The sequence below is a fragment of the Stutzerimonas stutzeri genome (genome assembly GCF_024448955.1).
Taxonomy (GTDB): domain Bacteria; phylum Pseudomonadota; class Gammaproteobacteria; order Pseudomonadales; family Pseudomonadaceae; genus Stutzerimonas; species Stutzerimonas stutzeri_AQ.
The window spans coordinates 57,183-103,946 of record NZ_JAMOIH010000018.1 but is presented as its reverse complement, the minus strand read 5'-3'; the positions used below and the strand labels follow the sequence as shown (position 1 = coordinate 103,946).

Below are 46,764 nucleotides of genomic sequence, written 5' to 3'. Positions count from 1 at the left end.
ACAAGAGGTTTCGCCTAAGGCCTGCGCCGGAGAAGGTGCGCATTATAGGCACCCAGAAATGCATGTCAACGGGTATTTCCATGTCATTAGCCTTAAGCGCCCTCGCTGCGAAGTGCTTGTATATATAGAGTCGGCTTCGGGTTTCTCTTCATTCTTCAAACCGAGTTCGACAGGCTTTACACTGGCGCTCCTCTCAACTCATCAGATGGACGATATGTCTTATACGCCCGCCGACCAGCTCGACTTGATGCTGTTTCCTACTTGGCTCGTTCCAGTCGAGCCAGCGGGCATTGTCCTGACAGACCACGCGCTAGGTATCCGCGACGGACGCATCGTCCTAATAGCTCCCCGCGAGGAGGCTGCCAAATACGCCGCCAAGGAGACACGCGACCTTTCTGGAATGTTGCTAGCGCCCGGGCTGGTAAATGCGCACGGCCACGCTGCCATGACATTGTTTCGAGGAATGGCAGACGACCTGCCGCTGATGACTTGGCTACGCGAGCATATCTGGCCCGCGGAAAACAGATGGGTCAACGAAGCGTTTGTGACGGCAGGCAGCGAGTTGGCAATCGCGGAGCAGTTACAGAGCGGCATTACCTGCTTTTCCGACATGTATTTCTTTCCCGAAGTGGTCAGCCAACTCGTGCATAAGCACGGACTTCGGGCGCAGATAACGATTCCAGTGATGGACTTCCCTATCCCGGGAGCACGCGACGCTGATGAGGCGCTTCGCAAAGGGGTAGCACTATTCGATGACCTCAAGCACCACCCACGCCTGAGCATCGCTTTCGGGCCGCATGCACCTTATTCAGTATCGGACGATAAGCTGGAAAACATACGTACATTAGTGGCTGAGATGGATATCGGCATTCATATGCACGTCCACGAAACCGCACAAGAAGTAGAAGAAGCACTGAAGCAGCATGGCGAGCGTCCCCTTGCCCGCCTAGCTCGCCTTCAGCTCCTGGGGCCACGCTTCCAGGCCGTTCACATGACTCAGATAAATGATGAAGATATTGCCCTGCTGGTTGAGCACAACTGCAGTGTGATTCATTGCCCTGAATCGAACCTGAAATTGGCCAGCGGCTTTTGCCCGGTCGAACGCCTATGGGAAGCCGGGGTTAATGTCGGGATAGGTACCGATGGCGCAGCCAGCAACAATGACCTCGATTTGTTGGGCGAAACTCGCACTGCCGCCCTGCTTGCAAAGGCGGTCGCGAATTCGGCTACCGCCCTCGATGCCCACCGTGCACTGCGCATGGCCACGCTCAATGGTGCTCGTGCGCTTGGACTGGATGATCACACCGGATCGCTGGAGATTGGAAAGTTTGCAGATATGGTCGCATTCGATTTGTCCCGCCTTGCGCAGCAGCCCGTCTACGATCCAGTGTCTCAGCTAATCTATTCCAGCAGTCGCGACTGCGTACGCCATGTATGGGTGGGCGGCAAACAGCTACTCGATGATCGTCGGCTGGTTCGTATGGACGAAAAGCGTCTAATCACCACCGCCAAGGAATGGGGAGAGAAAATCCGTTCCAAACATTGAGTCGGGTACGCTCCCACCCCTCGCCGACAAACTGACGTATACGAAGCGCGCCATTAGAGCTTTTTGCTGACCGAAGCTGGCAACATCAGCAACTCGGGCAAGCCTCTCATCCAAGCTTTCAAACGGAACAGATCATGAGCAACGTCGACCACGCCGAAATCGCTAAATTCGAAGCACTCGCCCACCGCTGGTGGGACCGCGAAAGCGAGTTCAAGCCGCTGCATGAAATCAATCCGCTTAGGGTCAACTGGATCGACGAGCACATCTCGCTGGCTGGCAAGCGTGTTCTGGACGTCGGCTGCGGCGGGGGGATCCTCAGCGAGGCCATGGCCCTGCGCGGCGCCACGGTGATGGGAATCGACATGGGCGAGGCTCCACTTTCCGTTGCCAGACTGCACCTACTCGAATCAGGCCTGGAAGTTGATTACCGGCAGATCACCGCCGAGGCGTTGGCCGAGGAAATGCCGGAGCAATTCGATGTCGTGACGTGCCTGGAAATGCTTGAACATGTACCCGACCCCGCTTCGGTCATCCGGGCCTGCTACAAAATGGTGAAGCCTGGCGGACAGGTATTCTTTTCCACCATCAACCGCAACCCGAAGGCCTACGCATTTGCCATCATAGGCGCCGAATACATGCTGCAATTGTTGCCGCGTGGTACCCACGACTATCGCAAGTTCATTCGTCCGTCGGAACTGGGAGCTTGGAGCCGTGATGTCGGACTCGCAGTCAAGGACATCATCGGCCTGACCTACAACCCGCTGACGAAACACTACAAGCTGTCACCGGATGTAGATGTGAACTATATGATCCAGACACTCCGGGAGGCCTGATGCGTCTGCGCGCGGTGTTATTCGACATGGACGGTACGCTGCTCGACACAGCTCCGGACTTCATCGCTGTCGCACAAGCGATGCGCCTGGCACGAGGCCTCGCTCGGGTTCCGGACCAAGACGTCCGCGATGTCGTTTCCGGCGGAGCCCGGGCGATGGTGCTCAGCGCCTTCGACGTCGATCCGCTATCGGATGAATTCGAGTCTTTGCGACTGGAGTTTCTGGATCGCTATCAGCACCATTGCGCGGTCGAAAGTCAGCTCTACGACGGCATGTCGGAGCTGCTGACCGATATCGAGCAAGCGAACCTGATCTGGGGAGTTGTCACCAATAAGCCGTTGCGTTTCGCTGAGCCGATCATGCATCAGCTAGGTCTCGCATCGCGCTCTGCCGTGCTTGTCTGTCCAGATCACGTCAGCAAGAGCAAGCCCGACCCGGAGCCGATGCTTCTGGCATGCAGTCAACTGGATCTCGATCCGTCCACCGTACTGTTCGTTGGCGATGACCTGCGCGATATCGAATCAGGACGCGCGGCAGGTAGTCGCACGGCCGCGGTGCGTTATGGCTATATCCATCCCGATGACAATCCCGACACCTGGGGCGCGGACGTGGTTGTCGACCATCCTCTGGAACTGCGCGCCTTGCTGGATCGCACGACCTGGACTAACTGACAGCTCAAACCTGGATATTTTCTTTTCAATCACTATCGATGGGCGACTGCCCACATCCTGTATAGAGGCTTCAGATGTTCGAGTACTCAGCCCGCCCCGACCTGCTCAAGGATCGGATCATCATGGTCACCGGTGCCGGACGCGGGATAGGCGAAGCTGCAGCCAAAGCCTACGCAGCGCACGGCGCAACCGTTCTGCTGCTGGGTAAAAACGAGGAAAACCTCAACCGGGTATACGACGAGATCGAAGCCGCCGGCTGGCCGCAACCAGCAGTAATCCCTTTCAATCTGGAAACCGCTTTGCCGCATCAATACGACGAGCTTGCGGCAACCGTTGAGCGAGAGTTCGGACAATTGGATGGTCTGCTGCATAACGCGAGCATCGTTGGTCCGCGTACGCCGATCGAACAGCTGTCCGGCGACAACTTCATGCGAGTCATGCAAGTTAACGTCAACGCCGCCTTCATGCTCACCAGCACACTGTTGCCGCTATTGAAGCTGGCAACCGACGCCTCGGTGATCTTCACGTCGAGCAGCGTTGGGCGTAAAGGTCGGGCTTACTGGGGCGGTTACGCCGTATCGAAGTTCGCGACCGAGGGGTTGATGCAAGTATTGGCGGATGAACTCGACGGCACTGGCTCGATCCGCAGCAACAGCATCAATCCGGGCGCGACACGCACCGACATGCGTGCCAAGGCCTATCCCGGCGAGAATCCGGCCGTCAATCCCTTACCGGCCGACATCATGCCGGTCTATCTCTTCCTCATGGGGCCAGATAGCACTGGCATCAACGGACAAGCGCTCGATGCTCAGTGATTCGGATTAGCGCATAAACGCCTGTTTCCCGTCGCAACAGCACCGGCAGGCATGCCAAATTGGCATCATCCTGCCGTTTCGCTGACAAATGCTGACCGCAGCGCAGACTGACCACATTTAACTTACTGATAAATAACGATTTTAATTCTGGCATTGAATTCGCATAGCACCTCTAACAGCGCAGATTGCGTCCGAGGTTCTTTTCATGCTGGCAGACAAGCAGAACAACACCACCGTCGATATCGGGACTGCCCGCGCAAGGCGCCTGGAAATTACTGTCAACGAAACCTTTTCTCCGCCACGACCCAACCTTTTTAGTCTGGACAATCTAGCGGCACGCTTGCAGACCAGCCTGGAGATCGATCGGCTATGGAAGTTCTTCCTGGATGAAATCCATCACTTGACCCCGTCGTGTGCCCTCAGCTACCGCCACGCCGACACCGACTTTCACCTCCAGCTTGGTGAGACGACGGGGTTCGATATGAGCTATTCACTTTCCAATCAAGGTGACTACCTCGGCGAGCTGCGCGTGTTCAACCATGCGCCCTTTTGCGAGAGGACGCTGTGCGAACTGGAACGGGCAATTGGCTGCATGCTGTTCCCGGTGCGCAATGCGCTGCTGTATCGGCGCGCCATTCAAGCCTCACTCAAGGATCCGCTGACGGGTACGGGAAATCGTGCGGCACTGGAGCAAAGCCTGACACGGGAAGCCGAACTGTCCCGGCGCCATGGCCAAGCCCTGTCGGTCATCATGCTGGACATGGATTATTTCAAGAATCTTAACGACCGCTACGGACATCAAGCCGGGGACGCCGCGCTTAGAGCGACAGCGCTGCTGCTCAAGGAACAACTGCGCAACGTCGATATGGTTTTCCGGTTTGGCGGCGAGGAGTTCGTGCTCGTGCTATCCAGCACCGGCCCCGAGGCAGCGGCCATCGTAGCCGAACGCATTCGGGCTGCCATTCAGAACCTCTTCTTTCTCATCGGAGAAAAGCAGGTTCGGCTGTCGGCCAGTCTTGGTTGCGCGACCTATCGCCCATACGAATCTCACGAAGAATTGCTGTTGCGAGCCGACCAAGCGCTTTACCAGGCCAAACGCGACGGCCGCAACCGGATCAGAGCCGCTGCTATCTAGCAAAGTCACTGGATTGGCCAAACAAAAAAGGGTGAGTCATTACGACTCACCCTTTCATTGCGTCACGCTCTATTCGTCACGGACGCTTGGGACGGTCACCGCGTCCAAAACCAGGACGCTGTCCCTCGGTATTGGACGGGCCATTGCGCTTGGATGGCGATGGCTTGCCACGATTGCGACCCACAGTGCTCGGGCGCTCCGCCACCGGGGTGCCGCGGCCAGGTTTGCTGCGCTCGTCTGCATCACGTGGCTTGCGTGCAGGCTGGTCATCGCGCGAGCGACGTCCTTTGTCGCCGCCGCTCGGCACATCAGCATCATGGGCCGAACGCAAAACTCGTGGACGTCGCTCGCCGCGCCCGAGAGGCTTGGCCACCTTGCGCTGCATGCGGTCGAGCTTGTCCTTGGTCTTGGCCTTCATTCCCGGCAACGCCACCGGCTTGAGACCGACCTCTTCGCTGAGGATGTCGACTTCGCTCTGAGTCATCTCCCGCCAGCGACCCATAGGGAGATCCGAAGTCATGAACACCGGCCCGAACCGCACGCGCTTCAGTCTGCTGACAACGAGCCCCTGCGATTCCCACAAACGACGCACCTCGCGGTTACGACCCTCCATCACCACGCAGTGGTACCAGTGATTGAAACCTTCGCCACCGGGCGCTTGCTGGATATCGGTGAAACGCGCTGGCCCATCCTCGAGCATGACGCCCGTTTTCAGGCGCTCGATCATCTCGTCATCGACCTCACCGCGCACCCGCACCGCATACTCGCGATCCATCTCATATGAGGGATGCATCAGACGGTTGGCCAGCTCACCATCCGTGGTGAATAGCAGCAAGCCGGTCGTATTGATATCGAGGCGTCCGATATTGATCCAGCGCCCCTCTTTCGGACGGGGCAAGCGATCGAACACAGTTGGACGCCCTTCCGGATCGTCGCGGGTGCAAATCTCGCCGTCCGGCTTGTTGTAAATCAGGACGCGGCGGACCACCTCGGTGGCTTCTTCGCGCTTGAGCAGACGGCCATCGACGGCGATCGCATCATGCAGATCGACACGCTGGCCGAGGGTTGCGATCGTGCCGTTAACCTTGACTCGGCCAGTGGCAATCCAGCTTTCCACATCGCGACGCGAGGCCAGGCCAAGACGGGCCAGAACCTTCTGCAGCTTTTCGCCGTGGGCAATATGAGGGGTCGTATCTTCGTGCTCGGTCATCTAGGCACCTCCCGGTGTGGCAGTTCCGATTGAAAGGCCGCGCACTATACGCGTACCGATTCACCAAAGCACTAGGAAGCTTAGCAGCCAGAGCCAGGCGCGCACGGAGCGCGCCGCGCCGTGCGGTCAGGCGGCTTAGCTCTTGTCCAGCGCAGCTAGCGCGTCAGCCGTGGCTTGCTGAATGCTGGCCCAGTCGCCGTTCTTCAGCGCTGCGCCGTCGATCATCCAGGTGCCGCCTACACACATTACATTGGGGAGCGCCAGATACTGAGCGGCATTGGCAGCGTTGACGCCTCCGGTCGGGCAGAAGCGCACATCAGTAAAAGGACCACCAAGCGCCTTGATCGCAGCGACACCACCACATACTTCAGCCGGAAACAGCTTGAAGCGGCGATATCCAAGTGCATAACCACGCATGATGTCCGATGCGTTGCTGATTCCGGCCAGCAGCGGCACGGAACAGTTGACGCCTGCTTGAAGCAGCTCATCCGTGCAGCCCGGCGAGACGATGAACTGCGCTCCCGCGGCTTCGACGTCATCCATCATGCGCTTGTCGAGTACCGTGCCAGCCCCTACGCAGAGGTCGGGTCGCTCCTCGCGCAACCGGCGGATGGCAGTGAGCCCATGTTTCGAGCGCAAGGTGATTTCCAGCGCGGTCAGTCCGCCTGCAGCGAGCGCGTCGGCCAGTGGCAGGATCTGCTCTTCGCTGCCGATGGTGATTACGGGAAGGATGCGCGCTTCGGTACAGATCTTTTCGATCAGTGCGTTTTTCTGGTCCATGGTCATGGAAAGTCCTCGGGCCTCAGGGGCACCAATAGATCTCTAGAGGGGAATGCAGGAATGCACGGATGGGCATTTGCATGGTTTCGAGGCGCATTGCCTGACGCAGCGTCTCCAGCTTGGACGAGCCCTGTATCGCCAGACACTGAACCCGAGCAGATGCCAGCAGCGGGTAGGTCATGCTGAGGCGCTGCATCGGCGGAGTGGGCGCGAGCATCGGCAGGCAACGATCACTGCCGCTGGGCTCAAGCCCTTGTTCCAACAGTGGACTGTTAGGAAACAACGAAGCGGTATGCCCATCATTACCCATGCCTAGCACCAACACATCGATAGGCTGGCTGAGGTTAGCCAATCGATGATTCGCCAACTGCGCGGCCTGCTCCAGCGTCTCGGCCGGCTGATAAAGGCCAAGCAGCTGCGCATCAGCCGCTGCGTTCTGCAGCAGATGGCGCCGCACCAGACCTTCGTTACTGTCGGAGTCGTCGACATTGACCCAGCGTTCGTCAGCGAGGCTTACCTGCACCTTCGCCCAGTCCAGTCGACGCGTCGACAATGCTTCGAAGAACGCGATCGGGCTACGTCCACCGGATATCACCAGGCTAGCGCTGCCGTGAGTATCGACAGCGTAGCTCAGCGCCCCGGCAACGCGGTCAGCCAATACCTGCGCCAACTGGTCGGGATCGGGCAGGCTATGGGCAACCACCCCCGACGGCAGCTCCAGTTCAGAGATCGCCATACCAAGACCTCCCATCACGTGTAATCAGGGCAACGGACGCTACCGGGCCCCAGGACCCAGCAGGATAAGCCTTCGGCGCATCGCCAAGGCGCGACCAGCCGTCGATCAGTTGATCGCACCATTTCCAGGCGTACTCGATCTCATCCTTGCGAACGAACAGGTTCTGATTGCCTTGCATCACCTCAAGCAATAGGCGCTCGTATGCATCCGGAATCCGCGAACTCTTGTAGGTCTCGGAGAAATTCAGCTGCAACGGCCCGCTACGAAGATGCATGCCCTTATCGAGCCCCTGCTCTTTGGTCATGACCTGCAGCGAGATGCCTTCATCCGGCTGCAAGCGGATGATCAAGCGGTTGCTGATCAGCGAACGTTGCTCAGGCGCGAAGATGTAGAACGGCGGTTCCTTGAAATGAATGACGATCTGCGAAACCTTCTCACCCATGCGCTTGCCGGTCCGCAGATAGAACGGCACACCGGACCAGCGCCAGTTGCAGATATCGGCACGCAGCGCGACGAAGGTTTCGGTGCTGCTTTCGGCGTTAGAGTTTTCCTCTTCCAGATAGCCCGGCACAGCCTTGCCGCCGACCGAGCCAGCCACATACTGACCGCGCACCACTTGTTTACCCAGACGCTCCGGCGTGATCGGCGCCAACGCCTTGAGCACTTTCACTTTTTCATCGCGAATGCTGTCGGCGGTGAGGTCGCTCGGCGGATCCATCGCAATCAGGCACAGCAGCTGCAATAGATGGTTCTGGATCATGTCGCGTAGCTGTCCGGCCTGATCGAAATAGCCCCAACGCCCTTCGATACCAACAGTTTCCGCGACAGTGATCTCGACGTGCGAGATGTGATGCTGGTTCCACTGCGTCTCGAACAGGCTGTTGGCGAAGCGCAGCGCAATCAGGTTCTGCACCGTCTCCTTGCCGAGATAGTGGTCGATCCGGTAGATACGCGTTTCGGGAAAATACTGCGCAACCGCGTCGTTAACCACCCGAGATGATTCGAGATCATGGCCGATCGGCTTTTCCAGCACCACACGGGTTTGCTCAGCCAGCCCGACCGCCGCGAGGTGCTCGCAGATCGCGCCATAAACCGCCGCCGGCGTAGCAAAATAGGCGATCAGCGGCATGTCGCGCGACACCGTTTCGGCCAGCGCCGCGTAGTCTTGTGCGCTGCGGAAGTCCATCGTGATGTACTCCAGCCGCGCTTGAAACCGCGCCAGCGCCGTTTCGTCCAGCTGCGCGGCAGGAATGTATCGGCGTAACGCCTGATCGATCCGCTCCAGATGAGCCGAAGGCTCTCCTTTATCGCGAGAAAGCGCCAATATGCGCGTATCGCTGTTGAGGAGTCCCGCTCGATCTAGCTGGTAAAGTGCCGGAAACAGCTTGCGCAGCGCCAGGTCGCCCAAGGCGCCGAACAAAGCAAAGGTAGTTGCGTCAACGGTAATAGCAGGCATGTGTTTTGTATTAACCAAATTAGGCTGCGTTACAGGTTTTGTAGCTGCAGTTTAAGCAGATAATGTTGTCATTAAAACAACATAACCCGATTTTTTTCGCGCCTCGCACCGACTTTTTCGCTCGTTGCGGACGCGACCCCTTTGAAAGAAGAGACATGGATCGCATGAAAAATCTCTTGGAACAGATAAAAAATCGGCTCGACGAGCTGAACAAAGCGGAACGGAAAGTCGCTGAGGTGATATTGAGCGACCCGCAGCAGGCTACGCGTTACAGCATTGCGGCGCTGGCCCAGACGGCCAAGGTCAGTGAGCCTACCGTTAACCGCTTCTGCCGTTCGTTCGGTGCCGCAGGTTATCCCGCGCTCAAGATCCAACTGGCTCAGAGCCTGGCGAGCGGCGCTGCCTATGTCAGTCAGGCCGTGGAGGCCGATGACGGTCCCGAGGCCTATACGCGAAAGATCTTCGGCAGCACCATCGCTTCGCTCGACAGCGCTTGTCAGGCTATCGACCCGCAAGCGATCAGCCATGCCGTGGATTTGATGATTCAGGCGCGCCAGATTCATTTCTTCGGACTCGGCGCGTCTGCATCCGTCGCGCTGGATGCGCAGCACAAGTTCTTTCGCTTCAACCTTCCGGTCACCGCCCACAGCGACGTGCTCATGCAACGCATGCTGGCGTCGGTGGCGCATACCGGGGATCTTTTCGTGATCATTTCCTATACCGGGCGTACCCGCGAACTGGTGGAGGCCGCGACGATCGCACGCGACAACGGTGCTTCGGTGCTGGGGATGACCGCGGCGGATTCCCCGCTGGCCAGGGTCTGCACGTTGAGCCTGGACATACCGCTGCCTGAAGACACCGACATCTATATGCCGATGACCTCACGCATCATTCAACTGACCGTACTCGACGCGCTGGCCGCCGGCGTGACCTTGCGCCGGGGTGTCGACTTCCAGCCGCACCTGCGAAAGATCAAGGAAAGTCTGATGGCGACCCGTTATCCAACCGAAGAGAGCTGATCACTTCTTTTTCTTCTTTGCCTTGCGCAGTGCTTTCAACCGCTCGGCGGCCAACTCGTTGACCGCATTGCGCTCCTTGTTCTTCATGCCCTTCCAGGCCTTCATCTCGTCTCGGCTGCGTCCACAGCCGATGCAGATGTCGTCCTTGAGTTTGCAGATACTGATGCAAGGGTTCTTCGCCTTATCGCCCAAAACTACCTCCGGTTCAGTGGGACTCTACCGCTCGTGCCAGTAGAAACCCTCTTCGCCCGGAGGTTCTAACGAAATCAGGCTATCGGCGTTATCAGTCCCACCAGTACTCGACCTGCACACCGAAGTTCGAACCATGCTGGTCGCCACCGAAGGCTCCGGTGTCCGACAGCGCGGAGCCGGCAGCCATCAGATTGGCCGCATCCTGCGCCGCGTCGTTCCACTGGGCATAGGTGTAATACAGGCGCACCTCCGGACGAGCCCAGAACTCAGGGCCTGCCGGTGACCAGGTCGGAGCCACGGTGAATTTGGTCAGTTTTCGGGTGCCTTCCGGTGCGTCGATCTGATCATGTCCGACTTCAGCGACCAGCTTGAATTGCTCAGTCAAGGCATAGACCGGGCGCACGCCAACCGATATCCAATCCTGATCGCCGCCGTTCTGGCGCTTGTCCTTCTGGTACACCGCCTGGAACTGCCCGCCGAAACGCGGCGTCACCTGCCAGTCGAAGAACTCGACCACTCGCCAGCTCGTGTCGCTGCTGCCCAGCGTCACGTCGCCGGTATACCCAAGACCCGTGCCCGGCCCTTCGCCGTACTGAACAGCCAAGGTATTGCTGCCACCCAGGAACCCGATCTGCTTGTGCTGCACGGTAACGGCCCAGCCACTATTGGCATCGTCACGGTCCGGCTCGTCGATGTAGCTGACACCGAACTCCAGTTCGCCGCCCGGATTGCTGTCGAAGCCGCCGACGTTGAAATCGTGGCGATTGATGTAGTTGTCCTGGAACACGCTGTCCTTGCGCGAAAAGGCGTAGCTGTATTTCAGCCCGCCGATTTCCATATCCTCGATGCCGGCACCAGTGGCGCTCTGGTTCCAGTAGTAGAAATCGGAGATGTGGATGTCATTTCGCTTATAGAAACGTCGTCCTGCCCACAGCGAACCGCCGTTGAGTGCCGGCACCTTGCTCCATTCGGCATAGGCCTGCACCAACCTCGCCCAACCATGGTCGCCGGTGAATTTCGGCGTATGGTCATATTCGTTGTAGAGCGCCGCCATGCCCTCCACGCTCAGCACCGAACCATCGTCAAGCGTGAACAAGTCCTGCCTCAAACCCAGCTCCGCGTACTGTTCGCACTCGTTGCCGAGGCGATACTTGGACGGGGCTCCAGGCAACTGGAAACAGGCTTGCGAATCGCTACCGCTCGATTCTCCAATGCCACTGCGCACGTAACCATTGAAATCCAGTGCCTGAACGGTAAACGGAATGGCGAGACTGCCCAGCGCTACCGCGAGACCCAGGCGTGTGGTTTTTTTCATATCCGCTCCAATTAGCTCTTATTGTTGTTACTGCCGTTGGATTGAGCCGGTGAAGGCTCTCCTTTCCGACCCGCATGTCAGCCTCATGCTCACTGCGGTTCGAGTCGTCATGCCCAGCGGTGTTCGCTGCAACCGCTGGAGCAATGCATGAATAACATCTAGACGCGTTCGGCGCCGGTACGCAGACACCCCGCCACCGGGCTTTTTTTTCCGAGCAAACCGCCCACTCAGCGGGCGACCAACCGCGTGACCGCTCCGTTGCGTCCCGCCGATCCATTCCCCGGCGCGACGCCCAACCGCTCCCCCGTCTGCGCATCGAACAGCAGGACCTTGTCCGGCTCGAACTGCAGCGTCAATGTTTCTCCGGGGTTTGGCGCCGCGTCCGGTGCCAGGCGGCAACATACTTTGGTCTGGTTGAGGCTTACGAAGATCATGGTGTCCGGCCCGGTCGGCTCGATTACCTGCACTTCTACACGCAGAGAAGGCAAATCACCTGCGGCACCAATGCCTATTTGCTCGGGCCGGATACCCAAAATCACATCCCGCCCTTCCAGCGATTCGCCGTCGGCGAGCTTCAGCGGTAGTTCGCAACGATCCTGACCGCTTTCCAGCAGCGCACTCCAGCCACCGCTCTGCTTGATCAAACGCAGCGGCACGAAGTTCATCGGCGGCGAACCGATAAAGCTCGCCACGAACAGGTTGGCCGGGTTGTTGTAGATGTCCTTCGGCGTGCCGAACTGCTGGACGACGCCATCTTTCATCACCGCGACCTTGTCGCCGAGCGTCATCGCCTCGATCTGATCGTGAGTCACATAGACCGTTGTCGTCTTCAATCGCTGATGCATCAACTTGATTTCCGTGCGCATCTCGACCCGCAGTTTTGCGTCGAGGTTGGATAACGGCTCATCGAATAGATAGATCTTCGGCCGCCGCGCCAGTGCGCGTCCCATGGCTACACGCTGCTGCTGGCCGCCGGACAATTGCGAGGGTTTACGCTCCAGAAGGTGCTCGATCTGTAGCAATTGGGCAACGCGGGACACTTCCTCTCCGATCTTGGCCGCCGGCACCTTGCGCATCTTCAGGCCAAAGGCGATGTTCTCCCGCACCGTCATGGTCGGATACAGCGCATAGGACTGGAACACCATGGCGATGTCCCGATCCTTCGGACTGGCGGTACTGATGTCAGCGCCATCGACGCGAATCTCGCCCCCCGTGATGTCCTCCAGCCCGGCAATGCAATTCATCAGAGTGGATTTACCGCAACCCGAAGGCCCGACGAGGATCAGAAATTCCCCGTCACCGATCTTCAGGTCGATGTCTTTCAGGGTGTCATGTGAACTCCCCAGATAGCTCTTGCGGACGTTGCTGAGTTCGAGTGCAGCCATGGTCGTTCGGTCTCCTAACCTTTGACCGCGCCGGCCGTAAGCCCGCGCAGGAAATACTTGCCGGCGAGGATGTACACCACCAGCGTTGGCAGCCCGGCGATCATCGCCGCAGCCATATCGACGTTGTATTCCTTGGCGCCCGTGCTGGTGTTGACCAGGTTGTTCAGCGCCACGGTAATCGGCTGGGTATCGCCACTGGCAAACACCACGCCGAACAGGAAGTCGTTCCAAATTTGGGTGAACTGCCAGATCAGGCAGACCATGATGGTGGGGATGGACATGGGCAGCAGAATCCTGCCGAAGATCGTGAAGAACCCCGCCCCGTCCAGCCGCGCGGCGCGAATCAGGGCATCCGGCACGCTGACGTAGAAGTTGCGGAAGAACAGCGTCGTGAAGGCCAAGCCGTAGACCAGGTGCACCAATACCAACCCCGGCGTCGTGTTGGCCAGGCCAAGTTGGCCCAGCGTGAAGGACGCCGGCAGCAGAATCACCTGAAACGGTAGAAAGCATCCGAACAGCAGAAGGCCGAAGAACAGCTGCGAACCGCGGAAGCGCCACATCGCCAGTACGTAGCCGTTGAGGGCACCAAGCAGCGTGGAGATGATGACGGCGGGCACCGTGATCTTTACCGAGTTCCAGAAATAGCCCCCAACCGCATCCCAGGCCTTGACCCAGCCGATGACCGTCATCACGTCCGGCCAGGACAGCAGATTGCCGGTACGGATGTCGTCGGGCGTCTTGAAGCTGGTCAGCAGCATCACCACCAGCGGCACCAAGTACATCGCGACCGCCACCAGCAGCGTCGCGTAGATCGCCACCCGGCTGAATGTCAGGCGCTTTCGCCCTACGAGGCTAGTCATGGCGCTTGTTCCTCAGTTCCGAATAGAGATAGGGCACGACGATCGCCATCACCGCACCGAGCATGAGAATCGCACTGGCCGCGCCCAGCCCCATCTGCCCGCGGGTAAAAGTATGGGCATACATGAACATGGCCGGTAGGTCCGAGGCGTATCCCGGCCCGCCCGCCGTCATTGCGGCCACCAAATCAAAAGCCTTGATCGCAATATGCGCGAGGATCATCAGGGCGCTGAAGAACACCGGTCTCAGACTCGGCAGAATGATTCGTAGATAAATACTTGGCAGGCTCGCTCCGTCGATCTGCGCCGCCCGCACGATGGATTGATCGACACCGCGCAGCCCCGCCAGGAACAACGCCATGACGAAGCCGGAAGCTTGCCAGACCGCGGCGATTACTAGGCAATACACGACGCGGTCTGGATCGACCAGCCAGTCGAAGCGAAACCCTTCCCAGCCCCAGTCGCGCAGCATCTTGTCGATCCCGAGCCCGGGATTGAGCAGCCATTTCCAGGCCGTACCGGTGACGATCATAGACAAAGCCATTGGGTACAGGTAGACGGTGCGAATGAAGCCTTCGCGGCGAATGCGCTGATCCAGTAGCACTGCCAGCAGCACGCCGATGACTAGGCTAATAGTGATGAACAACCCGCCGAACACCAGCAGGTTTTTACTGGCCACCCACCAGCGATCGTTGTTCCAGAGACGTTCGTATTGCGCCAGCCCAACCCATTTGTAGCTGGGCATGAAGCGCGAGTTGGTAAACGAGAGCAGGAACGTCCAGAAGATGTAACCGTAGAACCCGACCAGCACGATCAGCATGCTCGGCGCCAACACCAGTTTGGGCAGCCAGTTCTGCAAGGCGTCCAGCGGTGAGGCTTTGGTGAAGACAGCAGTTGAGCTCATGTCTGGCTCCGTGGGGGTACAGGATCCATAAAGCGGCTCCAATCGTTGTTCATGGGCACGACTTGCCCGTCACGACCAGCCGAGAGCTTGGTCGTTAGGTTCGATGCGTCAGTAAAAAAAGGCCGCCGAAGCGGCCAATACGCTATTGAACTGCTTGAATCGCCGCAGCCAGTTGCTGCGCCGCTTTCTTCGGATCGGCAGACGGATCGTTGAAGAAGTTGGTGACCACGTCGAATACCGCACCCTGCACATAGCTGGAGGCAGCCATGCCATGCGCCAGGCTCGGTACCAGACCCGGACCTTGCGCAGAGGCCTTGAAGTCTTTCATCGACTGCTGGGCGCAGACGTCGAATTCGCTCATGTCCTGGTCCAGACGCACGGGGATGGAGCCTTTGTTCTGGTTGAAGAACTGTTGGAACTCAGGCTCCAGAACCGTCCGAGCCAGGTCCTTCTGCGCCTTGCGGTCCTCGTCCTTGCTGAGCTTGAACATCGCCAGCGAGTCGATGTTGTAAGTGAAGCTGCCCTCGGTACCGGGGAACGGCAGGCATTGATAGTCGTCACCGGCTATTTTGTTCGCCGCGCTCCACTCGCTCTTGGCCCAGTCGCCCATGATCTGCATGCCGGCCTTGCCGTTCATGACCATCGCGGTGGCGCTGTTCCAGTCGCGACCCGCGGCGTTGTTGTCGACGTAGCCGCGCAGCTTTTTCAGAGCGGCAAAGGCCTCGACCATCTTGTCGCCGGTCAGTACATCACGATCAAGATCGACGAATGCTTTACGGAAATCCTCTGGACCGAGGACGGCCAACGCCAGATCTTCGAAGACCGTGCCGTCCTGCCAGGGCTGGCCGCCATGGGCCAGCGGCATGAAACCTGCTGCCTTGAGCTTGTCGGCGGCCGCAAAAAATTCGTCGAGACTCTTTGGAGGCTTCGCACCGGCTTTCTCGAAGACGTCCGGGTTGATCCACAGCCAGTTGACCCGGTGCACGTTGACCGGCACCGCCACGTAGTCACCGTCGTACTTCATTGCAGTCGAGACTTGCTTGGGGAGCAGCTCGTCCCACTTGGCCTGTTCGGCTACGTCGTTGAGATCGGTCAGCAGCCCCAGCTCGCCCCATTCCTGGATATCAGGTCCCTTGATCTGAGCGGCTGCGGGTGCGTTGCCAGAGACGGCGCGGGTCTTCAGGACTGTCATGGCGGCCTCACCACCACCACCGGCGACAGCAAAGTCCTTCCAGGTATGGCCCTGCTCTTCGACGAGTCGCTGCAGCGTATCAGCGGCGCGTTTTTCACCGCCGGAGGTCCACCAGTGCAGGACTTCGACCTCACCGGCGTGAGCGAAGGGAACGAGAGAAGCGAGGGAAACAGCAGTAACCAGACGATGGATCGTGTTCATTTGTGTTCCTTTTTCTTTTTGTTTTCGGTGCAAGTCTCTGCTTGCGCTGCACCGATTCTAGGCGCGCCAGAGCGTGCAGCAGGTAACGAAGGGATAGTGAATGGTCACCGATTCGTTACAAAGCGAGCAGCTCTGTAACGGCACCGGCAACCGTTGGTTGGCACGTGAGCTCACTCGGCATGTCGCGGCAGGCTCAGGGTCACCCGCAGCCCACCCTCGGGAAGGTTGCGCAGGCTGATTTCGCCCCCATGGGCGTGTGCGATATTTCGGGCGATGCCGAGACCGAGGCCATACCCGGGCTGCTTAGCCGCCAGCCGAAAATTCGGCTCGAAGACCTGCTGCAGCCATGCCTGCGGAACGCCAGGCCCCTCATCGTCGACATGCAGCACGAAGGTCTCGCCGTCATCGTCAATATGCAAGTGCGCTCGCTCGCCATATTTCAGCGCGTTATCCAGCAAGTTGCCGATACAGCGCTTGAGCGCCAACGGCTTGCCCGCATAAGCCGAGACCGCCTGGCCTTGCACCGTGACACGGCCGTTGCCAGCGGGTGCGAGGTAAGGTTCGGTGACGCAATCGAGCAGCAGATTCAGATCCAGCGGCTCGATATTTTCGTGTATGTCGGTGTCCTTGACGCATTGCAGCGCACCCTTGACGAGCAATTCAAGCTCATCGAGATCACGGCTGAACTTGTCCTGCAGGGCTTGGTTCTCCAGCAGCTCCACCCGCAGACGCAACCGGGTGATTGGCGTGCGCAGATCATGCGAGATGGCACTGAACAGCTGGGCGCGCTCGGTCAAGTAGCGCCCGATGCGCTCGCGCATGCTGTTGAATGCCCGGCTGACCTCGACCACCTCGCTGCCGCCCGCCTCGGGCAACAGTTCCACTTCGCTGCCCAGCGACATTTCCCGCGCCGCCTGGGCCAACCGTTTGAGCGGGCGGCTCTGCCAATGCACGAGGATGCCGATGAACAACAGCAAAAAGCTGGTGGTGAGAACGATGAACCAGAGCTGTTGTTTAGGGATGCCCTCGTCCTCAAGGCTGACGTAGGGCGCCGGCATCAGCGACGCAAGATACAGCCACTCGCCAGGTGCGATTTGAATCTGCGTCACCAGCACGGGCGGGTTCAGGGGCTCCAGGCTCAGCGCGTAGTGCGCCCAGGATCGCGGCAACTCGTCGAGCTTCAGCCCGCCATTGAAAATGCGCAGATCGTCGGGGCTGACGAAATTGACCGACATGTCCGCGTCGTTTCCGAGGCGCTCGCGAAGTACCGCGTCCACTTCTGCCAGCACCGCCTGCTTGCGCTCGGTTGGCGGCAGAATTTGCATATCCAAAGGTTTGTCATTCAGCGATACGAAGAAGCGCGTACCGCCCATGCTGCGCAGTTGATCGAGCACCAGCGGTCGATAGCCCAGCGGCAGCGAGCGGAAATAGCTGACGCTGGCGGACATGGAATGCGCCAGGCTCCGAGCGTTGGTCAGCAGGCCTTCCACCTGGCTTGCACGCAGCTGCGACACCCAGATGAAACTCGACAACGCCTGCGCCACCAGCACCACCAGCAGCGTCAGAAAGAGCATCCGGCCGAGCAGCGAGCGCGGCACCGGCAACCATCGGCGCTTAGCCGAGCGAGTCATGATGCGGCGCGACCTGGGCGGCGAGCAGATAACCACTGCCGCGAACGGTGCGGATCAACCGAGGGCACTTACCGGTGTCGCGCAGTCGCTGGCGTAGGCGGCTGACGGCCATGTCGACGATGCGCTCGAGCGGCAGCACTTCACGACCGCGCGTGGCATTGGCAATGGTGTCGCGGTCGAGAATCTGCTGCGGGTGATCGAGAAAGAGCTTCAACAACGCAAAATCGGCACCAGACAGCAGCACCTCTTCCCCGTCCTGATGAAACAGCCGGTGGCTGACCATATCCAGCCGCCACTCATCGAACGCCAGCACGTCGCCGGTGCGTTCCTGGCCGAAGTTGACGCGGCGAAGCAGCGCCTTGATTCGCGCCAGCAGCTCACGAGGACTGAAGGGTTTGCCCAAGTAATCGTCGGCCCCCAGCTCCAGCCCGATGACCCGATCAGCCTCATCGGAACTGGCGGTTAGCATGATGATCGGCATCTGGGCCAGACGTTGATGCCCCCGAACCCAGCGGCAGAGGCTGAAGCCATCTTCATCCGGCAGCATCACGTCGAGAATGACCAGATCGGCCGGATCGTCGGCCATCGCTTCTCGAAACTGCGCACCGTCTGCCACGGTGCGTACCTGAAAGCCCGATCGGCTGAGGTAGGTTTCCAACAGTTCGCGAATTTCCTGATCATCATCGACCAGCAAAATGGATCTTCCGGTCTGGTTCACTGGCATCCCTTCTCTTGTTCTCGTTTCGATGCGGCTCAGCGCTCGCCGGGCGTGCCCCCCAGCAATTGCTGCAAGGCAACGCCTGCGCCTTCCAGTCCCGGGTATTCAGCTGTCACCACCCAGACCGGGACGTCGTCAAAATACCGGCTCATACAGCCCTTGTCGCGAAAACTTTGGCTAAAGCCGCTACGCGCAAAAAACTCGACGAAGCGCGGCACGATGCCCCCAGCAATATAGACACCACCGCGCGCACCAGTCGTAAGCACATTGTCGCCGGCGATCCGACCCAGCCAGACACAGAATTGTTCCAGCACCGCCTCGGCGTACGCATCGCCCGCCAGCGCAGCGGCGGTAACCTCGGCGGGCGTAGTCAGACGAGGCGCCTCACCATCGAGCGCGCAACTGGCTCGATAGAGCTCCAACAACCCGCCCCCGCTGAGGATCGCCTCGGCATTCACATGGCCGAGCTTCTCGTGCAGATGCGCCCACAATGCGGCCTCTCGGCTCGTGCCGATCGGCAAGCAGACGTGCCCGCCTTCACCCGGCAACGCTCGCCAAACTCCGTCGGCCAATGGCAGCAGAGTGGCAACGCCGAGCCCGGTGCCGGGCCCGATGACTAGACGTGTGCGGCCTGCCTCGGATTGACCGGGGCATACCTCGATCAGTTCGCCATCGCGCAGGCGGGTCATGCCCAGCGCCATAGCCGTGAAATCGTTGATCAGCAACAGATCGCTCAGCCCAAGATCTTCGCAAAAAGATTTGCGGCTCAGACGCCAGTGATTGTTCGTGAATGCGAATTCATCGCCCGAAACCGGGCCGGCACAGGCCAGGCAGACCGCCTGAAGCGCCTCGACGCTCTGTCCAACACCGTGCAGATAAGCTCGGATGGCGTCTTCCGGACGCAGATACTCAACGGTCGGCAGCACCCGCACCGACTCGACTTGGTGGTCGCGCCAGAGTGCGAAGCGGGCATTGGTGCCCCCAATATCGCCTACCAGTGCCGTCACTTGAGCACCTCCAGCCCTTCGGTAAACGCACTCGCGCCCTTCTCGGCCGGACTGAAAGCGGCCCGCATGAAACCGAATAGCTCGCGACCGCAACCGATCCCAAGATCGCTGGGCGCACTCACAGGTTCACGGCTATCGAATTCGGCCTGATCGACCAGTACGCGCAATTCGCCCGTCTCGCCGTCGACGCGGATGAGGTCGCCGTCACGCAGGCGGCACAGCGGTCCACCATCGAGCGCCTCGGGACTGACGTGAATGGCTGCCGGCACCTTGCCCGACGCGCCAGACATGCGACCGTCGGTAACCAACGCCACCTTATGTCCGCGATCCTGCAAAACGCCGAGGAACGGCGTCAGCTTGTGCAGTTCGGGCATGCCGTTGGCTTTGGGCCCTTGGAAACGCACCACGGCAACGAAATCTTTTTCCAGCTCGCCATTCATGAACGCCTGGGCCAGCTCGCTTTGATCGCTGAACACTCGCGCCGGCGCCTCCACCACACGATGCTCCGGTGCGACCGCCGATATCTTGGTCACGCTACGGCCGAGGTTGCCTTCCAGCACACGTAGGCCACCTTCAGGAGAGAAGGCACGTTCAACCGGACGCAGGATCGCTTCGTCGAGACTGTTAGCCGGACCCTCCTTCCAAACCAGCGCATCGCCTTCAAGGAAAGGTTCTTGGGTGTAGCGCTTCAACCCCTGACCCACGACGGTGTAAACGTCCTCATGCAGCAAGCCGGCGTCGAGCAACGTGCGAACCATGAACGGCACGCCACCGCAGGCATGGAAATGGTTCACGTCAGCCTGCCCATTGGGATAGACCTTCGCTAATGTCGGCGTCACCGCAGAAATGTCAGCCATGTCCTGCCAGGTCAGCTGAATGCCAGCGGCCTGGGCAAATGCGGGAATATGCAGCGTGTGGTTGGTTGAGCCACCGGTGGCATTGAGTGCCACCACCGAATTGATGATCGCCTTCTCGTCGACAATCTTGCACAGCGGCAAGTAGTTACCAGACTGAGGTGTCAGGCGAGTCACCTGGCGCGCCGCCTCGCGGGTCAGTTCGTCACGCAGCGGCGTGTAGGGATTGACGAAGGACGAGCCCGGCAAGTGCAGGCCCATGATCTCCATCACCACCTGATTGGTGTTCGCCGTGCCGTAGAAGGTACAGGTGCCGGGGCTGTGGTAGGAGAGCATTTCCGACTCCAGCAGCTCCTCGCGGCTGGCCTTGCCTTCGGCGTAACGCTGACGAACCTCGGCCTTCTGCTTGTTGGGAATGCCCGACGGCATCGGCCCGCCCGGTACGAATACCGCCGGTAGATGACCGAAGCGCAAGGCGCCGATCATCAGGCCCGGAATGATCTTGTCGCAAATACCCAGGTAGAGCGCCGCATCGAACATGTTGTGTGACAGCGCGATGGCGGTGGCCATAGCGATCACTTCACGACTGGCCAGGCTCAGCTCCATCCCCGCCTCGCCCTGGGTGACGCCGTCGCACATGGCCGGCACACCGCCGGCGAACTGCCCGACCGAACCGACGTCACGCAACGCCTGCTTGATGATTTCGGGAAAGTGCTCGTACGGCTGGTGCGCTGACAGCATGTCGTTGTAGGCCGAGACGATGGCCACGTTGGCCTCATCCATCAGACGCAGCTTCTGCTTGTCGCCAGCGGACGCACAACCCGCCACACCATGGGCGAAGTTGGCGCACTGGAGCCTGCCACGTTGAGGCCCATCGCTCGCCGCGCCGGCCATCTGGGCAAGATAGCGCTGCCGGGTTGGCCGGCTGCGCTCGATCAAACGTTCGGTAACCTCTTGAATCCGCGGGTGCATACCATCACTCCTGCATATTAATCTTTGGTTTTATCAACAAAACAACATGGATACGGGCTTGATTTCTATTCTGACAGGAATAATCTTGTCATTCCCACAACAAAATCCAATTAGGACCCATTTATGACTATTCGCATCGCCATCAACGGCTTCGGTCGTATCGGACGCAATGTTCTTCGCGCTCTTTACAGCTCGGGCTACCGCGAACATATGCAGGTCGTGGCGATCAATGACCTCGGCAGCTCGGCGATGAATGCCCACCTTTTGCAGTACGACAGCGTTCACGGCTATTTCGACGCAAAAATTGAGGTCGGCGATGATCGTCTGGTGGTCAATGGCGATCCGATTGCCGTGTCCGCGATCCGTAACCCGGCCGAGCTTCCCTGGCGCCAGCACGGAGTCGATGTGGTGTTCGAGTGTACCGGTCTCTTCACCTCTCGCGAGAAGGCCAGCGCGCACCTCGAAGCCGGTGCCGCCAAGGTCATCATTTCCGCTCCGGCCTCCGGCGCCGATGCCACCATCGTCTATGGCGTCAACCATGACATCCTGCGTCAGTCGCACCAGATCATTTCCAACGCGTCGTGCACCACCAACTGCCTGGCCCCGGTCGCCCAGGTACTGTCACGGGAATTGGGCATCGAGCATGGCCTGATGACTACCATCCATGCCTATACCAACGACCAGAATCTGTCCGACGTCTACCACAGCGACCCTTACCGTGCGCGGTCGGCTACACAGTCGATGATTCCAACCAAGACCGGTGCCGCCGAAGCCGTTGGCCTGGTGTTGCCAGAACTGGCAGGCAAGCTGACCGGCATGGCCGTACGCGTGCCGGTGATCAATGTCTCGTTGGTGGATCTGACGCTGGAGCTCAGCCGCGAAACCAGCGCGGACGAGGTCAATGCACTAATGCTGGATGCCAGTCAGCGCTCGCCGATACTGGCCTGTAATTCGCTGCCGCTGGTTTCCTGCGACTTCAACCACAACCCGATGTCCTCCATCTTCGACACCAACCACACCAAGGTTAGCGGACGCCTGCTGAAAGTGATGGCCTGGTACGACAACGAATGGGGATTCTCCAATCGGATGCTGGACACCTGCCGCGCGCTCTACGAGGCAGCATGATCAACGACCAGACCTCAGCATCGACTCGGTAGACCAGAGAAGAAAATGAATCGCATCGATTTCGTCACCGCGACACTGCCCGCCCGCAAGCGCATCGCGCTGGTCGCGCACGACCACTGCAAGGAGCGCTTGCTGGACTGGGCGAAGCGGCAGAAAGAGCAGTTGGCGAAGCACGAGTTGCTCGCCACCGGCACCACCGGACTGCTGCTCGGGCAGCGCCTGGGCCTGCCGGTGGAGTGCATGATCAGCGGTCCGCTAGGCGGCGACCAGCAGATCGGCGCACGCATTGCTGAACGACGAATCGATGTGCTGGTGTTCTTCTGGGACCCCTTCGAGCCGCAGCCGCATGACCCGGACGTCAAAGCGCTGCTGCGGGTCGCCGCGGTGTGGAACATTCCGCTGGCGGCCAACGAGAGCAGTGCCGACTATCTGCTCTCCAGCCCGCTGCTCGATCAGGCCCACAGCCTGAGTATTCCTGACTACGGCAGCTACCTGGCAGGGCGCCAGTTATAGGCCCATTAACCCTACAGATTGCCGTCTGGAATGCGCTGATCTTCATCGACTTCGGCAGCGTCGCGCAGGTCGTCGAAGTCCGTCTTTAGGCCAGTCTCCATGCTGTCGAGCTCTGCCAGCAGGCTGCGGAAGCTGGTCTGCTCGCGCGGCGCTTCAGATTGCAGTTCCACGTCGGCGCGCGCCTGCAACGCATCAGGCACGGGCGCTTCTTCGACGTCGACCGGCAGCGGGGCGGGTTCCATTTCGCGCAGCACCGCTAACGGCGGCAGCTCATCGAGGCTCTTCAGATTGAAGTGGTCGAGAAACTGCCTGGTAGTGGCAAACATCGCCGGCCTCCCCGGCACGTCGCGATGGCCAACGACGCGCACCCATTCGCGCTCCAGCAGAGTCTTCACGATATGGCTGTTGACCGCGACGCCACGAACGTCTTCGATCTCGCCACGCGTGATTGGCTGGCGGTAAGCGATCAACACCAGCGTTTCCAGCAGCGCGCGCGAATAGCGCTGCGGCCGCTCTTCCCAGAGCCGACCCACCCAGGGCGAAAAACGCTCGCGGACCTGAAGGCGATAACCACTGGCGACTTCCTTGAGCTCGAACGCGCGGTCCTTGCAGGATTTTTCCAGCACGCCCAGCGCCTTGCGCAGCAATGATGGCGGCGGGCGTTCGGCTTCATCGAACAGCTCGGACATCCGCTCGATGGACATCGGCTTGCCCGAGGCCAGCAGAAAGGCTTCGAGCAGCGAAGCGAGATCCTTGGGATCGGAAAGATTCAACCTGAATTACCTCGACTCATCCGTGTGCGCAGATTATTCGACCCGAGCCCGAACGTGAATGGGTGCGAAGGGTTCATTCTGCACCAGCTCGACCAGCGACTCCTTGACCAGCTCAAGCACCGCCATGAAAGTCACCACCACGCCGAGCCGGCCCTCGTCCAGCGTGAACAACGCGACGAAAGGCACGAATGCTCCGCCCTTGAGGCGCTCCAGCACATCGCTCATGCGCTCGCGAGTCGACAGCGTCTCGCGCGTTACCTGATGACTTTCGAACATGTCGGCACGACGCAGCACCTCGGCCATGGAAATCAGCAGCTCCTCCAGACTGACCTCGGGCAACAGCTTGCGCGCCCGTGCGTCCGGCGCATCCAGCCGTGGCACGTGCAGCTCGCGACCAACTCGCGGTAGCTCGTCGAGGTCCTCCGAGGCGGCCTTGAAGCGCTCGTACTCCTGCAAGCGGCGTATCAGCTCGGCACGCGGATCGAGCTCGTCCTCCTCCACTTCGGCCGAACGCGGCAGCAGCATGCGTGACTTGATCTCAGCCAGCATCGCCGCCATCACCAGATACTCAGCCGCCAGTTCCAGCCTCACGGCTTTCATCAGCTCGACGTAGCCCATGTACTGACGGGTGATTTCCGCCACCGGAATATCGAGAATGTCGATGTTCTGCTTGCGGATCAGGTAGAGCAGCAAATCCAGCGGCCCTTCGAACGCCTCGAGAAAAACCTCCAGCGCGTCCGGCGGAATATAGAGATCCTGCGGCAGATCGTTGAAGGCCTCGCCGTAGACAAGCGCCAGTCGAAGCTGCTCGCCGGGCGGATCGATCGTCGCCTCGGCCTGGATTTCCTGCATGCTTTCTCCACGGAACAATGGGGTATCGGAGCGGCGACAGCTTATGTAGGTCGCCGCTTGGGCTTCACGAAGCCATTGCAGGCGCAGTCGCCAGCGCCAGGTTTTCTTGCCGCTAGCGGTAATTCAGGCCCATTGCCTGACGCACAACGACCAAGGTTTCGCGGGCTTCATCGCGGGCCTGCTCGGCGCCCTCGGCAAGGATGCTTCGCACCAGGTCCGGATTCTGCTCGTAGTCCTGAGCCCGCTCCTGCAGCGGCGCCAGCTCAAGCTTGATCGCTTCTATCAGAGGCGCCTTGCACTCCAGGCAGCCAATACCCGCACTGCGGCAGCCCTGTTCGGCCCACTGACAGACATCCTCCGCCGAATGCGAAAGATGCATCGACCACACCGGACAACGCGTCGGCTCACCGGGATCGTGGCGATGTACCCGTGCCGGATCGGTAGGCATGCGCTTGATCTTTTCTTCGATCTCGGCAGGCGTGTCACGCAGGAAGATGGAATTACTGGCCGATTTGGCCATCTTGCCGCCGTCCAGGCCCGACAGCTTGGGGGAATCGCTCAATAGCGCCTGGGGCTCGGGCAACAACAGTCGGCCGCTCCCCTCCAGATACCCGAACAGGCGCTCCTGGTCACCGATGGTGATGGTCTGCTGGTCTTTGAGCAGCGCGCGGGCGGTGTTCAGCGCCTCGAGATCGCCCTGCTCCTGATAGCTCCTGCGCAGGCTGGCGTAGAGTTTGGAACTCTTTTTACCGAGCTTGCGGATTGCCGCTTCGGCCTTTACCTCGAAATCCTCTTCGCTGCCGTAAAGGTGATTGAAGCGCCGCGCGACCTCGCGCGCGAATTCGATATGCGGCAGCTGGTCCGCCCCCACCGGCACGACTCCGGCGCGGTACGCAAGAATGTCTGCAGCCTGGAGCAGCGGGTAACCGAGGAAGCCGTACGTATCGATATCCTTTTGCTGCGAATCGAGCTGCTGCTCCTTGTAGGAGGGTATGCGCTCCAGCCAAGGCAGCGGGCAGATCATCGACAAGAGCAGATGCAACTCGGCGTGCTCGACTACCTGGGACTGGATGAACATGGTCGCCGAGCTTGGACTGACGCCCGCCGCCAGCCAATCGATCGCCATCTCCTGCACATTGCGCGCGATATCGCTACCCGCCGCGTGGTCGGTGGTCAGGGCATGCCAGTCGACGATGCAGAAGAAACATTGATACTCATGCTGCATCCTTACCCAATTTTTCAGCACGCCGTGGTAATGACCGAGATGAAGACGGCCGCTGGGCCGCATACCGGACACCACACGTCGCTGCGATTCCATGGAACTCAAAAGGGTTTCCTTCGTAAATTTCGAAAAAGCGGGTCAGACGGTAAAGGGTGCGGGATCGCCGCAACCGACACGCAGCACTTCTGGATCACCATCTACCAGACTGATCACCGTTGAAGCTTCGATGCCACCGTAACCGCCGTCGATGATCAGGTCTACCTGATGCTCCAACGCATCACGCATTTCATAAGGATCACTCATCGGCTCGGTTTCCCCCGGCAGAATGAGACTGACGCTCATCAGTGGCTCACCCAGCTCAGCGAGCAACGCTTGAGCGATCGGCTGCGCGGGGACCCGCAGCCCAATGGTGCGGCGCTTGGGGTGCAGCAGCATACGCGGCACCTCACGCGTCGCGCTGAGAATGATGGTGTAGGGTCCGGGAAGGTGCGTCTTCAACAGGCGGAACGCCGAGGTGTCCACCTTGGCGAACAACCCGAGCTGGGAGAGATCGCGACAGACCAGCGTGAAATTGTGCTTGTCATCCAGCTGTCGCAAGCGGCGAATTCTCTCGATGCCGGCCTTGTTGCCCATCGAACAGCCGATGGCGTAGGACGAGTCGGTGGGATAGATCACCACTCCGCCGCCGCGAATGATTTCCACGGCCTGCTTGATCAGCCGGGCTTGCGGATTTTCGGGATGTATCTGAAAGAACTGGCTCATGAATACTCCGTGCTCAGCTGGCAACAGATTCGCCTGGCCCATGATCGAAATGCCTCCAAAGCGGTTGCAGATCTTCCGGCAAGGTTCGATACAACCCCAACTCCGACCAGTCGCCGGGTGCATGGAAATCGCTGCCGATGCTGGCCATCAGGCCGAATTCGCGAGCCAGTATCGACAACCCACCAACCTGCTCGAGCGGCTGCATGCCGTTGACGACTTCCAGCGCATGGCCGCCAGCTTGGGCGAACTCGCTCACCAGACGTCGACGCTTGCTACGAGTGAAGTCGTATTGCCAGGGATGCGCCAGGCTGATCCAGGCCCCGGCGTCACGCAGCGTCATCACGGTTTGCTCGAGGCTCGGCCAGTGCTGTTTGACGTCGCCGAGCTTGCCAGACCCCAGCCACTTGCGGAACGCTTCAGCGCGGTCACGTACATAGCCGGCGCGTACCAGGTATTCAGCGAAATGAGGACGCGCCGGGGCGTTGTCGCTATCGCCCAGTTCCTGCTGGACGGCGCGTGCGCCTTCCATCGCTCCCGGCATACCTTTCGCCTCCAGGCGCTGGGCGATGAGTTCCGCGCGCTGCCAACGACCGCTATGCAATTGCGCAATGGCCTGCTGCAACGCGACCGCGTCCCGGCGAAAGGCGTAGCCGAGCACGTGAATGGTCGCGCCACTCCACAAGCACGAAAGTTCGATGCCATTGACCAGCCGAACGCCCAGCGAATCCGCTGCGGCACGAGCAGCATCGAGGCCTTCCAACGTGTCGTGGTCCGTCAGCGCGAGCAGTTCGATACCGCGTGCATGTGCCCGCTCCACCAGCGCAGCAGGCGCCAGCGCGCCATCTGACGCGGTACTGTGGCAATGCAGATCAACAATCATTCGGGACCTTTTCTCTTAGGGCTTGGCGGCTCTTTGGTTCTGACCGCCATGGCCGGTGCTCGTGCCGTTACTGAGTTTGGCGAAAGCTTGCGCCGCGTCCAGGAAATGACCTGCGGACAGCGTTTCGCCAAAAGCGCGGTTTGTTATTATGCCGGTCACTTGCCGCTTCTGGCTCGCTCCGAGAAACAAATCGTCGAGGTCATACCCCGGCCCTTGCTCTGCGCGGCTATTCATAGCACGCCAGGTGCGTGTATCCGGTCCGCCATGCCACCCGAACCTGAACAACTAGGAGTCAACATGCTTTACGCCATCATCGCTACCGACGTACCCGGCTCGCTGGAAAATCGTCTGGCTTCGCGCCCAGCTCACCTGGCGCGTCTCGAACAACTGAAAGCCGAAGGTCGCATGGTCCTGGCCGGCCCGCATCCTGCAATCGACAGCAATGACCCAGGCGCTGCCGGCTTCAGCGGAAGCCTGGTGGTCGCCGAATTCGAGTCCCTGCAAGCCGCCGAAGAGTGGGCCGCCGCCGATCCGTACAAGTCTGCCGGCGTCTACGGCGATGTAGTGGTCAAGCCTTTCAAGCAAGTATTTCCCTGAGCCAATCGGTCGCAATATCCGTCAGCCGCAGGATTTCCGCGGCCCGTTGAAGAAAAGGAGTTCCGATGCGCCAAGGTTTGCCTTCCCTACTGCTGGCCCTGAGTTTCGCCATGTCGTGTGTGCATGCTGAAGAAGGTTCGCCAGATCCAACCGCCGCAAGGCAAGCCGGACTGGAGCAACGCCTGTCCGAGAACGAACTCCAGCGCAAAGAATCGAGCAATGGTCCGGGCATAACCGATGCCGAACGGGCGCAGCTGGCGCAACTGCGCCGGGAAAACCAGCAATTGCGCCTGCAACTGCAGCATGGGCAGCCACAACAGAAACGCTGGCTGAACGACCAGCAACAGTGGTTCGCCGTTGGCGGAGGCGTCGGCGTGCTGGGCTTCCTGCTTGGCGTCCTGACCACCCGGGGTCGTCGCCGTCGGCAATGGCTCAATTGAAGTGGATACGAACGAAGCATGAGCGAACTGCTGCTGATAGATGACGACGAGGAGCTCTGCGAGCTGCTCGTGAGCTGGCTGGCCCAAGAGGGATTCGTCGCCCGCGCCTGCCATGATGGCCAAAGCGCCCGTGCTGCGCTGGCCGAACACCAGCCCGCAGCGGTGGTGCTCGATGTGATGCTGCCCGACGGCAGCGGCCTTGAATTGCTCAAGCAGTTACGTAGTGAACACCGCGATCTGCCGGTGCTGATGCTCTCGGGCCGCGGCGAGCCGCTGGATCGCATTCTCGGGCTGGAACTGGGTGCCGACGACTATCTGGCCAAACCATGCGATCCGCGCGAACTCACCGCTCGGTTGCGCGCCGTTCTGCGCCGTACCCAGCCTGCGAGCGCGCCGACCCAGCTGGAACTCGGTGATCTCTGTTACAGCCCCGCCCGAGGTATCGCCAGTGTCGGCGAGCATGAAGTGACGTTGACCCTTTCCGAAGGTCGGATCCTCGAAGCGCTGCTCAGCCAACCCGGCGAGCCTCTGGACAAGCAGGCGCTGGCGCAACTCGCCCTCGGTCGTAAACTGACCCTGTATGACCGCAGCCTCGACATGCATGTCAGCAATCTGCGTCGCAAACTCGGTCCTCACCCTGACGGACGTCCACGCATCGTCGCGTTGCGCAGCCGCGGTTACCTTTACGCTCCCTGACCAGCTTTACCGAGCCTTTACCCTGGCCTGACCCCTGTTGACCTTGCGCGCCCTAGACTGAGCTCATCCGGTTGAAGCCCGACGAGCACAAGCTCCACGGCGATCGGTTCCCTTACTCAGGAGAGACCTCATGATGCGCAAGACTCTAATCGCTGTGCTTTTCGCCTCTACCCTGCCTGCCATTGCCATGGCGATGCCCGACGGCAACCATCGCCACCACGGCGGCAAGCATGCCCCCTTCGAACAACTGGATCTGACCAAGGAGCAGAAGCGGGAAATGCATGAGCTGATGGGTCAACAGATGAAGAACCATCGCGAGATTACCCAGCGCTATCTCGACAAACTGCCTGAAGCCGAGCGCAAGGCCATGCAGGACGAACTGAAGTCCAACAAAGAGAACACGCACAAGCAAATCCGCAGCCTGCTCAAGCCGGAGCAGCAGAAACAGTTCGATGAAATGCACGAGAAGATGGAAGCCAAGCGTGCCGAACGCGCCGAGTTCAAGCAGTGGAAAGCCGAGCGCGAAAAGAATAGCTGACCCTTAGCTGAAACCAACCCGCCCGGCTCGCGCTTATTAGCCGCCAGCCGGGCTTCGTCGTGGAGATTGACCGGTGCGATCACTGTTCTGGCGCATCCTTGCAACATTCTGGCTGGCCATCGCGCTGGTGGCGGGCCTCGCCATGCTGCTGGGTCATGCGCTGAATCAGGACACCTGGATCGTCAATCGGCATCCGGGCGTGCAGGGGCTGGCGGAGCTGTGGACCAAGGTCTACGAACGTCAGGGCCCCCTCCCCGCTCAATTTTTTCTCGAACGCCATCGGCAACGCTTTCATATCGACGTGCAAGTGCTGGCTGAGAACGGTCAGCCGGTCATTCGTGGGACCTTTCCGGCCCGTGCCGCAGCGTTCGAAGCCCGTCAGGAAAACCGCTCGGGGCGCCTGCCCTGGCGGAGGCTGACTACCGACTACACCAGCCCGCTCAGTGGCGAAACTTATCTATTCATTTACCGCATTCCCAATTCGGAACTACAGGCCTGGCACCGTGGCAGCCTGTTCTGGCCATTGAGCGCGATAGCCATCGCGCTGGTCGTGCTGACCGGCTTCAGCCTGCTGCTCACGCTGTCCATCACCCGTCCGCTCGATCGCCTGCGCAGCGCCGTGCATGATCTCGGGCAGACCGCTTATCAACAGAACTCGCTGGCCCGCCTGGCCACACGGCGCGATGAACTTGGCGTACTGGCCAAGGACTTCAACCGCATGGGCGCTCGGCTGCAGAGCCTGATCGGCAGCCAGCGGCAGCTGCTGCGTGACGTCTCCCATGAATTGCGTTCGCCGCTCGCACGCCTGCGCATCGCCCTGGCGCTCGCCGAACGGGCAACCCCGGCGGAACGTGAAGTCATCTGGCCGCGGCTGGCCAAGGAATGCGATCGGCTGGAAGCGCTGATCAGCGAAATTCTCGAACTGGCACGACTGGACGCCGAACCGGGCGCGGCGTCAGCCATCGATCTGCCATTGATATTCGAACAGCTGGAAGAAAACGCACGCATCGTGTCGCCAGCCCAACGCATCGAAACCTGCCTGGAAACCGACATCGTGCCGCACGGCTGGCCGAACATGCTTGAGCGTGCGCTGGACAATCTGCTACGCAATGCGCTGCGCTTCAATCCAGAGGGCTCACCGATCGAATTACGCGCCCGCACCGAGGGCGAATGCCTGATGCTGAGCGTTCGCGATCACGGCCCAGGCGTGGATGAGGCCCATCTGGCGCGCTTGAGCGAACCGTTCTTCCGTGCGCCGGGACAGACTACCGCCGGCCACGGGCTGGGCTTGGCAATTGCCCGCCGCGCCGCCGAACGGCATGGTGGCGAGCTACTGCTGGACAATCATCCCGAGGGCGGTTTCATCGCCAGCCTGAAGCTACCGCTGAACTCGCCCGGCCCGAAGCTGCCGCGTCCTGATTGAGGCTATTTCACCCCGCTCCATTGGCTGACGAAATCTCGCGGGTCCAGCTCGGGCGGCGTTCGTGTACTACCTTCCGGCGTTCCCAGATAGATGAAACCAAGCACCTGTTCATCGGCGGCCAGCCCCAGTTCTCGGGCCACATGCCGATCGTAGGAGAACTCGCCGGTCCGCCAGACCGCCCCCAGCCCCTGTGCGTGGGCCGCCAGCAACATACCGTGCGCCGCGCAGCCGACCGCAAGCACCTGTTCGGTGTCGGGCACCTTCGGATGAGGCAAAATTCGGGCAACGACCACCACTACCATCGGCGCCCGGAGCGGCATCTTGCGCGCCTTACGTAACGCCTCGTCGGCGGCGTCCGGCTGGCGCAAGCCAAGCGCCTCGGCGTACAGCTCACCCAGGCGCTCGCGCGCCTCTCCTTGAATGGTCAGGAAACGCCACGGGCGAAGCTGGCCATGATCCGGTGCACGTAGCGCGGCACGGAAAAGCAAATCCAGCTGGGCATCGGTCGGCGCCGGGTCGACGAGTCGCGTAACGGAAACGCGGGTGAGCAGCAGGTCGAGAGCATCCATTGATCATCTCCAAAAAAGAGTCGGACATTCTAGAGGCTGTTTCCGTTTCGCTGCGAGCCGCGTTGTCGTATTGCCGTGATGGTGGGAAACAGCCGAATGCACGATCGTTCGGCTGTGATCGCGTTGGCGTCAGGCCACGCGATCGGGCGATAGATGCGGCTCCAGCGGCGGCGTCAGCGGAGGCAGGCCATGGGCTGCCCGTGCCGCGTCGCAATGGGCGTTGTGCTGACCATCAACCCAGGACGCCTCGAATTCGCGGCAGGTGCTCGAGCGTTGCTCATACATCGTACAGCGCACCCCACAACCGACATCGCCCAGCAGCCCGACGCACCGCGCGGGCCTGGATTCAGTGCCGCGCATCGCAACGAGAAACGGGCTGACCTGCACGGTCGCCCCATCGGGAACGGTACCGCCGGACGAAGTGCACTCGCCCCAGAAGAAAGACACACGGAAATGCGCGCAGCAGGCGCCACACGTAAGGCAGGGATTGTCGATAGACATGGAAGGTGAACACCCAGAAACCGGGAAAGGGCCGGCGCCCGGGCAGCTATTCTATTCATCGCAACGGACTTGGGAAGAGCCTGAGAGGGCGCGCCACGAAAGATTTATCAGCAGGCCGATAGCCGGTTTACTGGCGACGTAAGCCGCGTAGAATGGCGGGTCTTGTTCTTGAGCCGAGCAGCATTACAAATGGCCCTGCCGACCCTGCGCATCATCGGTTTCATTCTCGGCATTTTCCTGATCACACTTGCAATCAGCATGGTCGTTCCGATGATCACGCTGTTGGCGTTCGATCGTACCGACGACCTGCAGGCGTTTCTTTGGGCCAGCCTGATTACCCTCGGCTCCGGCATTGGGCTGATCGCCCCCGGACGTCCCGCAACGGCTCAGATGCGCCCGCGCGACATGTACTTTCTCACCACGGTCAGCTGGCTCGTGGTCTGCTGCTTCGCCGCGCTGCCAATGATGCTGATCCAGCACATGAGCTATACCGACGCGTTCTTCGAAACGATGTCAGGCATTACTACCACAGGGTCGACCGTGATCTCGGGGCTCGACTCGGCCTCACCCGGCCTGTTGATGTGGCGCTCCATGTTGCAGTGGCTTGGAGGCATTGGCTTCATCGGCATGGCGGTGGCCATTCTGCCGCTGCTGCGAATCGGCGGCATGAGGTTGTTCCAGACCGAATCCTCCGACTGGTCGTCGCAAAAGGCGATGCCGCGCTCGCACGTCATGGTCAAGTGGATTCTGATCGTCTATCTCGCGCTCACCTTGCTTTGCGGCATCGCCTATTGGCTAAGCGGGATGACGCCGTTCGAAGCCATCAACCATTCGATGACCACCATCGCCACCGGCGGCTATTCCACGTCCGATAGCTCCATGGCCAAGTTCACGCCTGCGGCGCACTGGGTAGCCGTGCTTTTCATGATCTTAGGTGGGCTGCCTTTCATCCTGATGGTCTCGACCATACGTGGAAACCGCTACGCCCTGGTTCGGGACCAACAAGTGCAAGGCTTCGTCGGCATTTTGCTCATCATGTGCCTAGCTTTCGCGATCTGGCTGACGCTCAATTCTGACTACGTATTCCTTGACGCACTTCGCATCGTCTCGCTGAACGTGGTTTCGGTGGTCACCACCACGGGATTTGCGCTGGGCGATTACACGCTATGGGGCGAGTTTGCGGTGCTGGCGTTCTTCTATCTGACCTTCATTGGCGGCTGCTCAGGGTCGACATCCGGCGGCTTGAAGATCTTTAGATTCCAAGTCGCCTACTCCCTGCTACGCGCCAACCTGGCGCAGCTCGTACACCCTCGCGCCGTCATCAGGCAGCAATACAACCGGCACACCCTTGATGAGGAAATCGTCCGGTCGATCCTGACATTCTCGTTCTTCTTCACCATTACCATCGGCGCACTGGCTCTGGCGCTCGCCCTGCTGGGCCTGGACATGTTGACGGCACTGACCGCGGCGGCAACCGCCGTCTGTAACGTAGGTCCCGGCCTGGGTCCCATCATCGGCCCGGCCGGCAATTTCTCGACCTTGCCGGATGCCGCCAAATGGTTGCTGTCAGCCGGCATGCTGCTCGGTCGTCTGGAAATCATCACCGTCCTGGTAATGTTGACTCCGTCGTTCTGGCGCCATTGAGACGTATCAGGTCTCGCCGATGTCTTCGTTCCACAGCTCAGGGCTGTTGGCGATGAAGTTGCGCATCATCTCGACGCAGCTTTCGTCCTGCAGCACCTGGACTTCGACGCCGCGACCGCGCAACAGCAGCTCCTCGCCGATGAAGGTCTGGTTCTCGCCAATGATGACTTTCGGGATACCGTACAGCAGGATCGCCCCGCTACACATCGAGCAAGGCGACAGCGTGGTGTAGAGGATCGACTCGGCATAAACGCTCGCCGCTTGCCGTCCGGCGTTCTCGAATGCATCCATCTCGCCATGCAATACGGCACTGCCCTGCTGAACCCGGCGGTTATGGCCGCGCCCTATGATCTGCCCTTTATGGACGATCACCGAACCGATGGGAATGCCGCCCTCGGCCAGACCTTTTCTCGCTTCGTCGATTGCCGCTTGCATGAACGCGTCCATTCATTTGCTCCTATGCTTGAAGACTTCACCTGGCGCAAGCTCGCACCAGTCACTTGATTACGGTCAGGCCGCGTCGCCCTTCCCCTTGGACAGTCGGCCGCCGAACGTCACCGCAACGAATACCAGCCCGCCGACCAAAATGCCGAAGGCCGCATCCAACAACGTCGGCAGCAGTCCGGCCAGTACCGAACCGATATAGGGCAGCGCCACCGTGTGCTCGGCGCTGTTCTCGATGAAATGATGGATCGCCTTGATGCCATGGGTGAGGATGCCGCCACCGACCATGAACATGGCTGCAGTACCGATCACCGACAGCGATTTCATCAACCACGGCGCCATCGCCAAGATGCCCCGACCAATCGTCTGAGCGACACCGCTCCTTTTGCTCAACGCCAGCCCGGCATCGTCCAACTTCACGATGCCGGCCACCAGCCCGTACACGCCGACGGTCATGATCGCCGCAATGCCTGTAAGTACTGCCACCTGCTCGGTGAAGGTCGCGGCTGCCACCGTGCCCAGGGTAATGGCGATGATTTCGGCCGAGAGAATGAAGTCGGTGCGCACCGCGCCGCTGATCTTGTCCCGTTCGAAGGCGACCATGTCGACACTCGGGTTGGCCAGCGCCTCGATCTGCTGCGCATGATGATTGTCGTCCCGATGCAGAAAGCGGTGCGCAAGCTTCTCGAAGCCTTCGTAACAGAGGAACGCGCCGCCCAGCATCAGCAGAGGCGTTATTGCCCAGGGAATGAATGCACTGACCAACAAGGCAGCCGGTACGAGGATGAGCTTGTTGCGCATCGACCCCTTGGCCACGGCCCAAACGACCGGTAATTCGCGGTCAGCTTTAACGCCGGTGACCTGCTGCGCGTTGAGCGCAAGATCATCCCCAAGCACGCCGGCGGTTTTCTTCGCGGCGACTTTCGTCATGACGGAAACGTCATCCAGAACCGACGCGATATCGTCTATGAGAGCAAGCAGGCTACTGGCCAATGTTCAGGCGTCCTTTGGAGTTGTGCAGCGTTTTGCAGGTCTGAAAATTAAGGCCATCGCCTCGCCGCACAAGTTCCAGTGCCACGAGGTCAACGCCGCGCCCGGTATTCGCCCGGCGTCATGGCGAACCAGCGTTTGAACGCCCGAAAGAAGTTGCTTGGATCGGCGAAGCCCAGCAGATAGGCGATCTCCAGCAGAGCCAGATCCGGCTGCGCGAGGTATTGCTCAACCAGTACCCGTCGAGTGTCGTCCAGCAACTGTTGGAAGCTCGTGCCTTCGTCACCCAGGCGCCGCTGCAAGGTGCGCTCGGACAGATGCAACAACTGCGCGACGGCCTCACGTCGAGGTTCGCCCTGTGGCAACAGGCGACACAGAACCTGGCGTACCTGATGAGTTACCCGACTGTCAGTGAATCGCGCCAGGTATTCGCCGGCGAAACGGTCATGCAATTGCGCGAGTTCGGCATTGGCTGTTGGCAACGGAATGTCCAGGTCCTCGTGGCGCATCAGCAGTCCGTAACAGTCGGCGTCGAAGCGCAACGGTGCCTGAAACCCGGCGCGATAGGGCTCGATGGCTTGGGGTGGTGGCCCCTGAAAATAAACTTCCACAGGTATCAACGGCTTCCCGGTAAGCCAACGACAGAACGCAAGCATGCTCGCCAGCGAACCTTCGGCACTTTGCCGTGCCGGCGGCAATTGGTCGCCGTGAATCGCCAGCGTCAGCATGTGGCCCCTTTCGGTCGGAAAGAAGCGCAGATCTGCGCCTTCGGCAATGATCCGCTGATAGCGCACCAGACGCAGGATGCTTTCCTTCAGGGTGCTGCTGGACATCAGCGCATAGCCGACCACGTGCATCGCGCCGGGGCGCATCACCTTCGCCAGATTGAGGCCGATCGCCGGATTGCCCGTCACCTCGACTGCGCGCTGCCAGAGCCGGGTCATACCGTCCTGGGCGAAGCGGGCATCCGCATCGCTCAGAGCTGCGTAGTCCAAGTCCAGCTCAGCGAATAACGCGCGGCAATCGACGCCATCCAATTCCAGCGCCTGGACGATACTCAGAGCCCAGTTTGATGAAGTGGTACGTTCCGTGATCAAGCGATTGCCCCGAACTGGCCTGCAATGAAACTCGCTATGCGAATGATGCCGGGCAGTTTCAACCGCCAGCTCGCGGCACACAAGGGTACTAAACTGGCACTCATGGCCAGTGGCCGAGAAGCTACAGCGATCTACACTGCGACGACCACAATGACAGGAGGTGCGGCATGAGCACGCAAACCGCCGAACGCTTTACCCGCTTTGCCGATTTTTACCCGTTCTACCTGGCCGAACACAGCAACCGAACTTGCCGACGCCTGCACTATGTGGGCAGCCTGTTGGTGCTGGCGATTCTTGCCTACGCGTTGCTCAGTCAGCAATGGCTATGGCTGCTAGCAATGCCGGTGGCTGGGTACGGATTCGCCTGGATCGGGCATTTCATCTTCGAGAAAAACCGGCCTGCGACGTTCCAGTATCCGCTGTACAGCTTTCTTGGCGACTGGGTGATGCTCAAGGACATGCTAACTGGCAAGATTCGATTCTAGCAGGCCGTGGAAAACTACCTGCAGTGGCAAGACTGCGTTAAAAACAGCCTCAGCAAGCCGCTTGCGGCTAACGCGCTTTAGCGCGGCCCGAAGGGCGAACGAAGTGAGTCATGCTCATTTAGAAAACTAAACTCGTTCGCGAGCCCGGTCCGCTTCTTCGGCCGCTTTGATTCGCTGCGCTCCCCCTTCGGGCCAGCCTACGGCTGTTACTCCCGTTGGTCGTTGCGCCTTGTCTTGCCTGCCTCGCCTACGTTTTCCACGGCCTGCTCATGACGGCGCCCGGCTCATACCCGGTCAACAACTGCCGCCCGTCACGGATTGGACAGGCTGTTTGGCGCAATGGTGGCGACTTGGTTATGATCGCCGGGCCAGCGCCGGTCGATGCGCTAGCTCAATAGCGCCTGCTAGAGCGCCGGCATCTTTCAAGGACAGCAACTATAATGTCAACCGTGACCGGTGAACGGCGTAACGGCCTTGCGACTCGCCCATTGCGTGAGTATTACGCCCGCGTTCTCGCCTATCTGGCTTGCGCTGCTACCCTCGCCGCCGGTGTCTATACCCAGCAGTTTGCAGTCGGTCTGTTGTGGATGGTGCCCTACACCCTCCTCTATCCACACTTCGCTTACCACCTGAGCTATCGCTTCAAACGCCAATACCCCGAGCAAACGTCGCAGACCCTTCTGTGCCTCGACGCGTTGAATGCGGGCGCGGGAATCTTGCTACTTGGCGCTCTGGTGCCGAGCCTGATGATTCTGCTGACGCTGAGTTTCAGCGCGCTGGTGATCGGCAGCCTGCGCCATTTTCTGATGACTCTCCTGATGGTCGCCATCGGTTTCGGGTTGACGAGCCTGCTGATACCTCTGCGCTTCGGTGGCACGCCTACCATTCTGGTAACGACAGTCAGCATTCTGTTCACCACGCTGTACGTGTGCATCACGGCTTATTACGTGCACCAGCAAGGGGTCCGCCTGGCGCAGGCGCGCAGGGAGATCGAAGCCGAACAGGCTAAGGCTGCGCGCCTGGCCCGCAGTTTGGCCAAATATCTGTCGCCCCAGGTGTGGGAATCGATCTTCTCCGGCAAGCGCAGCGTACGGCTGGAAACGCAGCGCAAGAAGCTCACCGTCTTCTTCTCGGATATCAAGGGATTCACCGAGCTTTCCGAAGAACTGGAGGCCGAAGCTCTCACCGACCTGCTCAACAACTACCTCAACGAGATGTCGAAGATCACACTCAAGTACGGCGGCACTATCGACAAGTTCGTCGGTGACTGCGTGATGGTGTTCTTCGGCGACCCGACCAGCCAGGGTGCAAAAAAGGATGCGGTTGCCGCCGTATCGATGGCCATCGCCATGCGCAAGCACATGAAAGTACTACGCCAGCAGTGGCGCGCTCAGGGCATTACCAAGCCGTTGGAAATCCGCATGGGCATCAACACCGGTTATTGCACGGTGGGCAACTTCGGCGCCGACACCCGCATGGACTACACCATCATCGGACGTGAAGTGAACCTGGCCAGTCGCCTGGAGAGTTCAGCCGAAGCCGGGGAAATTCTGATCTCTCACGAGACCTATTCGCTGGTCAAAGACGTGATCATGTGTCGTGACAACGGGCAGATCGCCGTTAAGGGTTTCTCGCGCCCCGTGCAGATCTATCAGGTAGTGGATTTCCGCCGCGATCTCGGTGCGACCAACAGCTTCGTCGAACATGAATTGCCGGGCTTTTCCATGTACCTGGACACCAATGGCGTCCAGAACTTCGACAAGGAACGTGTGATTCAGGCCCTCAACCAGGCCGCCGACAAGCTGCGCGACAAGATCATCATGTAGCATCGATGGTGCCGGTGGTTGCGGTCGAGACCGCAGGGCCGCCCTTCACTGGATGCAGCCGAGGCTATCGATGTCACCTATCCTTTCCCTGCGCCACTACAACAGCGACCAGATCATCCATAGCCATCAGCACACCCAGCTGGTGTTCGGCCTGCGTGGACAGCTGGATTTCGAAATCAACGGGCGCGGGAGCCGTATTCAAGCGCAACGGCTGGCCGTGGTGCCGAGTGATATCCGCCATGCCTGCGGCAGCGCGGCTGGTAGCAATTGCCTGATACTCGACGTTCCTGGCGACGGTTGGTTGCAGCAGCGGCTTGGACACCACTCCGAGCCCGGAAGGCGATTGCTGGAACAGCCCGCCGCGCTGCATCTGAGCCCGGCGCAAAGCCAGCTGGTCAACTGGTTGGCGGCCAGTCCGATCAATGACCCGATCATCGCGGAGCAAGGCGCCGCGCTTCTGTTGGCCAGCCTCGCCACCGGTTGCGAACCAGTCGTTCAGCACGGCCCGCTACCCCTCGCAGCGCTCTACGCCCATATTGATCGCCATTTAGCGTATCCCCTGGAGGTACGAGATCTTGCGCGTCTGGCCGGTCTTTCCGTCCCACGCTTTCATGCGCGCTTCGTCAGCGAGACGGGCGTGACACCCATGGAGTTCGTCCGACTCCGCCGCTTGGAGCGGGGCCGAGAATTGCTAGTCAGCACTCGGCTGGCAGTGGGCGAAATCGCCGCCCGGGTCGGATATGCCTCGCAGAGTGCCTTCACCGCCGCACTCAGCCGCGCGCTCGGAACTACCCCGAAGGCACTACGCCGCGAGTCGCTCGACAGTATCTGATAGTTGCGCGACAGACCGCTCGCTCGCCCCGGCCTTATCATGCCGACGCATACATATTCCGACAGCGCCAGCATCACGAGGCCTCATGAACGACCGCCATTTTTCTTCAGCCAGGCCTTCTTGTCCGAGCAGCCATCCATGACGCATCGCAACGCCTTACTGGCCATTCACTTCGGCGCGCTGATGTTTGGCCTCTCCGGCGTATTCGGCAAGCTGGCCGAAAGTCAGCCGCTGGTGATTACCTTTGGCCGGGCGATGTTCGCCGTCATCGCCCTATCGATCGCAGCCTGTGTATTGCGTGCCGGCGGCAATCGACCGAGCTTGCGTCAAGCGGGCGGTCTGTTGCTGGGCGGCTTGCTGCTGGGTGGGCACTGGCTCACCTTCTTCATGGCGGTAAAGGTCGCTGGCGTCGGCATCGCCACGCTGGGCTTCGCCAGCTTTCCGGCCTTTACCGTATTGCTGGAGGGCGTGCTGTTTCGCGAGCGCACACGACCGATTGAGTTTGCCATGGTGGGCCTGGTTTGCCTGGGGCTATTGCTGGTCACACCGGATTTCGATCTCGCCAGCGAGAGCACCGCCGGGCTGCTCTACGGCGTGCTTTCAGGCTTGATGTTTGCGCTGCTCTCGCTGCTCAACCGCGCCGTCACCCGTGGCATCGATCCGGTACAGGCCGCGCTCTGGCAGAACGGGACCATCCTGCTCTGCCTGCTGCCCTTCAGCTGGACTTCGCTGCCGACCGTCCCGGCGCTGGATTGGCTATGGCTGGCGCTGCTCGGCGTATTCTGCACGGGGTTGGCGCACAGCCTGTTCGTGGCGAGTCTCAAGGTACTGAAGGCACGGACCACCGCTGTGATTTTTGCCCTCGAGCCGGTCTACGGAATCGCGTTCGCGTGGTGGTTGTTCAATGAGCAACCGACGCTGCGCATGCTGGCCGGCGGCACACTGATTGTCCTCGCCACGGTCATTTCCAGCCGCCTGAAAGCGCCGGCCGCGCCACCCGCGGAAATATCCGTAGCGCCTCGCCGGCTCTGACGTGGCGCCGCCGCGGCGCTCATGCCCGGTCGTTATGCCCCAGATCCCGCTGCGGATCGATACAGTCGCGCACCCGCTGCTTCAGTACCTTGGCTTCAGGGAAGCCGCCATCGAGCTTGCGCTCCCAGATCTGTTCACCGTCGCAGCTGATGTGAAAAGTGCCTCCGGTGGCTGGCACCAGCGAAACCTTGCCCAGATCGTCGGCAAAGGTGGACAAGAGCTCCTGTGCCAGCCAGGCCGCGCGCAGCAACCACTGGCATTGCGTGCAATAGGTAATGACGATTTCCGGCTTTGTCGCGGACATGAGAAGCGCTCGGTAGCAGATGAGGACGCCTATAATAGCGGCCCTTTCGCAGACCTCCCGTTTCGGTGTTGCCATGTCCCGCCTCCTGCTTCTGCTGATCCTCTTGATACCGCTAAGTGGATTTGCCGATACCCAACCCAAAACCGGCCTGGTGCTTTCCGGTGGCGCTGCACGCGGGTTGGCACATATCGGCGTTCTGAAAGCCTTAGAAGAGCACGGCGTGCGCATCGACGCGATTGCCGGCACCAGCATGGGTGCGGTCATCGGCGGGCTCTATGCGGCGGGTTACAGTGTTGAAGAGCTGGAGAAACTGGCACTCAGTCTCGACTGGCAACAAGTGCTTTCGGACGATCCACCGCGTCAGGATGTGCCCTTCCGGCGCAAGCAGGACGACCGCGATTTTCTGGTCAAGCGCAAACTGAGTTTCCGCGACGATGGCAGCCTCGGGTTGCCGCTCGGCGTCATCCAGGGCCAGAACCTCGCCCTGCTGCTCGAGCGTCTCCTGGTACACACCAGCGACACCCGCGACTTCGACCGTTTGCCGATCCCCTTTCGGGCAGTGGCAACCGATATCGCCAACGATAAGAAAGTCATATTCCGCAGCGGCCATCTGCCCCAGGCGATTCGCGCCAGCATGTCGATCCCGGCGGTGTTCGCTCCGGTCGAGATCGAAGGCCGGTTGCTCGTCGATGGCGGCATGGTCGACAACATCCCGATGGATGTCGCCCGCGACATGGGCGTGGATCGGCTGATCGTGGTGGATATCGGCTCACCGCTGCAGTCTCGCGAAGAGCTGCTCACCGTTGTCGACGTGCTCAACCAATCGATCACCATGATGACGCGGCGCAACTCGGAAGCGCAGCTCGCAACGCTGCGCTCGGAAGACCTGTTGGTGCAACCAATGCTGGCGGGCTTCGGGTCCACCGATTTCGGTCGCGCGCGACAGTTGATCGATGTGGGCTACCGCGCCGCCAGCGCACTGGATGGCCGCCTGGCTGGCATGCGCAGCGAAAGCGGCGGCAATCTCGCGCTGAGCCTCGCACGCTCGGCCGAGCCGCGCACGCCGCTGATCACGGCGGTGCGGATCGAGAACGACTCGAAAGTCGGCGACGCGGTGATACGTCGGCATATCCGCCAGCAGATCGGCAAGCGGCTGGATCTTCAGGATTTGCAGAAGGACATGGGCACGCTGTATGGACTGGATTACTTCGAGCAGGTCGAATACCGCGTAGTACATGGCGATCCAGGCAACACGCTGGTCATCACCGCCCGTGAAAAGCGTTCCGGCACCGATTACCTGCGCCTGGGCATCAACCTCTCGGATGACTTTCGCGGCGACAGCGCGTTCAACATTGGTGCCAGCTACCGCAAGAACGGCATCAACGAGCTGGGCGCCGAATGGCTGACACGTTTGCAGCTCGGGGATCGCCAGGAATTGTTCAGTGAGTTCTATCAGCCGCTCGATGCCGGTTCGCGCTGGTTCGTCGCGCCCAACCTGTTCGCCGAGACGCAGAACATCGAGTCGATAATGGATAACGACCCCATCGCCGAATACCGCCTGCAGCGTTATGGCTATGGTCTCAACCTGGGGCGACAAATTGCCAATAACGGCGAAATCCGCTTTGGTGTCGGCCAGGCCTGGGGCGAAGCGGATGTTCGCGTTGGCGACCAGCAGCTGCCGGACTTCACCTTCGAGGAAGGCTACTACCAGCTGCAATATTCCTTCGACACGGTGGATAACGTCGACTTCCCACGTGAGGGCGAAGATATCGGGCTGACATTGCGCCAGTACGACCGCAGTCTCGGCTCGGACGATCGCTACCGGCAGTGGGAATTCAACCTCGACAAGGCCGTCAGCTTCGGTCGCGACACCCTGGTCTTTGGCGGTCGCTACGGACGCACGCTGGATGACGCGGAGATCGTCACCTCGAGCTTCCTGCTCGGCGGCGCACGACAGCTGTCGGGCTTCCGCCAGGATGCCCTGTCCGGTCAGAACATCAGCCTGGCTCGCATGATCTATTTCCGACGGATGACGCCGCGCTCGTTTCTGCCGCTGGATTTCCCGCTGTATCTGGGCGCGTCGCTGGAGCGTGGCCGCGCATGGAACAACGACAACGAGTTCGACAGCGGCTATATCAACGCCGGCAGCGTCTTCATCGGTTACGAAACCCCGCTCGGCCCGCTGAACTTCAGTTACGGCCTGAACGATGAGTCCGAGCGCGCGCTTTATATGAATCTCGGACGCAGCTTTTGATCACCGCGTCCTCCGAACTCGATCAGCCGATTTGCGCGAGCAACTCGCTGACCTGGCGCCGCTGGTGTTCGTCGCCGTCAGTCGCCAGGTTTTCGAGGATGCTGCAGGCACTCTCTATATCGCCCTGCTTGATATAGGCAACGGCTTGATTGAGTCGAACAAGATGCTCCGGATTCGCCACCAGCGCATCCATCTCCTCAGCTGACGGCGTTGAGGCGAGGTTGCCGGCGTCATCGACGAGCGACGGAAGCTTGCTGAGCGCAACAGTCTCGTCGAAGTCATCCAGCCAGGACTGCGAATCAATGGAGAGCACCTGATTCGCCTCGATCGCTTGATGTTGCTCAGCAGGTACGGACGCCAGATCATCCAACGGCGCCACCGATGTCTCGTTCAGCACAAAAGTGACGTCCAGAGGCGGTGACGACGGCACCGGCGCAACCGCGGACAAAGCAGGATGCTGCGCCAGTAGCTGCTGAAGTTGAGCCTGGCTGCCGCCGGCCTGGAGGTAGCTCGCGGCGGCAGAGCCATACCCTTCGACATCGCCGAGCTCCGCTAGAAGCCCCAGGTGACGCAGGCGAAGATCCAGCTGTTCGGGTGCTCGTTCGATTCCGCGCAGCAGCACATCGAGCGCCTCATCGCGGCGGCCATAGGTGAGGTAAATATTCGCCGCTTCGAGCACTTCGGTTTCGCTGACGGAGGCGTGTGCCGGCTGAAGCGGCATCTCCGCCGCAACTGCGGACACTTCAGGGGGCACAGCCGCTGGAGCAACCACCACGGCCGCAGCTTGCGGCACCACGGCCTGCAGCTTGTTGCGACGTGCGAACCAGAGGCCGCCAAGCAACAGCGACGCCAGCACCGCACCACCCGGCAGCGCCCAGTCCTTCCACCTGAACGACGCTACAGGCTCGGCTACGGCCTGTTCGGTAGCAATGGGCTCAGCGACGGTCTGAGGCGCGACGTCCGCTACCGGCTCCGCCCGCTCAGTCTGCAACAAGACCGCAGCCTGGGCGCTCTCCTGCTCGGCCAGTTGAGCGCTGACTGCCTCGAGCTGAAGCCGCATATCGTTCAGCATCTGCTTGAGCTGCAGGTTTTCCGCGCGCCCGGCTGCCAGCTCGTCGAGCAACTGCTGGCGCAAAACCGCGTCGTTATCGTCGGGCAGCACCGGATCGGCCACTCGAGATTCGAACGTCGACTGATTCTGAGCAACGGCTTCCAGCGCCGGCTCCGCCTCGGCAGGCGCGATATGCGCAGCCGCAACCGTCTCGGTCGTATCTGGCAGCAACAAGAACGCACCGGCGCCAAGACGCGCAGGATCACCGCCGGCAAAGGCCTCCGGATTCAGCGCCAGGTCGTCGCGCATGAACTGCGACTGGGCGTCCTGCGCACCGCCGGCGTACTTGCTCGCAATCATCCAGAGACTCTCGCCGCTCGCCACCCGGTGGCGCTTGCCCTGCGACGCTTCCGGTAGTTCAGCGGGGAGCACGGAATGCGCCAGTTCGGCACGCACCGGCGAAGCCACGGCTTGCGGGACGACGACCGCCACGCTGCTGGCAGCCTCCGGCGTACTGGGCATCGGATCGAGCAGAACCGTGTATTCACGCAGCATCCGACTTTTGGCGCGGGTGATCTCTACCAGAAAATTGAGGTAAGGCTCACGAACGGGTTGGCTGGATGCGACACGAATACGGCTACGGTTGCCGTCGATCACTGGGGTAAAGCTGAGGTCCTGCAAGAACGCCAGGCGCTCGACCCCTACGCGGGCGAAATCGCTGCTGGAGGCCAGCACGACACGGATATCCTCAGCCGACAACTCGCCCACGTCGAGCAGGTCGATCTCTGCGCTCAACGGCTGGTTCAGTGCGGAATGAAGCCTGATGTCGCCCATTCCAAGCGCTGATGCCATGCCGGAATAGATCAATAAGGCAGTGAATAACAAGACACGACGGTCTAGCGTCATAACATCTCCGGCAATGACTCAGCGCACAAGGGACGCTGGCCTACTGTTCGATCGTTGAACTGTGAAGCGGTTATCGACGGAAACGGGAAAGATTGAGGCAGTTCGTCAGTTAACGTGTTAAGGCATTGTGCCATCACTCGTAAATACTAGCCTAGCGCCAAAAGACAAACGGTGCCCTGCCCTTGTGCCAAAAAATGGCCGGAATGAGTGTTAAACCAACGCAGCGGCCACCGACGCGAATGGCACCGGTACCGGCAGTCCGCTGAGATTAGCGGGAAGGGAGTGTGTCGAGAGGTCGTTAACGCTTGACCGTAACCAAGTTGGCGAGGATGCGCTCGTGCACCTGCTGGCATTTGCGCAGGTCCTCTTCATCGATGCCGTTGAAGAGCTCCTCCCGCACCTGAGTAGAAATCGCCTCGATCTTCTGAATCAAGGGATGTGCGGGAGCGCCAAGAGTGATGAGCTTTGCCCGACGATCATCCGGAGCTGGTTTGCGGTGCACCAGCCCCTGCGCTTCCAGGCTGTCCAGCAGTCTGGCCAGTGTCGGTCCTTCGACCGCAACGCTCTGCGCGAGCTCGCGCTGGGTAGGGTCATGATCAAAGCGGGCCAAATGCAACAAAACCAGCCATCGGGCCTGAGACAGGCCAAGATCCGCTAAACGCCGATCCAGCTCAGCGCGCCAGCCACGCGAAAGTTGCGCCAGCTGCATGGCGAAGCGGTGTTGGTCAGGGTACATGGAGCGCATTCCTGCAAAAACTAATTATTAGCGAGCTAACCACAGCATCGGAATGCTGGCAAGGCTACCATCGGTGCAAGAACGTAACGCTGCATTACAGGCCCCCCCTGCCGAGACCGCAGGGCAATAGCGGTTACAGGCGGGCTCCAGACGCGATCAAAGCTCGAATTCAGCCTGCAGTGAAGCCCGGACACAGAACAGCACGGCTTCCGGCACCCGCCCTGCAAAGTGCTCGGCCACGGCGGCAACGGGTGGCAGCTCGCCTTCACCATCGAGGAACGCTTCTTGGATCTCGCCTAACAAGCCCTCCGGAATATCCAGCGCCTGTTCCAGACTGAGCTGTTGCTGGCCTATCGCTTCGGCCAACATGGCGTAAACGTTCTTTTCACTGCATTCGAGCTGTCGCGCGATCTGTGCGGGCGTCATGCCGGCTCGGGCTAGTGTGATGAGCTCATGACGGATATCGGCGGCTGACCTGACGGTGTTCGCCGTGCCTTGCAGCACTTCCAGAAACGCCTGGCCATAACGTTCGAGCTTGCGCGCGCCGACGCCACTGATACGTGCCATATCCGCAAGAGAGGCAGGCTGGCTACGGAGCATTTCCAGCAGCGTCGCGTCCGGAAATATCACATAAGGCGGCACGCCATGTTCCTCGGCCAGCTTGCGGCGCAAGGCGCGCAACGCCTCCCAGTTTTCTCGCTCTTCGCTGCGCACCAGCTGACTCGCCGCGCTGGCGGAGGGCTTCGATGCCTTGGCAGCCAGTTCGCGTCGCAGCTCCAGGGTCACCTCCCCGCGCAACAGGGCGCGACAGCTATCGCTGAGTCGCAGCCCACCAAAACCATC

47 protein-coding genes (1 of these 47 cut by a window edge) are annotated in these 46,764 nt (G+C 60.4%); 19 read left to right on the top strand and 28 right to left on the bottom strand.

Annotated elements, in window-relative coordinates; all coding sequences use genetic code 11:
* Positions 1-247 precede the first annotated feature (247 nt).
* The 5 genes from NA645_RS18020 (at position 248) to NA645_RS18000 (ending at position 5,000) form a co-directional block, all read left to right on the top strand.
* Positions 248-1,546: a TRZ/ATZ family hydrolase gene (locus NA645_RS18020; protein WP_272892139.1), complete on the top strand. Its 1,299-nt coding sequence runs from the start codon at positions 248-250 to the stop codon at positions 1,544-1,546.
* Positions 1,547-1,680: 134 nt separating this feature from the next.
* A complete protein-coding gene (gene ubiG / locus NA645_RS18015; RefSeq protein ID WP_256050099.1) occupies positions 1,681-2,379 on the top strand; it encodes a bifunctional 2-polyprenyl-6-hydroxyphenol methylase/3-demethylubiquinol 3-O-methyltransferase UbiG in 699 nt (232 codons plus the stop codon).
* Positions 2,379-3,050 (top strand): N-acetylmuramic acid 6-phosphate phosphatase MupP, encoded by a 672-nt coding sequence (mupP, locus tag NA645_RS18010; RefSeq protein WP_256050098.1) that lies wholly within the window; start codon positions 2,379-2,381, stop codon positions 3,048-3,050. Before ubiG ends, mupP begins: the two co-directional genes overlap by 1 nt.
* 74 nt (positions 3,051-3,124) lie before the next feature.
* Positions 3,125-3,865, top strand: a complete 741-nt coding sequence (locus NA645_RS18005; protein ID WP_256050097.1) for a YciK family oxidoreductase — start codon at positions 3,125-3,127, stop codon at positions 3,863-3,865.
* 205 nt (positions 3,866-4,070) lie between these two features.
* Entirely contained in the window at positions 4,071-5,000 is a 930-nt protein-coding gene (locus tag NA645_RS18000; protein ID WP_256050096.1) for a GGDEF domain-containing protein, read from the top strand.
* A 76-nt stretch (positions 5,001-5,076) separates the two neighbouring features.
* On the opposite strand, the gene rluB is transcribed toward NA645_RS18000, so the two are convergent.
* The 4 genes from rluB to zwf all read right to left on the bottom strand — a co-directional run bounded on the left by rluB (position 5,077) and on the right by zwf (position 9,182).
* A complete protein-coding gene (gene rluB / locus NA645_RS17995; RefSeq protein ID WP_256050095.1) occupies positions 5,077-6,210 on the bottom strand; it encodes a 23S rRNA pseudouridine(2605) synthase RluB in 1,134 nt (377 codons plus the stop codon).
* A 135-nt stretch (positions 6,211-6,345) separates the two neighbouring features.
* Positions 6,346-6,996 (bottom strand): bifunctional 4-hydroxy-2-oxoglutarate aldolase/2-dehydro-3-deoxy-phosphogluconate aldolase, encoded by a 651-nt coding sequence (locus tag NA645_RS17990; protein ID WP_256050094.1) that lies wholly within the window; start codon positions 6,994-6,996, stop codon positions 6,346-6,348.
* A 16-nt stretch (positions 6,997-7,012) separates the two neighbouring features.
* Positions 7,013-7,726: a 6-phosphogluconolactonase gene (gene pgl, locus NA645_RS17985; RefSeq protein ID WP_256050093.1), complete on the bottom strand. Its 714-nt coding sequence runs from the start codon at positions 7,724-7,726 to the stop codon at positions 7,013-7,015.
* Positions 7,713-9,182 (bottom strand): glucose-6-phosphate dehydrogenase, encoded by a 1,470-nt coding sequence (gene zwf / locus NA645_RS17980; RefSeq protein WP_256050092.1) that lies wholly within the window; start codon positions 9,180-9,182, stop codon positions 7,713-7,715. Before zwf ends, pgl begins: the two co-directional genes overlap by 14 nt.
* A 155-nt stretch (positions 9,183-9,337) precedes the next feature.
* On the opposite strand from zwf, the gene NA645_RS17975 reads away from it, so the two are divergent.
* Positions 9,338-10,201 (top strand): MurR/RpiR family transcriptional regulator, encoded by an 864-nt coding sequence (locus NA645_RS17975; protein WP_272892134.1) that lies wholly within the window; start codon positions 9,338-9,340, stop codon positions 10,199-10,201.
* Here NA645_RS17975 and NA645_RS17970 read toward each other — a convergent pair whose 3' ends face one another.
* From NA645_RS17970 to edd, 10 genes are all read right to left on the bottom strand, one after another.
* Complete coding sequence (locus NA645_RS17970) at positions 10,202-10,393, bottom strand: DUF1289 domain-containing protein (protein WP_256050090.1); 192 nt, start codon at positions 10,391-10,393, stop codon at positions 10,202-10,204.
* Between the two features lie 91 nt (positions 10,394-10,484).
* A complete protein-coding gene (locus NA645_RS17965) occupies positions 10,485-11,708 on the bottom strand; it encodes a maltoporin (protein WP_131650496.1) in 1,224 nt (407 codons plus the stop codon).
* Between the two features lie 227 nt (positions 11,709-11,935).
* Positions 11,936-13,093 (bottom strand): ABC transporter ATP-binding protein, encoded by a 1,158-nt coding sequence (locus tag NA645_RS17960; protein WP_256050089.1) that lies wholly within the window; start codon positions 13,091-13,093, stop codon positions 11,936-11,938.
* A gap of 14 nt (positions 13,094-13,107) precedes the next feature.
* Positions 13,108-13,953, bottom strand: coding sequence for a carbohydrate ABC transporter permease (locus NA645_RS17955; protein ID WP_256050088.1), 846 nt, complete (start codon positions 13,951-13,953; stop codon positions 13,108-13,110).
* Complete coding sequence (locus tag NA645_RS17950; protein WP_131650493.1) at positions 13,946-14,854, bottom strand: carbohydrate ABC transporter permease; 909 nt, start codon at positions 14,852-14,854, stop codon at positions 13,946-13,948. Before NA645_RS17950 ends, NA645_RS17955 begins: the two co-directional genes overlap by 8 nt.
* Before the next feature lie 142 nt (positions 14,855-14,996).
* A complete protein-coding gene (locus NA645_RS17945) occupies positions 14,997-16,247 on the bottom strand; it encodes an ABC transporter substrate-binding protein (protein ID WP_256050087.1) in 1,251 nt (416 codons plus the stop codon).
* 170 nt (positions 16,248-16,417) lie between these two features.
* A complete protein-coding gene (locus NA645_RS17940; RefSeq protein ID WP_272892133.1) occupies positions 16,418-17,878 on the bottom strand; it encodes an ATP-binding protein in 1,461 nt (486 codons plus the stop codon).
* The gene (locus NA645_RS17935) at positions 17,862-18,596 is read right to left on the bottom strand and encodes a response regulator (RefSeq protein ID WP_256050106.1); all 735 of its coding nucleotides are present in this window, start codon (positions 18,594-18,596) and stop codon (positions 17,862-17,864) included. Before NA645_RS17935 ends, NA645_RS17940 begins: the two co-directional genes overlap by 17 nt.
* 35 nt (positions 18,597-18,631) lie before the next feature.
* A complete protein-coding gene (locus tag NA645_RS17930) occupies positions 18,632-19,603 on the bottom strand; it encodes a glucokinase (RefSeq protein WP_256050086.1) in 972 nt (323 codons plus the stop codon).
* On the bottom strand, positions 19,600-21,429 hold the full coding sequence (gene edd / locus NA645_RS17925; RefSeq protein WP_256050085.1) for a phosphogluconate dehydratase: 1,830 nt from the start codon (positions 21,427-21,429) through the stop codon (positions 19,600-19,602). The genes NA645_RS17930 and edd overlap by 4 nt, the downstream gene beginning before the upstream one ends.
* Before the next feature lie 123 nt (positions 21,430-21,552).
* Here edd and gap point away from each other — a divergent pair, with 123 nt between their 5' ends.
* Together gap and NA645_RS17915 are read left to right on the top strand one after the other, a co-directional pair.
* A complete protein-coding gene (gene gap, locus NA645_RS17920) occupies positions 21,553-22,554 on the top strand; it encodes a type I glyceraldehyde-3-phosphate dehydrogenase (protein ID WP_256050084.1) in 1,002 nt (333 codons plus the stop codon).
* A 45-nt stretch (positions 22,555-22,599) separates the two neighbouring features.
* Positions 22,600-23,067 carry a methylglyoxal synthase gene (locus NA645_RS17915; protein ID WP_256050083.1) on the top strand — a complete coding sequence of 156 codons (468 nt, stop codon included), beginning with the start codon at positions 22,600-22,602 and terminating at the stop codon, positions 23,065-23,067.
* Positions 23,068-23,078: 11 nt separating this feature from the next.
* On the opposite strand, the gene scpB is transcribed toward NA645_RS17915, so the two are convergent.
* From scpB to NA645_RS17890, 5 genes are all read right to left on the bottom strand, one after another.
* Complete coding sequence (gene scpB / locus NA645_RS17910; RefSeq protein WP_256050082.1) at positions 23,079-23,840, bottom strand: SMC-Scp complex subunit ScpB; 762 nt, start codon at positions 23,838-23,840, stop codon at positions 23,079-23,081.
* 33 nt (positions 23,841-23,873) lie between these two features.
* Positions 23,874-24,692: a segregation and condensation protein A gene (locus tag NA645_RS17905; RefSeq protein ID WP_272892131.1), complete on the bottom strand. Its 819-nt coding sequence runs from the start codon at positions 24,690-24,692 to the stop codon at positions 23,874-23,876.
* A 112-nt stretch (positions 24,693-24,804) separates the two neighbouring features.
* Complete coding sequence (locus NA645_RS17900; protein ID WP_256050105.1) at positions 24,805-25,980, bottom strand: tryptophan--tRNA ligase; 1,176 nt, start codon at positions 25,978-25,980, stop codon at positions 24,805-24,807.
* A 72-nt stretch (positions 25,981-26,052) separates the two neighbouring features.
* Positions 26,053-26,676: an L-threonylcarbamoyladenylate synthase gene (locus NA645_RS17895; RefSeq protein ID WP_256050081.1), complete on the bottom strand. Its 624-nt coding sequence runs from the start codon at positions 26,674-26,676 to the stop codon at positions 26,053-26,055.
* Positions 26,677-26,689: 13 nt separating this feature from the next.
* Positions 26,690-27,556 carry a PHP domain-containing protein gene (locus tag NA645_RS17890; protein WP_256050080.1) on the bottom strand — a complete coding sequence of 289 codons (867 nt, stop codon included), beginning with the start codon at positions 27,554-27,556 and terminating at the stop codon, positions 26,690-26,692.
* Positions 27,557-27,853: 297 nt separating this feature from the next.
* Here NA645_RS17890 and NA645_RS17885 point away from each other — a divergent pair, with 297 nt between their 5' ends.
* The 5 genes from NA645_RS17885 to NA645_RS17865 all read left to right on the top strand — a co-directional run bounded on the left by NA645_RS17885 (position 27,854) and on the right by NA645_RS17865 (position 31,250).
* On the top strand, positions 27,854-28,153 hold the full coding sequence (locus NA645_RS17885; protein WP_256050079.1) for a YciI family protein: 300 nt from the start codon (positions 27,854-27,856) through the stop codon (positions 28,151-28,153).
* A gap of 65 nt (positions 28,154-28,218) precedes the next feature.
* On the top strand, positions 28,219-28,593 hold the full coding sequence (locus NA645_RS17880) for a hypothetical protein (RefSeq protein WP_256050078.1): 375 nt from the start codon (positions 28,219-28,221) through the stop codon (positions 28,591-28,593).
* A gap of 18 nt (positions 28,594-28,611) precedes the next feature.
* A complete protein-coding gene (locus NA645_RS17875) occupies positions 28,612-29,289 on the top strand; it encodes a response regulator transcription factor (protein ID WP_256050077.1) in 678 nt (225 codons plus the stop codon).
* Positions 29,290-29,422: 133 nt separating this feature from the next.
* On the top strand, positions 29,423-29,827 hold the full coding sequence (locus NA645_RS17870) for a Spy/CpxP family protein refolding chaperone (RefSeq protein WP_256050103.1): 405 nt from the start codon (positions 29,423-29,425) through the stop codon (positions 29,825-29,827).
* A gap of 73 nt (positions 29,828-29,900) precedes the next feature.
* Positions 29,901-31,250, top strand: coding sequence for a sensor histidine kinase (locus NA645_RS17865; protein ID WP_256050076.1), 1,350 nt, complete (start codon positions 29,901-29,903; stop codon positions 31,248-31,250).
* 2 nt (positions 31,251-31,252) lie between these two features.
* Here the strand turns inward: NA645_RS17865 and NA645_RS17860 are convergent, their stop codons facing one another.
* A complete protein-coding gene (locus tag NA645_RS17860) occupies positions 31,253-31,819 on the bottom strand; it encodes a nitroreductase family protein (protein ID WP_256050075.1) in 567 nt (188 codons plus the stop codon).
* A gap of 129 nt (positions 31,820-31,948) precedes the next feature.
* Complete coding sequence (locus tag NA645_RS17855) at positions 31,949-32,320, bottom strand: YkgJ family cysteine cluster protein (protein ID WP_256050074.1); 372 nt, start codon at positions 32,318-32,320, stop codon at positions 31,949-31,951.
* Between the two features lie 189 nt (positions 32,321-32,509).
* On the opposite strand from NA645_RS17855, the gene NA645_RS17850 reads away from it, so the two are divergent.
* Positions 32,510-33,964: a TrkH family potassium uptake protein gene (locus NA645_RS17850; RefSeq protein WP_256050073.1), complete on the top strand. Its 1,455-nt coding sequence runs from the start codon at positions 32,510-32,512 to the stop codon at positions 33,962-33,964.
* 6 nt (positions 33,965-33,970) lie between these two features.
* Here NA645_RS17850 and NA645_RS17845 read toward each other — a convergent pair whose 3' ends face one another.
* The 3 genes from NA645_RS17845 to NA645_RS17835 all read right to left on the bottom strand — a co-directional run bounded on the left by NA645_RS17845 (position 33,971) and on the right by NA645_RS17835 (position 36,492).
* Complete coding sequence (locus tag NA645_RS17845; protein WP_256050072.1) at positions 33,971-34,411, bottom strand: nucleoside deaminase; 441 nt, start codon at positions 34,409-34,411, stop codon at positions 33,971-33,973.
* Positions 34,412-34,474: 63 nt separating this feature from the next.
* On the bottom strand, positions 34,475-35,401 hold the full coding sequence (locus NA645_RS17840; RefSeq protein WP_256050071.1) for a DUF808 domain-containing protein: 927 nt from the start codon (positions 35,399-35,401) through the stop codon (positions 34,475-34,477).
* A gap of 89 nt (positions 35,402-35,490) precedes the next feature.
* Complete coding sequence (locus NA645_RS17835; protein WP_256050102.1) at positions 35,491-36,492, bottom strand: AraC family transcriptional regulator; 1,002 nt, start codon at positions 36,490-36,492, stop codon at positions 35,491-35,493.
* Between the two features lie 170 nt (positions 36,493-36,662).
* On the opposite strand from NA645_RS17835, the gene NA645_RS17830 reads away from it, so the two are divergent.
* The 4 genes from NA645_RS17830 (at position 36,663) to NA645_RS17815 (ending at position 40,670) form a co-directional block, all read left to right on the top strand.
* Entirely contained in the window at positions 36,663-36,980 is a 318-nt protein-coding gene (locus NA645_RS17830; protein WP_256050070.1) for an Mpo1-like protein, read from the top strand.
* Positions 36,981-37,420: 440 nt separating this feature from the next.
* Positions 37,421-38,806, top strand: coding sequence for an adenylate/guanylate cyclase domain-containing protein (locus NA645_RS17825; protein WP_256050069.1), 1,386 nt, complete (start codon positions 37,421-37,423; stop codon positions 38,804-38,806).
* A gap of 70 nt (positions 38,807-38,876) precedes the next feature.
* Positions 38,877-39,638 carry a helix-turn-helix domain-containing protein gene (locus NA645_RS17820; protein ID WP_256050068.1) on the top strand — a complete coding sequence of 254 codons (762 nt, stop codon included), beginning with the start codon at positions 38,877-38,879 and terminating at the stop codon, positions 39,636-39,638.
* 138 nt (positions 39,639-39,776) lie between these two features.
* Complete coding sequence (locus NA645_RS17815) at positions 39,777-40,670, top strand: DMT family transporter (protein WP_256050067.1); 894 nt, start codon at positions 39,777-39,779, stop codon at positions 40,668-40,670.
* 19 nt (positions 40,671-40,689) lie between these two features.
* Here NA645_RS17815 and NA645_RS17810 read toward each other — a convergent pair whose 3' ends face one another.
* Positions 40,690-40,974, bottom strand: a complete 285-nt coding sequence (locus NA645_RS17810; protein WP_256050066.1) for a SelT/SelW/SelH family protein — start codon at positions 40,972-40,974, stop codon at positions 40,690-40,692.
* Between the two features lie 73 nt (positions 40,975-41,047).
* Between NA645_RS17810 and NA645_RS17805 the strand changes: the two genes are divergently transcribed.
* Positions 41,048-43,228, top strand: coding sequence for a patatin-like phospholipase family protein (locus NA645_RS17805; RefSeq protein ID WP_256050065.1), 2,181 nt, complete (start codon positions 41,048-41,050; stop codon positions 43,226-43,228).
* Positions 43,229-43,250: 22 nt separating this feature from the next.
* On the opposite strand, the gene NA645_RS17800 is transcribed toward NA645_RS17805, so the two are convergent.
* The 3 genes from NA645_RS17800 to recQ all read right to left on the bottom strand — a co-directional run.
* The gene (locus tag NA645_RS17800) at positions 43,251-45,185 is read right to left on the bottom strand and encodes a FimV/HubP family polar landmark protein (RefSeq protein ID WP_256050064.1); all 1,935 of its coding nucleotides are present in this window, start codon (positions 45,183-45,185) and stop codon (positions 43,251-43,253) included.
* Positions 45,186-45,483: 298 nt separating this feature from the next.
* The gene (locus NA645_RS17795) at positions 45,484-45,921 is read right to left on the bottom strand and encodes a MarR family transcriptional regulator (protein ID WP_131650464.1); all 438 of its coding nucleotides are present in this window, start codon (positions 45,919-45,921) and stop codon (positions 45,484-45,486) included.
* A gap of 156 nt (positions 45,922-46,077) precedes the next feature.
* Positions 46,078-46,764, bottom strand: partial view of a DNA helicase RecQ gene (gene recQ / locus NA645_RS17790; protein ID WP_256050101.1) — the final stretch only. Its footprint extends 1,437 nt past the window's final position; 687 of the gene's 2,124 nt are visible here — the last part of the coding sequence; the start codon falls outside the window, past its right edge; the stop codon is at positions 46,078-46,080.

What these genes read in the sequence shown, in the direction of transcription:
- NA645_RS18020 (WP_272892139.1), top strand. Translation starts at nt 248, where the DNA reads ATGCTGTTTCCTACTTGGCTCGTTCCAGTCGAGCCAGCGGGCATTGTC.
- ubiG (WP_256050099.1), top strand. Translation starts at nt 1,681, where the DNA reads ATGAGCAACGTCGACCACGCCGAAATCGCTAAATTCGAAGCACTCGCC.
- mupP (WP_256050098.1), top strand. Translation starts at nt 2,379, where the DNA reads ATGCGTCTGCGCGCGGTGTTATTCGACATGGACGGTACGCTGCTCGAC.
- NA645_RS18005 (WP_256050097.1), top strand. Translation starts at nt 3,125, where the DNA reads ATGTTCGAGTACTCAGCCCGCCCCGACCTGCTCAAGGATCGGATCATC.
- NA645_RS18000 (WP_256050096.1), top strand. Translation starts at nt 4,071, where the DNA reads ATGCTGGCAGACAAGCAGAACAACACCACCGTCGATATCGGGACTGCC.
- rluB (WP_256050095.1), bottom strand. Translation starts at nt 6,210, where the DNA reads ATGACCGAGCACGAAGATACGACCCCTCATATTGCCCACGGCGAAAAG.
- NA645_RS17990 (WP_256050094.1), bottom strand. Translation starts at nt 6,996, where the DNA reads ATGACCATGGACCAGAAAAACGCACTGATCGAAAAGATCTGTACCGAA.
- pgl (WP_256050093.1), bottom strand. Translation starts at nt 7,726, where the DNA reads ATGGCGATCTCTGAACTGGAGCTGCCGTCGGGGGTGGTTGCCCATAGC.
- zwf (WP_256050092.1), bottom strand. Translation starts at nt 9,182, where the DNA reads ATGCCTGCTATTACCGTTGACGCAACTACCTTTGCTTTGTTCGGCGCC.
- NA645_RS17975 (WP_272892134.1), top strand. Translation starts at nt 9,338, where the DNA reads ATGGATCGCATGAAAAATCTCTTGGAACAGATAAAAAATCGGCTCGAC.
- NA645_RS17965 (WP_131650496.1), bottom strand. Translation starts at nt 11,708, where the DNA reads ATGAAAAAAACCACACGCCTGGGTCTCGCGGTAGCGCTGGGCAGTCTC.
- NA645_RS17960 (WP_256050089.1), bottom strand. Translation starts at nt 13,093, where the DNA reads ATGGCTGCACTCGAACTCAGCAACGTCCGCAAGAGCTATCTGGGGAGT.
- NA645_RS17955 (WP_256050088.1), bottom strand. Translation starts at nt 13,953, where the DNA reads ATGACTAGCCTCGTAGGGCGAAAGCGCCTGACATTCAGCCGGGTGGCG.
- NA645_RS17950 (WP_131650493.1), bottom strand. Translation starts at nt 14,854, where the DNA reads ATGAGCTCAACTGCTGTCTTCACCAAAGCCTCACCGCTGGACGCCTTG.
- NA645_RS17945 (WP_256050087.1), bottom strand. Translation starts at nt 16,247, where the DNA reads ATGAACACGATCCATCGTCTGGTTACTGCTGTTTCCCTCGCTTCTCTC.
- NA645_RS17940 (WP_272892133.1), bottom strand. Translation starts at nt 17,878, where the DNA reads ATGACTCGCTCGGCTAAGCGCCGATGGTTGCCGGTGCCGCGCTCGCTG.
- edd (WP_256050085.1), bottom strand. Translation starts at nt 21,429, where the DNA reads ATGCACCCGCGGATTCAAGAGGTTACCGAACGTTTGATCGAGCGCAGC.
- gap (WP_256050084.1), top strand. Translation starts at nt 21,553, where the DNA reads ATGACTATTCGCATCGCCATCAACGGCTTCGGTCGTATCGGACGCAAT.
- NA645_RS17915 (WP_256050083.1), top strand. Translation starts at nt 22,600, where the DNA reads ATGAATCGCATCGATTTCGTCACCGCGACACTGCCCGCCCGCAAGCGC.
- NA645_RS17905 (WP_272892131.1), bottom strand. Translation starts at nt 24,692, where the DNA reads ATGCAGGAAATCCAGGCCGAGGCGACGATCGATCCGCCCGGCGAGCAG.
- NA645_RS17900 (WP_256050105.1), bottom strand. Translation starts at nt 25,980, where the DNA reads ATGCGGCCCAGCGGCCGTCTTCATCTCGGTCATTACCACGGCGTGCTG.
- NA645_RS17895 (WP_256050081.1), bottom strand. Translation starts at nt 26,676, where the DNA reads ATGAGCCAGTTCTTTCAGATACATCCCGAAAATCCGCAAGCCCGGCTG.
- NA645_RS17890 (WP_256050080.1), bottom strand. Translation starts at nt 27,556, where the DNA reads ATGATTGTTGATCTGCATTGCCACAGTACCGCGTCAGATGGCGCGCTG.
- NA645_RS17885 (WP_256050079.1), top strand. Translation starts at nt 27,854, where the DNA reads ATGCTTTACGCCATCATCGCTACCGACGTACCCGGCTCGCTGGAAAAT.
- NA645_RS17880 (WP_256050078.1), top strand. Translation starts at nt 28,219, where the DNA reads ATGCGCCAAGGTTTGCCTTCCCTACTGCTGGCCCTGAGTTTCGCCATG.
- NA645_RS17875 (WP_256050077.1), top strand. Translation starts at nt 28,612, where the DNA reads ATGAGCGAACTGCTGCTGATAGATGACGACGAGGAGCTCTGCGAGCTG.
- NA645_RS17870 (WP_256050103.1), top strand. Translation starts at nt 29,423, where the DNA reads ATGCGCAAGACTCTAATCGCTGTGCTTTTCGCCTCTACCCTGCCTGCC.
- NA645_RS17860 (WP_256050075.1), bottom strand. Translation starts at nt 31,819, where the DNA reads ATGGATGCTCTCGACCTGCTGCTCACCCGCGTTTCCGTTACGCGACTC.
- NA645_RS17855 (WP_256050074.1), bottom strand. Translation starts at nt 32,320, where the DNA reads ATGTCTATCGACAATCCCTGCCTTACGTGTGGCGCCTGCTGCGCGCAT.
- NA645_RS17850 (WP_256050073.1), top strand. Translation starts at nt 32,510, where the DNA reads ATGGCCCTGCCGACCCTGCGCATCATCGGTTTCATTCTCGGCATTTTC.
- NA645_RS17845 (WP_256050072.1), bottom strand. Translation starts at nt 34,411, where the DNA reads ATGGACGCGTTCATGCAAGCGGCAATCGACGAAGCGAGAAAAGGTCTG.
- NA645_RS17830 (WP_256050070.1), top strand. Translation starts at nt 36,663, where the DNA reads ATGAGCACGCAAACCGCCGAACGCTTTACCCGCTTTGCCGATTTTTAC.
- NA645_RS17825 (WP_256050069.1), top strand. Translation starts at nt 37,421, where the DNA reads ATGTCAACCGTGACCGGTGAACGGCGTAACGGCCTTGCGACTCGCCCA.
- NA645_RS17820 (WP_256050068.1), top strand. Translation starts at nt 38,877, where the DNA reads ATGTCACCTATCCTTTCCCTGCGCCACTACAACAGCGACCAGATCATC.
- NA645_RS17815 (WP_256050067.1), top strand. Translation starts at nt 39,777, where the DNA reads ATGACGCATCGCAACGCCTTACTGGCCATTCACTTCGGCGCGCTGATG.
- NA645_RS17810 (WP_256050066.1), bottom strand. Translation starts at nt 40,974, where the DNA reads ATGTCCGCGACAAAGCCGGAAATCGTCATTACCTATTGCACGCAATGC.
- NA645_RS17805 (WP_256050065.1), top strand. Translation starts at nt 41,048, where the DNA reads ATGTCCCGCCTCCTGCTTCTGCTGATCCTCTTGATACCGCTAAGTGGA.
- NA645_RS17800 (WP_256050064.1), bottom strand. Translation starts at nt 45,185, where the DNA reads ATGACGCTAGACCGTCGTGTCTTGTTATTCACTGCCTTATTGATCTAT.
- NA645_RS17795 (WP_131650464.1), bottom strand. Translation starts at nt 45,921, where the DNA reads ATGTACCCTGACCAACACCGCTTCGCCATGCAGCTGGCGCAACTTTCG.